At 69.1% G+C, this 51,757-nt stretch carries 52 protein-coding genes; 10 read left to right on the forward strand and 42 right to left on the reverse strand.

Annotated elements, in window-relative coordinates; all coding sequences use genetic code 11:
• The first annotated feature begins 190 nt into the window (after positions 1-190).
• Positions 191-1,051, forward strand: coding sequence for a class I SAM-dependent methyltransferase (locus G495_RS0112110; RefSeq protein WP_156939695.1), 861 nt, complete (start codon positions 191-193; stop codon positions 1,049-1,051).
• A 22-nt stretch (positions 1,052-1,073) separates the two neighbouring features.
• Here the strand turns inward: G495_RS0112110 and G495_RS0112115 are convergent, their stop codons facing one another.
• The 41 genes from G495_RS0112115 to G495_RS0112315 all read right to left on the reverse strand — a co-directional run bounded on the left by G495_RS0112115 (position 1,074) and on the right by G495_RS0112315 (position 39,398).
• The gene (locus G495_RS0112115; protein ID WP_245588424.1) at positions 1,074-1,919 is read right to left on the reverse strand and encodes a HesA/MoeB/ThiF family protein; all 846 of its coding nucleotides are present in this window, start codon (positions 1,917-1,919) and stop codon (positions 1,074-1,076) included.
• Positions 1,920-1,921: 2 nt separating this feature from the next.
• Positions 1,922-2,146, reverse strand: a complete 225-nt coding sequence (locus tag G495_RS0112120) for a MoaD/ThiS family protein (RefSeq protein ID WP_028588026.1) — start codon at positions 2,144-2,146, stop codon at positions 1,922-1,924.
• Between the two features lie 103 nt (positions 2,147-2,249).
• Positions 2,250-3,047 carry a sulfite exporter TauE/SafE family protein gene (locus G495_RS0112125; protein ID WP_028588027.1) on the reverse strand — a complete coding sequence of 266 codons (798 nt, stop codon included), beginning with the start codon at positions 3,045-3,047 and terminating at the stop codon, positions 2,250-2,252.
• Positions 3,048-3,053: 6 nt separating this feature from the next.
• Positions 3,054-3,731 carry a FadR/GntR family transcriptional regulator gene (locus tag G495_RS0112130; protein ID WP_028588028.1) on the reverse strand — a complete coding sequence of 226 codons (678 nt, stop codon included), beginning with the start codon at positions 3,729-3,731 and terminating at the stop codon, positions 3,054-3,056.
• 186 nt (positions 3,732-3,917) lie between these two features.
• Positions 3,918-4,403, reverse strand: coding sequence for an RES family NAD+ phosphorylase (locus tag G495_RS0112135; protein WP_028588029.1), 486 nt, complete (start codon positions 4,401-4,403; stop codon positions 3,918-3,920).
• Entirely contained in the window at positions 4,403-4,954 is a 552-nt protein-coding gene (gene parS / locus G495_RS21175; protein ID WP_169734384.1) for a type II RES/Xre toxin-antitoxin system antitoxin, read from the reverse strand. The genes G495_RS0112135 and parS overlap by 1 nt, the downstream gene beginning before the upstream one ends.
• Positions 4,955-5,321: 367 nt before the next feature.
• Positions 5,322-6,365 (reverse strand): type III secretion system export apparatus subunit SctU, encoded by a 1,044-nt coding sequence (gene sctU, locus G495_RS0112145; protein ID WP_028588030.1) that lies wholly within the window; start codon positions 6,363-6,365, stop codon positions 5,322-5,324.
• 13 nt (positions 6,366-6,378) lie between these two features.
• Positions 6,379-7,230, reverse strand: a complete 852-nt coding sequence (sctT, locus tag G495_RS18980; protein WP_051445345.1) for a type III secretion system export apparatus subunit SctT — start codon at positions 7,228-7,230, stop codon at positions 6,379-6,381.
• A 9-nt stretch (positions 7,231-7,239) separates the two neighbouring features.
• Complete coding sequence (gene sctS / locus G495_RS0112155; RefSeq protein ID WP_028588031.1) at positions 7,240-7,506, reverse strand: type III secretion system export apparatus subunit SctS; 267 nt, start codon at positions 7,504-7,506, stop codon at positions 7,240-7,242.
• A 10-nt stretch (positions 7,507-7,516) separates the two neighbouring features.
• Positions 7,517-9,610, reverse strand: coding sequence for a type III secretion system export apparatus subunit SctV (gene sctV / locus G495_RS0112160; RefSeq protein ID WP_028588032.1), 2,094 nt, complete (start codon positions 9,608-9,610; stop codon positions 7,517-7,519).
• On the reverse strand, positions 9,607-9,945 hold the full coding sequence (sctY, locus tag G495_RS0112165) for a type III secretion apparatus assembly chaperone SctY (RefSeq protein WP_028588033.1): 339 nt from the start codon (positions 9,943-9,945) through the stop codon (positions 9,607-9,609). The genes sctV and sctY overlap by 4 nt, the downstream gene beginning before the upstream one ends.
• Positions 9,946-9,950: 5 nt before the next feature.
• A complete protein-coding gene (gene sctX, locus G495_RS0112170) occupies positions 9,951-10,313 on the reverse strand; it encodes a type III secretion apparatus assembly protein SctX (RefSeq protein ID WP_028588034.1) in 363 nt (120 codons plus the stop codon).
• Between the two features lie 7 nt (positions 10,314-10,320).
• Entirely contained in the window at positions 10,321-10,686 is a 366-nt protein-coding gene (locus G495_RS0112175) for a CesT family type III secretion system chaperone (protein ID WP_028588035.1), read from the reverse strand.
• A gap of 3 nt (positions 10,687-10,689) precedes the next feature.
• Positions 10,690-11,784, reverse strand: coding sequence for a type III secretion system gatekeeper subunit SctW (gene sctW / locus G495_RS0112180; RefSeq protein ID WP_028588036.1), 1,095 nt, complete (start codon positions 11,782-11,784; stop codon positions 10,690-10,692).
• A gap of 34 nt (positions 11,785-11,818) precedes the next feature.
• Entirely contained in the window at positions 11,819-12,469 is a 651-nt protein-coding gene (sctR, locus tag G495_RS0112185; protein ID WP_028588037.1) for a type III secretion system export apparatus subunit SctR, read from the reverse strand.
• A 9-nt stretch (positions 12,470-12,478) separates the two neighbouring features.
• The gene (sctQ, locus tag G495_RS0112190; protein ID WP_028588038.1) at positions 12,479-13,519 is read right to left on the reverse strand and encodes a type III secretion system cytoplasmic ring protein SctQ; all 1,041 of its coding nucleotides are present in this window, start codon (positions 13,517-13,519) and stop codon (positions 12,479-12,481) included.
• 17 nt (positions 13,520-13,536) lie between these two features.
• Positions 13,537-14,094, reverse strand: coding sequence for a type III secretion HpaP family protein (locus G495_RS0112195; protein ID WP_028588039.1), 558 nt, complete (start codon positions 14,092-14,094; stop codon positions 13,537-13,539).
• Positions 14,091-14,588: a type III secretion system stalk subunit SctO gene (gene sctO / locus G495_RS0112200; RefSeq protein ID WP_028588040.1), complete on the reverse strand. Its 498-nt coding sequence runs from the start codon at positions 14,586-14,588 to the stop codon at positions 14,091-14,093. Before sctO ends, G495_RS0112195 begins: the two co-directional genes overlap by 4 nt.
• Positions 14,585-15,904: a type III secretion system ATPase SctN gene (gene sctN / locus G495_RS0112205; protein WP_028588041.1), complete on the reverse strand. Its 1,320-nt coding sequence runs from the start codon at positions 15,902-15,904 to the stop codon at positions 14,585-14,587. Before sctN ends, sctO begins: the two co-directional genes overlap by 4 nt.
• 7 nt (positions 15,905-15,911) lie before the next feature.
• A complete protein-coding gene (locus G495_RS0112210) occupies positions 15,912-16,520 on the reverse strand; it encodes an HrpE/YscL family type III secretion apparatus protein (RefSeq protein WP_169734385.1) in 609 nt (202 codons plus the stop codon).
• The gene (locus G495_RS22050) at positions 16,508-17,242 is read right to left on the reverse strand and encodes a sulfate adenylyltransferase (RefSeq protein ID WP_169734386.1); all 735 of its coding nucleotides are present in this window, start codon (positions 17,240-17,242) and stop codon (positions 16,508-16,510) included. Before G495_RS22050 ends, G495_RS0112210 begins: the two co-directional genes overlap by 13 nt.
• Positions 17,235-18,032 carry a type III secretion system inner membrane ring lipoprotein SctJ gene (sctJ, locus tag G495_RS0112220; protein ID WP_156939697.1) on the reverse strand — a complete coding sequence of 266 codons (798 nt, stop codon included), beginning with the start codon at positions 18,030-18,032 and terminating at the stop codon, positions 17,235-17,237. The genes G495_RS22050 and sctJ overlap by 8 nt, the downstream gene beginning before the upstream one ends.
• A 58-nt stretch (positions 18,033-18,090) precedes the next feature.
• Positions 18,091-18,435, reverse strand: a complete 345-nt coding sequence (locus G495_RS0112225; protein WP_028588045.1) for a hypothetical protein — start codon at positions 18,433-18,435, stop codon at positions 18,091-18,093.
• Between the two features lie 10 nt (positions 18,436-18,445).
• Positions 18,446-18,814: a tetratricopeptide repeat protein gene (locus tag G495_RS0112230; RefSeq protein ID WP_028588046.1), complete on the reverse strand. Its 369-nt coding sequence runs from the start codon at positions 18,812-18,814 to the stop codon at positions 18,446-18,448.
• A 78-nt stretch (positions 18,815-18,892) separates the two neighbouring features.
• Positions 18,893-19,141, reverse strand: coding sequence for an EscF/YscF/HrpA family type III secretion system needle major subunit (locus tag G495_RS20510; RefSeq protein WP_051445347.1), 249 nt, complete (start codon positions 19,139-19,141; stop codon positions 18,893-18,895).
• A 30-nt stretch (positions 19,142-19,171) separates the two neighbouring features.
• A complete protein-coding gene (locus G495_RS0112240) occupies positions 19,172-19,399 on the reverse strand; it encodes a hypothetical protein (RefSeq protein WP_028588047.1) in 228 nt (75 codons plus the stop codon).
• A complete protein-coding gene (gene sctD / locus G495_RS0112245) occupies positions 19,399-22,509 on the reverse strand; it encodes a type III secretion system inner membrane ring subunit SctD (protein WP_028588048.1) in 3,111 nt (1,036 codons plus the stop codon). Before sctD ends, G495_RS0112240 begins: the two co-directional genes overlap by 1 nt.
• On the reverse strand, positions 22,506-24,497 hold the full coding sequence (gene sctC / locus G495_RS18990; protein ID WP_051445348.1) for a type III secretion system outer membrane ring subunit SctC: 1,992 nt from the start codon (positions 24,495-24,497) through the stop codon (positions 22,506-22,508). The genes sctD and sctC overlap by 4 nt, the downstream gene beginning before the upstream one ends.
• A 28-nt stretch (positions 24,498-24,525) precedes the next feature.
• On the reverse strand, positions 24,526-24,915 hold the full coding sequence (locus tag G495_RS18995) for a CesT family type III secretion system chaperone (RefSeq protein ID WP_051445349.1): 390 nt from the start codon (positions 24,913-24,915) through the stop codon (positions 24,526-24,528).
• Positions 24,916-24,998: 83 nt separating this feature from the next.
• Positions 24,999-26,120 carry a hypothetical protein gene (locus G495_RS0112260; RefSeq protein WP_028588049.1) on the reverse strand — a complete coding sequence of 374 codons (1,122 nt, stop codon included), beginning with the start codon at positions 26,118-26,120 and terminating at the stop codon, positions 24,999-25,001.
• Positions 26,121-26,156: 36 nt separating this feature from the next.
• A complete protein-coding gene (locus G495_RS0112265) occupies positions 26,157-26,987 on the reverse strand; it encodes a hypothetical protein (RefSeq protein ID WP_028588050.1) in 831 nt (276 codons plus the stop codon).
• A gap of 54 nt (positions 26,988-27,041) precedes the next feature.
• On the reverse strand, positions 27,042-28,298 hold the full coding sequence (locus G495_RS0112270) for a YopB/SseC family type III secretion system translocon subunit (protein ID WP_028588051.1): 1,257 nt from the start codon (positions 28,296-28,298) through the stop codon (positions 27,042-27,044).
• Positions 28,299-28,347: 49 nt separating this feature from the next.
• Positions 28,348-28,863, reverse strand: coding sequence for a hypothetical protein (locus G495_RS0112275; RefSeq protein WP_156939698.1), 516 nt, complete (start codon positions 28,861-28,863; stop codon positions 28,348-28,350).
• A 31-nt stretch (positions 28,864-28,894) separates the two neighbouring features.
• Positions 28,895-29,398, reverse strand: coding sequence for a hypothetical protein (locus G495_RS0112280; RefSeq protein WP_028588053.1), 504 nt, complete (start codon positions 29,396-29,398; stop codon positions 28,895-28,897).
• 16 nt (positions 29,399-29,414) lie between these two features.
• Positions 29,415-29,975 (reverse strand): hypothetical protein, encoded by a 561-nt coding sequence (locus tag G495_RS20515; RefSeq protein WP_028588054.1) that lies wholly within the window; start codon positions 29,973-29,975, stop codon positions 29,415-29,417.
• A 10-nt stretch (positions 29,976-29,985) separates the two neighbouring features.
• Positions 29,986-30,294, reverse strand: a complete 309-nt coding sequence (locus G495_RS0112290) for a hypothetical protein (protein WP_028588055.1) — start codon at positions 30,292-30,294, stop codon at positions 29,986-29,988.
• A gap of 18 nt (positions 30,295-30,312) precedes the next feature.
• Positions 30,313-33,480: a hypothetical protein gene (locus G495_RS20520; protein WP_028588056.1), complete on the reverse strand. Its 3,168-nt coding sequence runs from the start codon at positions 33,478-33,480 to the stop codon at positions 30,313-30,315.
• Positions 33,481-33,516: 36 nt separating this feature from the next.
• Positions 33,517-33,975 carry a type III secretion system chaperone gene (locus G495_RS19010; protein WP_051445350.1) on the reverse strand — a complete coding sequence of 153 codons (459 nt, stop codon included), beginning with the start codon at positions 33,973-33,975 and terminating at the stop codon, positions 33,517-33,519.
• A gap of 195 nt (positions 33,976-34,170) precedes the next feature.
• On the reverse strand, positions 34,171-35,451 hold the full coding sequence (locus tag G495_RS0112305; protein WP_245588425.1) for a sigma-54 interaction domain-containing protein: 1,281 nt from the start codon (positions 35,449-35,451) through the stop codon (positions 34,171-34,173).
• A gap of 310 nt (positions 35,452-35,761) precedes the next feature.
• Positions 35,762-38,077, reverse strand: coding sequence for a methyl-accepting chemotaxis protein (locus tag G495_RS0112310; RefSeq protein WP_028588058.1), 2,316 nt, complete (start codon positions 38,075-38,077; stop codon positions 35,762-35,764).
• A 253-nt stretch (positions 38,078-38,330) separates the two neighbouring features.
• Complete coding sequence (locus tag G495_RS0112315; protein WP_084458220.1) at positions 38,331-39,398, reverse strand: helix-turn-helix domain-containing protein; 1,068 nt, start codon at positions 39,396-39,398, stop codon at positions 38,331-38,333.
• A gap of 558 nt (positions 39,399-39,956) precedes the next feature.
• Between G495_RS0112315 and G495_RS20525 the strand changes: the two genes are divergently transcribed.
• On the forward strand, positions 39,957-42,374 hold the full coding sequence (locus G495_RS20525; protein WP_051445352.1) for a putative bifunctional diguanylate cyclase/phosphodiesterase: 2,418 nt from the start codon (positions 39,957-39,959) through the stop codon (positions 42,372-42,374).
• 3 nt (positions 42,375-42,377) lie between these two features.
• Here the strand turns inward: G495_RS20525 and G495_RS0112325 are convergent, their stop codons facing one another.
• On the reverse strand, positions 42,378-43,139 hold the full coding sequence (locus G495_RS0112325) for a substrate-binding periplasmic protein (protein WP_051445353.1): 762 nt from the start codon (positions 43,137-43,139) through the stop codon (positions 42,378-42,380).
• A gap of 301 nt (positions 43,140-43,440) precedes the next feature.
• Here G495_RS0112325 and G495_RS0112330 point away from each other — a divergent pair, with 301 nt between their 5' ends.
• The 8 genes from G495_RS0112330 to G495_RS22860 form a co-directional block, all read left to right on the forward strand.
• Positions 43,441-44,193, forward strand: a complete 753-nt coding sequence (locus G495_RS0112330) for an ABC transporter substrate-binding protein (protein WP_028588061.1) — start codon at positions 43,441-43,443, stop codon at positions 44,191-44,193.
• Positions 44,194-44,292: 99 nt separating this feature from the next.
• Positions 44,293-44,979, forward strand: coding sequence for an amino acid ABC transporter permease (locus G495_RS0112335; RefSeq protein WP_028588062.1), 687 nt, complete (start codon positions 44,293-44,295; stop codon positions 44,977-44,979).
• Entirely contained in the window at positions 44,976-45,740 is a 765-nt protein-coding gene (locus G495_RS0112340; protein ID WP_028588063.1) for an amino acid ABC transporter ATP-binding protein, read from the forward strand. The genes G495_RS0112335 and G495_RS0112340 overlap by 4 nt, the downstream gene beginning before the upstream one ends.
• A 1-nt stretch (position 45,741) precedes the next feature.
• A complete protein-coding gene (locus G495_RS0112345; protein WP_028588064.1) occupies positions 45,742-46,437 on the forward strand; it encodes an amino acid ABC transporter permease in 696 nt (231 codons plus the stop codon).
• 38 nt (positions 46,438-46,475) lie between these two features.
• Positions 46,476-47,882 carry an FAD-binding oxidoreductase gene (locus G495_RS0112350; RefSeq protein ID WP_051445354.1) on the forward strand — a complete coding sequence of 469 codons (1,407 nt, stop codon included), beginning with the start codon at positions 46,476-46,478 and terminating at the stop codon, positions 47,880-47,882.
• Positions 47,883-48,032: 150 nt separating this feature from the next.
• Positions 48,033-50,147, forward strand: a complete 2,115-nt coding sequence (locus G495_RS0112355) for a type I restriction-modification system subunit M (protein WP_028588066.1) — start codon at positions 48,033-48,035, stop codon at positions 50,145-50,147.
• A gap of 35 nt (positions 50,148-50,182) precedes the next feature.
• Entirely contained in the window at positions 50,183-51,457 is a 1,275-nt protein-coding gene (locus G495_RS21795) for a restriction endonuclease subunit S domain-containing protein (protein ID WP_156939699.1), read from the forward strand.
• Between the two features lie 21 nt (positions 51,458-51,478).
• Positions 51,479-51,757, forward strand: a 279-nt coding sequence (locus G495_RS22860) for a helix-turn-helix domain-containing protein (protein WP_156939583.1), incomplete at its 3' end; no start/stop codon positions are given.

The following is a 51,757-nucleotide window of genomic DNA, read 5'->3' on the forward strand; positions in this document are numbered from 1 at the left end:
GGGAAAACCCCCCTTTTCTTGAGGAGAAAAGGGGGGTTTTCCCCGCCCCCGCCGGGCCCTGGCCCCCGTGGCCGTGGCCGCACTGGACAAGCCCGGCGGGCTGTGGTTTGTATCCGGCTGCCCGATTCCACTTTGGCGCCGCTGTTGCGGCGTTGCGAGGTTTGCCATGCCGCCGTCCCTGCTGCCGCCCATGCTTCTGGACAAGTGCAAGGCCCTGTACAGGCTGCCCCTGTGCGATGTCGTGAGCATCGTGCGCAACAAGATCAGCCCGGTGCGGGTTTCGCCGCTGGAGCGCATCGCCGCGTCCAAGGCGATGCAGCCTGCCCGGCCCTGGGAGTTCCTGGTCAAGTACGAGACGATCCTGGCCCGGGCCCGGGGCTGGGAGCCGCTGGATTTCCGGGGGCGGCATGTGCTGGAGCTTGGCTGCGGGCCGCTGCTGGGGTTCCTGCCCCTGGCGGTGTTCCGGGGCGCGGCGCGCTGCACGGCGGTGGAGCCGGGGTTCAACCCCGGGGTGCTGGGCCACGGGCCCATCGTGGAGGGCTATTTCCGGCCCATGTGGCATCTGCTGGGGCTTTTGTACGGCCCCGGGCCGACCTTCGAGGCGTTCATGGCCGCCCTGGGCGCGGTGGACGTGCGGCCCGTGCCCATCCTGGAGGCCGGGGACGCGGCGGGCGTGGACGTGGTGCTGTCCAACTCCTGCCTGGAGCATGTCAGCCCGCTGGAGGCGTCCCTGACGCGGGTGCGCGCGTGGTGCGCGCCGGGGGTCCGCTGGCTGCATCTGGTGAATTTTTCCAACCATTTGCGGACGCGGGACCCCTTCAAGGGCATCTACGCCATGGAGCCGGAGCGGTACCGCCGCACGGTGGGCGGCGGGTTGAACCTGCTGCGCTGCCCGGACGTGGGCGCCGCCCTGGCTGCGGCGGGGTTCGCGGGCGGGGTGACGCCCATGGACGCCAGCCGCGTGTTCGAGAGCGGCCCGGTCCACCCCTGGTGGCGCGAGCATTACGGCGCCGACGACCTGGCCGTGCGCACGGCCCTGTTCTCGGGCTGAGCCGGGGCGCCTTGCGGCGCGCTTACAGGGTCACGGTTTCGAAGGTCATGTCGCGCAGGTCGAAGAGCAGCATTTTTCCGGCCAGGGCCGGGGGCTCGCCGGTCAGGATACGCAGGGCCTCGGCGGCCTGGAGGGTCGCGGCCAGGGCCACGGACGGGGCCGGGCTGCCGAGCAGGTCTTCGGCGCCGTCGCCCTGGCCCATGAGGGCCGCCGGGCCGGGGGCGCCGGGCAGCACGGTGGCCACATAGCCGCACAGCCCGGCGATGGCGGCGGTGACCAGGGGCACCCCGGCGCGGGCTGCGGCGCGGGCCAGGGCGGGCCGGGCGTCCAGGCCGCCCAGGGCGTCCACGGCCACGGCGGTGCCCTGGGCCAGTTGCGTCATGGCCTCTTCGTCCAGGAATTGCGCGCGGGCGTCCAGCTCGGTGGCGGGGTTCACGGCCTGGCAGCGCTGGCGGGCGGCCTCGGCCTTGGCCTGGCCCAGGGTCCGGGCGGTGGCCAGCAGCTGGCGGTTCAGGTTGCTGGGCTCGAAGGTGTCGCCGTCGGCGGCGGTGATGCGCCCGGTGCCCGCGCGGGCCAGGATTTCGAGCACGTGGCCGCCCAGGCCGCCCAGGCCGACCAGCAGGGCGCTGGCGCGCAGCAGGCGGCATTGGCGGGCCGGGTCCAGGGTCTGGAAGTTGCGCAGGTAGCGTTGGGGCGTCAGGCCGCATTCCAGGGCCAGGGCCTGGGCCTCGCGCAGGGGCAGGGCGAACTCGCGGGCCAGGGCGGCGCAGGCGGCCTCGTCCAGCCCCGGGCAGGGCGGCTGGCCGGGGCGCGGCAGCGCGCACGCCAGGGCCCGGGCCCTGGCGCAAAAGCCCTGGGGCGCGGGCACCCTCAGCCTCCGCCGATGGCCGGGAACAGGCCGACGCGGTCGCCGTCGGCCAGGATGCGCTCCGGGTCGGCGTGGGCGTTGTTGACGAACAGGATCTTCACGTCGCCCGGGGCCAGGCCCAGGGCCTGGACGAGCTGCCCGGCGGTGGTGCCTTCGGGCGCCTCGAACACGCCGCCCTCGGGGGCGAAGCGGGCCAGGGTGGCATAGCATTTCACGCTGATCTTCATGGCTCCATGCTGGCAGATTTTTGCGCCGGGGGCAATGCGCCGCCGCGCGACGCGGGTCCGACAAGAGACCGGACCCGCGCCGGGCAGGCGGTTTTTTTGCGCCCTAGAGCAGGCTCATGAGCATCCGCGTGGCCACCAGGAAGAGCAGCAGGGCGAAGACGCGCTTGAGCCTGTCCACAGGCAGGCTGTGGGCCAGGCGCACGCCCAGGGGCGCGGTGAACATGCTCACGGCGACGATGCCCACCAGGGCGGGGAAGTAGACGTAGCCCAGGGAGAATTCGGGCAGCCCGGCGGTGCCCAGGCCGTTGACCACGTAGCCCAGGGAACCGGCGATGGCGATGGGGAAGCCGATGGCGGCGGAGGTGCCGATGGCCCTGTGCACCGGGATGTTGCCCCAGATCATGAAGGGCACGGAGAGGGTGCCGCCGCCGATGCCCACGAGGCTGGAGACCACGCCGATGACCGAGCCCGCGCCGAACAGGCCGGCCGGTCCGGGCAGGGTGCGCGAGGGCTTGGGCTTCTTGCCGGTGAACATCTGGAAGGACACGTAGTAGAGGAAGACCACGAAGAAGCCCTTGAGGAACGCGGAGGACAGGTTGGCGGCGATGATGGAGCCGCCGTAGGTGCCCACGAGGATGCCCAGGACCACGCCGCGCACGATGCTCCAGTCCACGGCCTTGCGGCGGTGGTGGGCCATGAAGCTGGAGATGGAGGTGAAGATGATGCTGGCCATGGAGGTGCCCAGGGCGATGTGCATGATGGATTCGGGGCTGAAGCCCTGGAGGTTGAAGCAGAAGACGAGCATGGGCACGATGACGAGCCCCCCGCCGACGCCCAGAAGCCCGGCCAGGACTCCGGCCACGGCGCCCACGCCGCAGTAGAGGGCGATGGTGGTCAACATGGTGTGCTACTCCTTGGGGAAGAGTTCGGTGTGTACGGCGTCCAGGTGGTCTTCCATGGCGCGGCACGCCGCCGCCGCGTCGTTGCGTTCCAGTGCGGTGATGATGCGCAGGTGGAAGGCCGGGGAGGCCGCCTTGCGGCGCGCGGAGCGCAGGTGCCGCTGGCGGGTCTCGGCCAGGGTTTCGTTGAGGGTTTCGAGCATGGCCAGCAGGGCCTGGTTGCCGGTGATTCGGGCCAGGGCGAGGTGGAAGGCGGCGTCCAGGGCGGTGTCGTCGCCGCCGTCCAGGACGATGCGCTGCTGGTCGAAGACCAGGACCTTCAGGGCGTCGATGTCCCTGGGGGTGGCGCGCTGGGCGGCCAGGGCGGCCACGCCGGGCTCCACCACGCGGCGCAGTTCGAGGATGTCGCGCAGGCGGTGGCGCTGGGCGTCCAGGACCTGGGCGAGCTGCCCGGCCTGGCTGGCGCAGACGTAGGTGCCGTCGCCGGGGCGGCTTTCCAGCAGGCCCTTTTCGGCCAGGGTGCGCACGGCCTCGCGCACGCAGCCGCGCGACACCTGGAAGGCCCCGGCCAGGGCCCGCTCGGGGGGCAACCGGTCGCCTTCGCGCAGCTCCCCGGCCTCCAGCATGGCCAGCAGCCTGCGGGCGACCTCCTGATAGCGCGGGGGGGTGTTTTTCCTGACGGGCATCGGTCCTACCAATTTCGTGTGAAACAAATTGGTCCTACCAATACGCCTGGGGGAACCCGGCGTCAACCCTGGCGCATGACGGGCGCCCGGCGCAGGAACCTGGCCGGACGGAGCGCCCGGTTTGGTGGCGGCGTGTTGTGTGCTGATCCGCCGTCAAGGAGCGGTCCCGGCGTGGGGGCCTTTCCGCTATTCGTCTTCGGGTTTGGGATGGCTCCAGGAGCCCAAGCGGGGATCAAAGAGCAAAGGGCGGGCAGGGTTGGCTTTGATCCCAGGAAAATCAGGATGCTCCGGGTTTAGCAGCAGGTTGTCTTCATCCAGGACCACAGCGCTTGGGACGAGCAGGGCGGCGGCGGTGGCTTTTTCCAGCCAGCGGTCTCCGGCCTCTTTGCAGGCAGGGTTTTCCGGGGTTCGCCAGTCCTGGGGGAGTCTGGCGGCATCGAGCCGGGCGATGCATGTGTCGGGAACGAAGATTTCGGCGTAGTGGTAGGATTGCAGCAGCATTCCCGGGTCGGGCAGGTGGACGAGGATTTCGAGTTGGGCCAGGGCCAGCGAGCCTCCGGTATAGACGACGGAGCGCCCGGGGGAGTTCCATCTGCCGCCGGCCAGCCGCGCACCGTCGCCGCTCAGGGGGTTGGCGGCGTGCTTGCTCTTGAGGATCCGAAAGACCCTCATTACGAGAAGACGCCGTGTTCGAGGCGGGTGATGAGGCTGAGAACGAAATCGGCGCCCGGGCCTGTGTCCGAGTAGCTCAGGGGCGTTTCGTTCCCGAGGACGGGCAGGGGCGTCTTGAGCCAGCGGCGCATGGCTTCCATATTGCCGTCGAAGAGGCCGAGGGCCGCAGTCGAAACCTGTTGCAGCCGGAAGAGCCTGTCGCTTTCCTCCGGGGACAGGCGCTCGCCCTTCTTCTTGCGCCGCTGCAACGTTCTCACGGAAATGCCGATCCTGTTGGCGATGGATTCGTCCCCGACGGCAACCAGGCATTCGGTGAAGTCGATTTCCTCGATGTGGAAGCCGCTCCTGATGTACTTGAGCACTTCCTGGTGCGGTCTGGGTGCAATACTTTTCATGCCTTCGGCGACGAGGGTCTGGCATTCGCGCTTGAGGTTTTCGATCCAAAGGCCCGGAGTACCGGGCTCTGGCGAAGGGAGGCCGGACAGCTGGAATGCTCCCGGCACGGGGTTCGCTTTGTCGTCTTTGCGGCTGGTTGCGGTCTTGCCGGACATGTTGGACTCCTCGTGTTTTGTCAGACGACATGAATATAGCGACAAATGTCGCATAGTCAAGGCCGCCTGGAGAGAGGGCCGCGAAGTGCGCCGCTGGTCAAGCCTGCGCGCGGTGCTTTGCAAAAAAACCGGGCCGGGCGCTTCGCCCGGCCCGGTTTGATTCCTGTGCCTTCGCCTTGCCCCCCGGAATTTTCGTTTTGAACGCCCTTCCTGAACCTCCAGCCTTTGAGCCCCATCCTGAGCCCCAGCCCGCAATCGCGCGGCGCTTCGCCGCGCGATTGCGGGCTGGCGTACGGGGTCCAGGGGCCGCCTGCCCCTGGCGGGTGCAGGGCGGAGCCCTGCCCGTCGGAGGCGCCTGCCCCGGGTTCTACTCGCCCTTTTTCAGCGACTGGGCCCAGCGCAGGACTTCGGCCACGGGGCGCACGAGGTCGCCGGGGATGTAGGCGTGTTCCTGGGCGTCGGCGTAGAGGCTGCGGGCCAGGGGCACGTTGCGCATGATGGGGATGTTTTCTTCCTTGGCGGCGGCGATCATGCGCTGGGCCGTGGGGCCTTCGCCCTTGGCCAGCACGATGGGCAGGGGGGTTTCGCCTTCCTCGTAGTAGATGGCGATGGCCAAGTGGGTCGGGTTGGTGACGAGCACGGTGGCCTTGCGGGTGCTCTGGGCGGCGCCGCTGCTGAGCATTTCCTGGTGCAGGCGCTTGCGCATGGCCTTGACCTCGGCGTTGCCTTCCATCTCCTTGTACTCCCGCTTGACCTCGTCCTTGCTCATCATGAGCTGCTTGTTGTGCTGCCAGCGCTGGAAGAGGTAGTCCAGCGCGGCGACCACGACCATGACGGCGACCACGGCCACGGCGATGTCCCACAGCAGGCCGCCGATGGCGGCGTAGGCGCCGCCCAGGCCCACGCGGGGGATGGCCTGCAGGGGGATGAGCGAGTTCTTGACGGCGACCCACACGGCCACGGTGATGGCCACGACCTTGATGCAGCTTTTGAGGAACTCCACCAGGCCCTTGATGGAGAAGACCTTCTTGAACCACTGTTTGGGGCTCAGGTTCTCGAGCTTGGGGATGAGCGCCTTGGGGGTGATGAGCACGCCGACCTGGGCCATGTTGCAGACCAGGCCCAGGGCTATGACCAGCAACACCACGGGAAGCACGATGCGCGCCATGTCCAGTAGCACGGCCAGCAGGGTGGGATAGAAGATTTCGTCGAAGGGGCTGTTCATGACCTTGATGGGGATGTGGAACAGGTCTTCGAGCACGCCGTAGAAGTAGTCCCACAGGCCGAAGAGCACGGCGAAGAGCGCGGCGGTGGTGGCCATGGCCGGGATTTCCTGGCTCTTGGCGACCTGGCCGTCGTTGCGCGCGTCGCGCAGGCGTTTCGATGTTGGTTGTTCGGTTTTTTCGCTCATGGCGGCTCCTGGGTCACACGCCGGGCAGCAGCCGGGCGAAGGGCTGGCCGAAGGCCTTGTCCAGGGTCAGGTGCAGGGTGGGGATGTGGGCCATGAGTTCCAGCAGGATGTAGCACAGGGGGAAGAAGTACAGGAACAGCAGCACGGCGGTGATGGCGCTTTTCACGCCCATGGAGAGCACGAACACGTTGAGCTGCTGGGCGAAGCGGTTGATGAGCCCCAGGCAGAAGTCGCTCAGAAAGCAGACGATGACCAGCGGCGCGGAGAGCAGCACCACATAGAGGAACAGCACCCCGAACTGCCCGGCGAAGAGCATGGGGAAGGCGAGATTGTCCGGCCAGGGCAGCAGCTCGCCCACCGGCCACAGGGCGTAGGTGCTGAAGAGCATGCCCAGGAAGGCGACGAACCCGCCGCTGGTGTAGAAGAGGAAGACCATGGCCTGGAAGAGCAGCGAGCCCGTGGGCGAGGTCTGGTCCTGCGACATGGGGTCGCTCATCTGGGCCGAGGAGCCGCCGCGCTGGTTGTCGATGAAGAACCCCGCCGACTCCACGGCCCAGAACAGGATGCTCACCAGGTAGCCCAGGGCCAGGCCGATGAAGATTTCCTTGGCCATCAGGGCGATGATGAACAGGGTCGTCTCGTCGGGGGTGCGCCCGGCGCTGACCTGGGTGAAGGTGGGCAGCAGCGGGAAGAGGAACGCGGCCAGGGGCAGGGCCAGGGTCATGCGCAGGGCGCCGGTGACCACGCCGCCGCCCAGGAAGGGCACCACGGTGAACAGGGCCACGATGCGCGGCAGGCCCAGGGTGGTGGCCGTGAGCAGGTTTTCCATGCCCACGTCGGCCAGGAATTGCGCAAGCCCGGCCACGGCGCGGCCCTAGCCGATGATGCGGTTGAAGTTGCTGAAGATCTCGTTGCCGTAGGCCAGGAGCTCGCCGCCGAACCACCCGGCCATGACCAGGATGGTCAGGGACACGGCGATGAGCTTGACCCCGAAGCTCAGGGTCTGCTCCTGGAGCTGGGTCACGGCCTGGATGAGGCTCAGCAGCAGCCCGACGATGGAGCCGACCACGATGGGCGGCAGGGAGAGCATCAGCACGAGGTACAGGGCCCGGGACGTGTAGTTCAGCGCGGACTGGTCCATGGGGAACCTCCTAGAAGCGGATGCGGCCGATGGGGTGCACGGAAACCTCCGGGGTCAGCTCCTGGTAGGAGACCACGGCCAGGTCGTAGAAATCCTTCTCGATGAGCTTGCGCAGGTAGCGGCGGATGTCCATGGAGGCCAGGACCACGGGCAGCTGCCTGCGCTTGCTGTAGTCGCCCACAGCCTTGCCCAGCCCGGTGATGATGGCCTTGGCCTTTTCGGGGTCCAGGGCCAGGAAGGCGCCCGCCGAGGTCTGGCGGATGGACTTGCGGATTTCCTCTTCCACGGCGGGGTCCAGGAGCACCACGGCCAGCAGGTTCGTTCCGCCGGTGTATTTGAAGCTGATCTGGCGGCGCAGGGCCGAGCGCACGTACTCGGTGAGCTGGACGATGTCCTTCTCCTTGGGCGCCCATTCCACGATGGCCTCGAAGATGGCTCGCAGGTTGCGGATGGAGACGCTTTCCTGCACCAGGCGCTGGAGCACCTCGCCGGTTTTCTGCACCGGGAGCAGGCGCGCGGCCTCGCGCACCAGCTCGGGGTACTGCTCCTCCATCTTGTCCATGAGGTACTTGGTTTCCTGCAGGCCCAGGAATTCCGAGGCGTTGCGCGCCAGCACCACCGAGGCGTGGTAGGTCAGGATGCGCGAGTGGGCCATGGTGGAGAACCCGGCCTGCTCCAGCTTGGTCACGGCGGACTCGGGCACCCACACCGAGGGCACGTCGGGCAGGAAGTCCTCGCTGCGCTCCACCTCCACCCCGAGCATCTGCAGGGTCTTCTCGCTTTCGCGGGCGATGACCTTGCCGGGCACCAGGCGGCCCTGGGTCACGGGGATCTCGTGCAGCAGCAGGGTGTAGGAGTACGAGGGCATGGTTTCGCTGGGGCGGATGGTGATGCCCGGGAAAGGCACGCCCAGGTCGTAGTAGAGCACCCGGCGCAGGGTGATGATCTCGTCGTTCAGGTCTTCGAAGCGCAAGGACCCGCCCAGGTCGGCAGCCACGTCGAGCAGCAGCGGCACCGTGGGCGCGAATTCGTCGCGCACCTGGCGCTGCTTGCGCTTGCGCGGGCTGACGGTGGGCGCCAGGGTCTTTTGCAGCTCCTGGCCCTGGTCGATGGCCACGGGCATGGAGCCCACGCGGCCCAGCACGAAGCCCACCCCGCTGATGAGCAGCGCCAGGGTCATCATCTGCGGCTTGGGGAAGCCGGGGATGAGCGCGGCCAGGAAGAGCAGCCCGCCCGCGATGAGCAGGGCCTTGGGCTGGTCGAAGATCTGCTCGCCCATCTGGCTGCCCAGGTGTTCGGACTCGTCGCCGGTGGTGCGGGTGATGAGCACGCCCGCGCCGATGGAGATGAGCAGCGAGGGGATCTGCGAGACCAGGCCGTCGCCGATGGTCAGCACGCCGTACTTCTGCAGGGCGTCGCCGGCCTTCATGCCCATCTGGGTGATGCCGATGGTGATGCCGCCGATGATGTTGACCACGGTGATGATCATGCCCGCGATGCTGTCGCCCTTGACGAACTTCATGGCGCCGTCCATGGCGCCGTACATCTGGCTTTCCTGGGCCAGGCGGTCGCGCCTGCGCTGGGCCTCGCCCTGGTCGATGGCCCCGGCGCGCAGGTCGGCGTCGATGCTCATCTGCTTGCCGGGCATGGCATCCAGCGAGAAGCGCGCGCCCACCTCGGCCACGCGCTCCGAGCCCTTGGCGATGACCAGGAACTGCACGATGGTGATGATCAGAAAGACCACGGCGCCGACCACGAAGTTGCCCTCGACCACGAAGGTGCCGAAGGTCTCGATGATCTGGCCCGCGTCGCCCTGGAGCAGGATCAGCCGGGTGGTGGTGATGTTCAGCGCCAGGCGGAACAGGGTGGTGAACAGCAGCACCGTGGGGAAGACCGAGAAGTCCAGGGCCGTGCCCACGTACATGGCCATCATGAGCACGATGAACGAGATGCCGAGGTTGAGGGCCAGCAGGGTGTCCACCAGGGGGGTGGGCATGGGGATGATCATCAGCCCGATGATGGCCACCAGGAAGGCGGCCAGGGTCAGGTCGTTGTTGCGGGTCAGGAAGTCCACCGCGCGTTGGGCCGTCCGGGCGAAACTCATGCGTGCGTCCCCACCAGGTAGAAGTATTCGTCCAGGGCGCTGCGGCTTTCGCTCTCGCGGCCCGCGTGCCACAGGGCCTTGGCCTTGAGCAGCAGCAGGGGCGCGTCGGCGGTGCCGGCCATGGGGCCGGAGGTGTAGGGCGCCAGCAGCGCAAGGGCCCGCTCGTACTGTTCGTCGAGCAGGGCGATGCCCGCCAGGTATTTGCCCGTGCGGTCCTCGGCGGGGCAGGCCCTGGCCAGGCCTTCGAGGATGGTCCTGGCCCGGGCGGTGTCGCCCAGGCGGATGTAGAGGTACACGAGCATGAACAGCGCGTCGCGCTGGGGGCGGGTCAGCATGCGGCCTAGCCTCCCAGCACCAGCGTGCAGTACATGCGCAGCAGGTCGTTGTCGTCGGTGAATTCCTTGAGCATGGCGTCCAGGGCCGGGTCGCCGGTGGCGGCGTGGAGCTTTTCCAGGCCCTCCTGCACGGCGCGGGTGAAGCGTTCGGGCGAGGCGGTGTCGGGGTCCTCGGGGGTGACGCGCAGGTAGTCGTCGAGCATGCTTTCCAGGTTGTCGCCGTCGTACAGGCTCAGGTCCTCGCGGGCCTTGCCCGCGCGCAGGGCGGGCAGCACGCGGCTGCGCTTGAGGGCCAGGGGCTCCTGGCGCGGGGAGCCCACGGCGGTGATGCCCACCGAGGGCGTGAACAGGGAGACCTTTCCAGACATGTGGGTCCTACGCTCCGGTCTTGTCCAGGGTTTCGAAAAGGTACGGCACGGTCTGGGCCAGGTGCCCGGCGGCCAGGTGGTGGCGCTCCAGGCGCGCGCAGGCCACCAGCACGTTGTCGCGCAAGAGCCCCACGCGCAGGCCGTGGCGCGGCTGGGCGCTCTCGTGGCACAGGGCCAGGCCCCGGGCCAGGGCCTCGGGCACGTGCCCTGCCACGCGCCGCGCCAGGCTGACCAGCAGGGCCTCGCCGTGGCGCTCCAGGAACAGGGAGCCGCCCTCGCCCACGTTCAGGGTGCACAGCCCGTTGGCGTCCAGCTCCAGGCCGTCCAGGCCGAGCTGCCTGCCCAGGTCGTCCACCGCCTTGCGAATGTGCATGACCTAGTCCTCGTACAGTTTCGCCTCGGCGGCGATTGCGTCGTCCAGGGCCATCTGGACGGCGTCGATGATGCCCAGCCGCCCGCCTTCGTCGCGGAAGAGGTTCACGGGCAGGGCGCGGGCCGTCTGCTGGAGATCCTGGAAAAAGAGGATGCGCTGTTCCAGGTCGTCCACGCCCAGGCGCGAGGCCAGGTTTTCCATGTCGAAGGCGCCGACGAAGGGCGTGTCGCGCAGGGCGAGCATCTCCTTGAGCAGCTCGGTGGACGAGAGCTGGGGCCGGATGCCCTGGGCCGTGTGCAGCCGGTCCAGCAGGCCCTTGCAGCTGCCGTGCAGCCCGCGCAGCAGGCGCACAGCCTCCAGGTCGCCCGCCACGCTTTCCAGCAGGGCCTTGTCGGTCTGCGAGGTGGTGGCGCTCATGGTGTCGCCCAGGGTCTTGGTCAGGAAGTCCATGGCCTCGTCCACGTGCGTGTCGCCGAAGTCGGCCACGATGCGCTCGAAGATGTCCACCGGCGAGGTGGCGTCGAGCACGGCCCCGGCGTAGAGGTCCTTGAGGGCCTCGGGCGAGCCCAGGCCGCCGAACTCCGCGGCGCGGATTCCGGCGGCCAGCCGGGTCTGGACCTGCATCCCGTATTCGTCTTCGAGCTGGGCCTGGGCCTCGGAGAAGACCTCCTCCATGCCCAGCTCCTTCCCGGCGGAGAACAGGGCCGTGGCCATGTCGCCGGGATCGGAGAAGAACTGCTTGGCCGTGGCCAGGGCGGTGCGCGGGTCGAGGTTGGAGGCGTTGCGCAGGGCGGCGATGAAGGCGTCCAGGTGCTGGCGCTTGCCCTGCTTGTCCATGATCTCCAGGTACTTCTGGATCTGCTCCACGCGGTCCACGTCGGGCCCCCGGGGCCTGAGCTTGCGGGCCTCCAGGCGCGTTTCCTCGCGCTCGGACTTGGCGAACCCGGCTTCCTCGGCGGCGTTGGCCACCAGCGACATGGCATCGGCCTTGGACACGACCTGGCCCAGGAGCGAGCCCTTGGGCCCGTCCTGGGGCACGGCCAGCCCCGGCGCGTCCTGGCGGATCATTCCCGCGATCTGGCTGATGTCCATGGCCATGGTGTCTTCCTCCCGGGTCGGCGCGCGGCCCGGCCTACATGTAGCTGAGCAGCAGCCCCTGGCAGATCTTGAGCCACCCGTCCAGGGTCACGAACAGCAGCAGCTTGAACGGCAGCGAAATGGTCATGGGCGAGACCATCATCATGCCCATGGCCAGCAGGATGTTGGAGATGATCAGGTCGATGGCCACGAACGGCAGGTAGAGCAGGAAGCCGATCTGGAAGGCCTTGGTCAGCTCGGAGATGGTGAAGGACGGGATGAGGATCAGGAAGTTGTCCTCGCGGATGTTGCCCTGCTGGTCCTCTGGCCAGACCTGGTGCGCCGTGCGCACGAACAGGGTGCGGATGCGCTTTTCCGTGTTGCGGAACAGGAACGACTGCATGGGCCCCGAGGCGTTGCCCACCACCTCCATGAGCTGCCCGGGCGAGGCGTTGGGCGGCAGGGTCTGGGCCATGAGCAGGTCGCGGGTCTGCATGGCCGTGGGGGCCATGATGAACACGCTGAGCACGATGGCCAGCCCGTTGAGGGCCGCCGCCGGAGGAATCTGCTGCACGCCCAGGGCGTTGCGCACCAGCGAGATGACCACCACGATCTTCACGTAGGAGGTGATCATCATGATCGCGAACGGCGCAATGCCGATGGTGACCATGATGAAGATCAGCGTGACCGGATTGAATTGCTCCATGAGGGCGTCCTAGGACGAGTGTCCGTCCAGCTCGGTGAGTTGCACGCCCAGGGTCTCGCCCACGCTGACGATGCGCCCGGTGCCCAGCCTGCGGCCGTTGCCCAGGATGGCCACGGGCACCTCGGGCCCCAGGGCTTTGGGCAGGGGCAGGGTCAGCCCCGGGCCCAGGGCCTTGAGCTCGTCCAGGGTCATGCGCATCCGCCCGATCTCGAAGACCACGTCGATCTCCATGGCTCCCAGGCCGCCCTTGGGGGCGTCGGCCTGGGCCGGGGCCGCCTTCTCCGCCGTCTTGTCCGCTTGGCTCATGCTCGACTCGCTTTGCTTGACGATGGTCCAGGGCTGGCCGGGGTCATCCGGCCAGGGCGCGCGCACCCGCAGGGGCGCGGCGAAAAGATGCACGAACCCCGAAGCCGGGTGCCACTGCTCGGGCAGCAGCACGTCGCCGGGGGCGGCGCCGCGCAGCTCGGCCAGGGTCAGGGTCATGCGCCCGGCCTCAATGGACAGGTCCACAGGCAGGCTGCCCAGGTCGCGGGGCGGGCGGGGCCGGGCGGCCAGGGCGCGCTCCAGGGCGGCCAGGGTCGGCTCGTCCAGGGGCACCAGCACCCAGCCGCGCAGGGCCTGGCCGCCGGGCCCGCTGGCCGTGAATTCCAGGCAGCAGGCCGGGCCCTCGGGGGCCTCCTGCGGGGCGCACGGGCGCGCGGGCTGCCCGGTCAGGGCCTCCAGCAGCGCCAGCAGCCCGCCAAGGCGCGCCTCGGCCACGCCCCAGAGCACGGCCTCGGGCAGGGCCTCGCGGTCGATGTCGTCGGGCAGGCCCAGGGCGTCCAGCAGGGCCTGGGTGGGCCCCAGGGCCAGGCGCCACACGGCCTCGCCCGCGCGCGCCGCCAGGACGGGGGCCGCCCCCGGCGCGCAGGAGCGGGCCTGGGGCTCCACGTGCCAGGGCGCGCCGCCGATGTCCAGGTCGAACCCGGCCAGCCGCCCGGCCAGGGCGTCCAGCAGGCGGCACTCGCGCGCGGGCAGCGCGGGCGGGCGATAGGCGACGGCTTGCTCCACGGTTGCTCTCCTGTCCTTCATTCCTTGCGCATGAAAACGATTTCCAGCAGCACATGGCCCTGGCAGGCCGCCTGGAGGCGGCGGCCCAGGGCGTCCTTGGCTTCGACGAGCACGGCGTGGGAGGCCGCGTCGCCCGTGAGCACCCGGACCTCGACCCCGCCGGGCGTGCGCCGCAGGTGGACCTGGGTGTCGGCCAGCACGCTCTGGCGCAGGTAGATGCGCACCTCGTCGTCGTCGGAAAAGTCCTTGTCCGTGACCAGCACCCGCTCGGCCACCAGGGCGGCCAGCTCTTCGGCGCCGGTTTCGTCGTGCGCCCCCTCGCCCCCTGTGCCCCCGGCGTCGGCGTCCGCGTTGCCCGCGCCGCCCGCGTGGCCGGGGGCGTCGGCGTGCTGCTCCGCCCCGGCCTGGGCCGCCGCCCGGCCCTGGAGCGAGAACAGGCTCGACAGCCCCGGGCTCTGCACCGGCCCGGCCATGGCCGCGCGCATGGCGTGCACGTCGGCGGGGTCCGCCGTGGGGCCGGGGCCCTGGGACCCGGGCTGGGGCGGAGCGCCGTCCACGGGCTTGACCCCGCTCACGGCCTGGCCTCCTGAAGGGCCAGCCCCTGGAAGGGCGCGGGGGTGAAGTCCTCCAGCTCGACCTCTTCCTTGCGCTCGGCCTCCTTGTGGGCCAGCACCTGCCAGCGCGAGCGGTGCTCCTCGATCTTGAGGGTCGCGCGCTGGGCTTCGAGCAGCCGGGCCCGGGCCCGGGCCATGGCCTGCTCGCAGTCCTCGACGTGCTTGCGGGCGCGCAGGATGCCTTCCAGGAAGGCCGCCTCGCGGCCCCGGATGGCGCACAGCCCGCGCTTGAATTCGTCCACGTCGTCCAGGGTCATGTCGCGGCCCATGATGGCCGCGTAGCGCCGCTCCTCCTCCTCGGCCAGCCAGACGAGGAACTCCTCGTGCCGCCGCCTGGCCTCGCGCAGCTCGCGCCGGGCCTCGGCCAGCCGCGCCTCGGCGGCGGCCAGCGCGGCCAGGGCCTTGTCCTGGCGCAGGGTGCGCACGCGCAGCAGCACGGCCAGGGGGTAGCTCACCGGGCCACCTCCGCCAGGGCGGCCACGGTCTGCTCGAAGGTGCTGGTCTCGTCCATGCCCTGGCGCAGGAAGCGGTTCACGGAGTCGATGCGCGCCAGGGCGTCGTCGGCTTCCTTGTCCGAGCCCTTCTCGTACTCGCCGATTTGGACCAGGATCTCCAGCTCGCTGTACTTGGCCAGCACCTTGCGCACCTTCTGGGCGGCGGTCTTGTGCTCCTTGGAGATGATGGAGTTCATCACGCGGCTGACGCTGGCCTGCACGTCGATGGCCGGATAGTGGTTGGCGGCCGCCAGCTTGCGCGAGAGCACGATGTGCCCGTCGAGGATGGAGCGCGTTTCGTCGGCGATGGGCTCGGTCATGTCGTCGCCTTCCACCAGCACGGTGTACAGCGCGGTGATGGAGCCGCGGTCGGAGTTGCCCGCGCGCTCCATGAGCTTGGGCAGGCTGGAGAACACCGAGGGCGGGAAGCCGCGCCGCGTGGGCGGCTCGCCGGCGGCCAGGCCGATCTCGCGCAGGGCGCGGCCGAAGCGGGTCACCGAGTCCATGAGCATGAGCACGCGCTTGCCCTGGGCGCGGAAATATTCGGCGATGGCCGTGGCCGAGTAGGCCGCCTTGAGCCGTTCCATGGACGAGCGGTCGGAGGTGGAGACCACCACCACGGCGCGCTTGCGGCCCTCGGGGCCCAGGTCGTGCTCCAGAAATTCGCGCACCTCGCGGCCGCGTTCGCCGATGAGCGCCAGCACGCACACGTCGGCGTCGGTGCCCTTGATGATGCACGACAGCAGCGTGCTCTTGCCGCCGCCCGCCGCCGCGAAGATGCCCATGCGCTGGCCTTCGCCGCAGGTGAGCATGCCGTCGAGCACGCGCAGGCCCAGGGAGATGGGCTTGTCGATGATCCGGCGCTCCATGGGGTTGGGCGGGTCGGCGTACACGGGGTAGAAGGCGCGGGGCCGCAGGGGCGGGCCGCCGTCGATGGGCTCGCCCAGGCCGTTGAGCACGCGGCCCAGCAGGTCGTCGCCCACGGGCACGGAATGGATCTCCCCGGTGGGGTAGACCTCCGTGGCCGGGGAGATGCCCTGCAGCTCGCCCAGGGGCGTGAGCAGGGCCACCTGCTTGCTGAAGCCCACCACCTCGGCCTTGAGCTCCCAGTCCTCCCACGGGTTGCGCAGGATGCACAGCTCGCCGACCTTGACCCCGGGCACCGTGGCCCGGATGATGGTGCCCACCACCTGCTCCACGCGGCCGCGGACCTCGACGGTGTTGGCGTCGATCAGGGCTTTTTCCAGCAGGGTGGTGATGTAGTCGAAGGTGGACATGGGGCCCCTAGCGCGCGATGCGCTTTTCCATGACCCGCTTGAGGGCCGCGAGTTGCGTTTCCAGTCCGGCGTCCACCACGCCCATTTCGCTTTCCACCAGGCAGTCGTTCTTCTTCAGCCGCGAGTCGGCCACCACGTCCAGCAGGCGGATGCCCGCGAAATGGCGCAGCAGCTCGGAGTTGGCCGCCTCCACCGCCGGGGCCTGCTCGGGGCACACGCGCACCACCACGCGCCGCTCGTTGCGCGCGATGGCCATGCCGCTCTTGACCACGCGCAGGATGAGGTCCTTGTCGTCCATCTCGCCCACGATGCGTTCCAGGGCGTCGGTGACGATCTTGACCACCGAGCGCTCCAGGTTCTCGAAGAAATCCAGGGACTGGGCGGCGACCTCGAAGATCTTCTCGGCGTGCTCCAGGCGGCCTTCCTCCAGGCCCTGCTCGTAGCCCTGGGCCCGGCGGGCCTCGAAGACCTCGTGGGCCTCGGCGGTGATGCGCTCGTAGATCGCGCGGGCCTCCTCGAGCAGCGCGTTGGCCTCGACCATGCGCGCGTAGTCCCCGGCCTTGACGATCCGGGTGCCGGGGGCGGGCTCGAAGGCCTGCTTTTTCAGAAGAAACACGGAGCCCACCACGGTGCGACCTCCTTGGTCAGCAACTTCTTCAGGCCGAACCAGACCAGCCGCGCCTGGGCGCGGTCGTGCTCCGGGGCGGGCACTTGGCCGTCCAGAAGCCCCGGGAAGCGCCGCGCGGCCAGCCCGCGCAGGGCCTCGGGCCAGCGCCCGGCGCACAGGGCCAGGGCCTCGCGGCCATGCAGGCGCACCCGCTCGGCCAGGGGCAGGTCGCCATGGCGGGCCAGGAACGGGGCGCGGACCTCGCCCAGCTGGAAGCCGCCCCGGCCCCGGGCGTAGTCCACAAGCTCCCGGCCCAGGGCCGCCGTGAGGGCCTCGGCGTCCTTGCGGACGACCACCGCCGCCAAGGCCCGGGCGTTGACCGCCGCCCCGAAATGCAGGGCCAGGGCCTCCAGGGTCGGCGCATCGAGCAGCGCCAGGCGCCGCGATTCCTCCTCGAAGGCCCAGAAGCCCGCCGCCGGGGCGGCCAGCCGGGCCAGCACGCCGCGCCCCCGGGGGCTGGCCGCCAGCAGGGCGGCCACGGCTGGCGCCACGGCCCCGGGCGCGCCAGGGGCACCCGCCGCGTCCGCCGCGTCCGGCGCGCCTGGGGCTCCCGTGGCGCCCGGGGAGTTGAAACGCCAGATGGCCCCGAGCAGCTCGGGGCGCGTGGCGGCCAGCTCGCGGTAGAAGCCGCGCTCGGTGTCGGCCCCGGACATCCGGGCCGGATCAGCCATGGTCCTGCTCGTCCTGGGCGGCCTGGGCGGCCTGGCGCGCCTTGTAGCGCTCCATGGCCCAGAATCCGCCAAAGCCCGACAGCACGCCCACGCCCAGCACCGTGAGCACCCACAGCAGGAAGCTGCCCGCGGCGTAGGGGGCGATGTCCACGCCCATCAGCCTGCGGTATTCCGGGGGCGGCGGCATGATGATGGTCTCCGCCGCCGGGTAGAGGAACACCGAGACGTTGTCGTACTTCAGGTTGGGCACCGCGTTGGACATCAGCTTGCGGATGTGCGGCACGTACTGCTCCACCGACGAGCCGGGCATGAAGCGGATGAAGGCCGCCGCCGCCGCCGGGGTCACGGCCTCGGTCACGGGGTCCTGCTCCTGGAGCACCACGTGGACGCGCGAGGCCAGCACCCCGTCGATCTTGGAGCAGGTGTCGGCCAGCTCCTGGGCCAGGGCGTAGCTCAGGCGCGCCGACTCCTCCAGGGGCGAGGACATCATGCCTTCCTTGGGGAACATGCTGCCCAGGGTGTCGTAGCTCTCCTGGGGCAGGCCCTGGCGGCGCAGGATCTCCAGGGCGTTGACCACCTGGGCGTCGTCCACGCGCACGGTGAACAGCCCCTTGCCCTCGGACTGCTTGTCGGCCAGGATGCCGCGCTTGAGCAGCGCCGCGAGCACCTCGTTGGCCTCGCGCTCGGCCAGGCCCTGGTACAGCGGCTGCATGCAGCCACCCAGGGTCAGCACCAGCAGCATCAGGGCGATGAATCGCAGGATTCGCCTTGTTCCGGAAATCTGCTTCACGTCTGCATCCTGACTTTGGGGAGCGGGCCGGGCCCTGGCCGCTCCCGTTGGGGGTCCGTCATTCGGAGGACTTGACCAGGGTGCCCAGGCCCTGGTTCATGGCCGAGATCACCGAGGTGTTCCGCTGGGCCTCGAAGGAGGCCATGCAGGCCGCGACCTGGATGCGGAACAGGTCCGCATGGCCCAGGTCGGCCTGGCCCAGCAGGCTGGCGATGGTCGCATCGGCCCCTGTGGCCGGGGCGGCGGCCGGGGCCACGTCCTGCGGGCCCTGCATGGCCGCCTGGAACTCGGCCACCGCGCCGGGCGCGGGGGGCGCCAGGGGCGCGGCGGGCGTGGCAGCCTGGGCCGCGTCCGCCGCCTGGGCCACCCGGGCCGCCGTCTGGGTCAGGGCTGCGATGTCCATGCGCGGTCTCCTAGAGCACGTCCTTGAGCATGGCCTTGGCCAGGGCCACGGCCTGGGGGTCCTCCCCGTCGCGGGCCACGGTTTCCAGGGCCTTGCGCGCCTCGCCGTCCTCGCCCGCCAGGTGGTAGACCACGCCGAGGTGGGCCAGGGCGAACTCGTTGCCCGGGTCGGCGGCCAGCACGTCGCCCAGGCACTGGTGGGCCTTGTCGAAGTCGTTGACCACGTAGTGGTTCACGGCCCGGCAGATCTTGACCTCCGGGCTGTCGGGCCAGACCTTTTCCAGCCCGTCCAGGATGGCCCGGGCCTCCCCGGGAAAGCCGCCGGACGACGCCGCGAAGGCGATGTCCAGCAGGCGCTTGCAGTCAACAGTCGAGAGCATGGTGCCTCCTGGTGGTGTTCGCGGCCCGGGGGCGGGCGGTGGCGCGCCCCCGGGCCGTGGTGGCTGGGGCTGCCGTCATCAGCCGCCGGCGCGCTGGGCCAGGGTCTTGGCCGTGTCGGTCAGGCCCTTGGTCACCGAGGAGGTGGCCTCGACCATGGCGTTGTAGTTGCCCATGTCGAACTGCAGCTGGAGCATCTTCATGGGGTCGAGGTCGCCGTCCTTGAGGGCGGCCTGGATGCTCGTCTTGAGGGTGGTGGCCCGCGACGAGAGCTGGTCGGTCATCTGCCCGAAGGATTCGCTGATGGTCATGTTGGTGCTGATAGCCATGAGAGCCTCCTGTTGTGTTGCCTTGTTTGCCTAGTTGTTGAACCGTTCCCACATGCGGTCCACCGCCGTGCGCGCGGCGTCCACCGACTGGCCCAGGGCGCCGAGCAGGGCCGCTTGGTCGGGGGCCACGCCCGCGTCCAGGGTCCGCTTCAGGCCCGCCTGCATCCGGACCAGCTCCTCCTGCAGGCGCGCGCGGCCCAGCCCGGCCGGGTCGTCGCGCAGCAGGTCCTGCGTGAAATCTTTGAGTTCGTCGGCCATTATTCCCTCCTTTCGAAAATCCTGGTCACGACCTTGCCGTCGCGTTCCACCACGAGTTTTTCGGCTGTGATCTCCCGGATGATGAATCCGCCGGGCAGCCTGCCGCCGGTGAAGTATTTCTGCCCGTCCTTCATGGAGATGAACGGCACCGGCTCCAAGGTTACACCCACGATGGTCAGCCCGCCAAGGATGTCCTCGGGAGCCGCGTCCTTGTCCTGCTCATCAGCAAAGCCCATGCCAGAGCCGAACTGCCTGTAATCCTTGGCAGGATCCACGGGCGCCTGCGGCCCGGCGGCAGGGGCGGTGGCGTCTGCGCCAACATCGGTGGCATCTTCGGGCACCTGGATCAGGGCGCCGTCGGCGGCGCGCGCCGGGCGGCCGTCGGCCCCGGTCATGATCCTGGGTGCCACGGGGCGGCCCTCCTCGTCACGCACGATGCGGCCCTGGGCGTCCATGCGCGGGGCGACCACCAGGGGCGCTCCGCCCGCGTCGCGGACCACGCGGTCCTGGGGATCGCGCGCCACCACCGTGGGCACCGGGGCCCGCTCGGCGTCGAGGACCACCCGGCCCTGGTCGTCGCGCAGGGGGCCCAGCAGCACGGGCGTTCCGCCCTCGTCGCGCAGCACCTCTTCCTTGGCGTCGCGGGCCACGGTGGGGAACATGGGCGTGCCCGCCTCGTCGCGCAGCACGTCGCCGGTCTCGTCGCGCAGGGCCTGCACCACCAGGGGCGCCTGGTCCGCGCCCTGCACGGGGCTGCCGTCGCGCTCCAGGATCACGGCGGCGGGGCCTTCGCGGAACATGTCGTCGCGCCCGGGCACGGGCCGGTCCTTGCTGTCGCGCAGGATGTCGCCCGCGCGCTCCAGCAGCGGGCGGCCCTTGTCGTCGCGCACCACGCGGTCCTCTTCGTCGCGGGCGACGGTGATGCGCGTGTCGGGGACCATGGCCTCGTGGCCGGGCACGGGCTGGCCTTGCTCGTCGCGCAGCAGCCCGCCCGGGCGTTCCAGCAGCGGGCGGCCCAGCGTATCGCGGACCACCTCGCCCTTGTCGTCGCGCGCGGCGGCCACGGGGGTGCCGGGGGCCACGGCCTCGGGGGCGGGCACCGGGCGGCCCCGCTCGTCGTGCAGCACCTGGCCCTCGCGTTGCAGCACCGGGGCACCCTGTTCGTCGCGGGCCACCACGGCGGGGGCGCCATCGGCCAGGACTTCGGGCCCGGGCACAGGGCGGCCTGCTTCGTCGCGCAGGCGTTCGGGCTTGCGCTCCAGCAGCGGGCGGTCCTCGGCGTCGCGCAGCACTTGGCCCTTGTCGTCGCGGGCGACGATGACCGGGGCGCCGTCGGCCAGGGCCTCGGGCCCGGGCACGGGGTGGCCGCGGGTGTCGCGCAGCACCTCGCCTCCGCGTTCCAGTAGCGGGCGGCCCTGCTCGTCGCGCACCACTTCGCCCTGCTCGTCGCGCAGGGCGGCGATGGGCGCGTCGGGCGCCGGGGCGGGCACGGCGGTCATGGCCTCGTGGCCGGTGATGTTCCGGCCCTCGTCGTCGCGCAGGATGAAGCCCTCGCGCTCCAACAGGGGCCGCTTGTCCTCGTCGCGCACGACCTTGCCCTTCTCGTCGCGCAGCACGTCGATGGAGGAGTGGTCGGGCTCGGTGGGCACCAGGGCCACCACGCCGCCCAGGGCGTTGTCCAGCACCGGGGCCTTGGACAGGTCGATGTGCCCGGGCCCGGGGGCGGGCTCGCCCGCAGGCAGCGGGGCCACAGGCGTGACCCGGGCCACGGACGCGCCCGGCCCGGCGCGCAGGGCCGGGGCCGAAGACAGGCCCTTGGAGGCCCGCAGCTCCTGGGCGTCGCGGAAAAGCTGGGCCAGGCCCGCGTCGGGGGCGAAGGCCGAACGGTGGCTGCTGCTGATGCTCTTGTTCCACTCCGCCGAGAAGCCCGGAGCCGTCAGGGTGTCCCAGAAGGCCACGGGGGAGTTCAGGGCGTCGCAGACCTCCTTCTTGGCCAGCTCCAGGCGCTCGCGCTGCTCGAAGTCCAGCTCGCCCTCCACCTCCACCACACCCGGATGCAGGCGCACCACCACCAGCTCGTCCAGCTCGTGGCGGATGAGCGCGTCGCGGAACAGCGGCCAGACCTGGGCGGCGTAGACCATGGACGAGCGGACCTCGCCGATGGTGCGGATGTCCTCGGCGATCCAGATCTTGGCCGCACCCTCGATGAGCTTGTCGCGGAAATAGCCCGTGAGCAGCACGTCCTGCGCGTCCAGGGCGACGTGGGGGAACAGGCCGCGCACGGCCAGGGCCACGCGCACCCCCTGGGCGCGCTCCTCGCGCACCTGTACGTCGATGAACACCGGGAAGCTCATGCCTCCGGCCAGTTCCCACAGAGCCTTGCGGTGTCCGGCCTCGGGCACCTCGCCCTGGATGGTCACGCCGATGCTGGTCTGGCTCACGGTCAGGTACTCGAAGCCCTTGTCCTTGAGCACACGGCCCATCTCGCGGGCCAGGTGCGTGTCGGGCCCGCCCGAGAAGGTCACGCTGAGGTAGAGCAGGGCCAGCAGGCCCAGGGCCAGCAGCACGAGGCGGCGGGCCCGGGCGCCGGGCACGGCGGGGGCGGGCTGCGCGCCGGGCTCCTCGGCGCCGGGCTCCTGGCCGGGGCGGGGCCCGGTTTCCTCCAGGAAGGCCGCCGGGCCGATGTCGCCCCAGGGCTGGCCCTGCACCTGCCAGGCCATGCAGGTCGTGCCGAGCATGACGGCCCGGGCCGGGCCCCAGCGCAGCTCGCCCTGGAAGGGCCGGGGGCCCTCGTCGGGGGCCGGGGCGGCCTTGTCCTTCTCCGGCGCGGGCTCCTCGGGCTGGTCCAGGCCCGGGGCCTGCGGCTCGGGGCGCAGCAGGAGCACGGGGGCGTCCAGGGTGCGCAGGGTCAGGGCGGGCGGCGCCTCGGGGCCCGCAGGCACCACGAGCAGCGTGTGCTGCGTGGCCACGGTGCTGTCGTGCAGGATGATATCGCAGCTTTCCCCGCTGCCCAGCACGGTGTCGCCGGGGCGCAGGGGAATCTCCGCGCCCATGTGCGGCCCGGAGAAGAATTTCAGCAGGATGACCGGGGTGGCGCCGGGGGTCGTCACGGCAGGTCCTCCCACTTCGTGCCGGAGGCCGGGGCCGGGTCCTGCCCGGTATCGCGGGTGCGCACGGCGCAGCCCCCGGGCTTGGGCACGCTGGTGGCCGTTCCGGGGGTGACGAACTGGGGCGAGGCCGGAGCGGCGGAGAAGCCCAGTTCGTTCAGCTCTTGGGGTACGTTGGAGGACTCGTCCAGGGTCAACAGGCGCGGGGAGATGAGGATCAGCCGTTCCATGCGCTGGGAGGTCTTGGTCTTGGTCCTGAACAGCGCGCCCAGGGCGGGCAGGTCCATGAGCACGGGCACGCCGGTCTGGTCGTCCTTGACCTGCTCGTAGAAGTAGCCGCCGATGAGCAGACTCTGGCCCTCGCTGACGATGCCCTGGGTGCGGATGGTGGTCTTCTTGACCACGGCGGGGATGTCGCTGGTGGTGGAGCCGGTGCTGGGGTCGCCGCCGTCCTCCACGGTAATGGCCATCTTTATCTGCGCGGGCTTGTCGTCGTATTCGATGATGTGCGGGGTCACGTCGAGCACGGTGCCCGAGGAGACCTCGCGCAGGTCCACCACCTCGGTGCCCACCACGCGGATGTAGAAGGTGGTGCTGGCTTCCAGGCGCGCGCTGGTGTTGTCGATGGTCAGCACCGAGGGGCGGCCCAGCACGCGGCCCTTGCCGTCGGACTCCAGGGCGTTGACCTGGGCCATGAAATAGTCCGTGCCGAAGCTGTAGACCGTGGACAGGGTCAGCCCTTCGCCGATGAGCGCGTTGGGCAGGTCGGCGGGCAGGGGCACCTGCTTGGCGGTGTCGTTGAGGCTCGGCAGCCCGACGCCCGCGCCCGTGGAGGTGTACGGCCCGCCGTGGCCCGAGCCACCCCATTTCACGCCCAGGGAGCTGGAGTAGTCCACGTCCACGTCCACGATGGCGGCGTGCAGCTCCACCAGTTGCAGGGGCTTGTCCAGCTCGGCGATGGTCTTCTCGTAGTAGGGCATGCGGTAGGCCGAGTCGCGCACGATGACGGCGTTGCTGCGCGAGTCGGCCAGGATCCTGGGGGCCAGCTCGGCCACCGGGGAGGCGGGCAGGGCCCGGGTCTGGGTGTTCAGGGGCGAGGCCACGCGGCGGTCCAGCTCCATCTGCTCCTTGGCCCGGCGGCGCAGCTCTTCCAGGATCTTGGCCGCTTCGCCGTCTTGCAGGCGCAGGATCTGCTGCTCTTCGGGCAGGGGCGGGATGGTCTCGCGCACGGCGGCCCCGGCGCCCGAGCCCAGGGCCAGCTGCGAGTCGCCGGCGCGCTGCTCCATGACCATCTCCGAGAGGATGGTCGCCACGCCGGGGATGACCTTCTTGTCGCTGCCCGAGCCCAGCTCGGTGTCATCGGCCCAGGCGTGCTTGAGGAAGAAGACGCGCACCACCTGGTCGTTGCGGAAGGCGGCCTCGTAGGAGGCGATGGCCGCGGCCACGCCCTCGGTGTATTCGGCGGGCCCGGAGAAGGCCAGCACCCGGTCGTCGTCGTCGGCCACGCAGGGCAGTTGCGGCGAGAGCAGCCCGGCGCGGGTCAGGATGTCGCGCATGCGCGTGGGCTTGCTGGCCGTGAGGTAGACCATGCGCCGCTCCAGGTCGCGGCGCACGTAGAAGTGCAGGACGTCGTCCATCAGGTACCACTCGACCCCGAAGGCCGAGTAGGCCGCCGCCAGGAACTCGTCGGGCGACATGTCGGAAAACATGCCGCTGACCTCGCCCTTGACGTTGGGCGTGAAGGCCGCGCGCAGCCCCTGGGTGCGCGCGAAGGTTTCCAGCACGTCCACCAGGGGCGCCTGTTCGGCGTAGTGGCTGAAGCGGACCTTGAAGATGGAGCTGATGGGCAGGGTGTAGCGGTTGGCGACGCTCTTGGAGAACGAGGCCTGCCCCGCGTCCGGCCCGGCGGCCCACGCCCCGGCCCACAGCGCGCAGCAGAGCGCCAGGGCCGTCAGGCACCGTCCGAGGAGGGAAAGAAATGGAGTGCTCAACGCCTAAGGCCCCCAAAAGTAAGAAATCTCAGCCAGTCTTGCACAGGTCGCCCCAGAAGTCCATTTCGTCCAGAAAATGTTGCAGGGCCAGGTGCATCTCCGAGGCGCGCATGATGCCCAGCAGGTGCTCGGCGTCGTAGCACAGCATGCCCCGGCGCGTATCCAGGGACACCACGCCCGTGTCCGACGCGGCGCGGGCCAGGGCCGCCAGGCCGACCTTGCGCAGCAGGGCGTCGCCGCCCGGGCCCGGGGTCAGGCGCCCCAGGTCGGCGGACAGGCGCAGCACCCGGCCATCGGGGGAGCCGACGTCCACGTTCTGGCCGCCCTCCAGCCGGAAGCGGTAGCGGCCCCGGGCGTCCTGGGCGGGGCGGGGCCAGCCTGCGGCGCGGCACACCGTATCGATCCATTGCTCCAGCATGACGGGTCATCCGGGCGGAAGTGTCGTGCCGCGACCGGGGCTTCGCCCTGTTTGCCCCTGGTCGCGCTGCCGGTGGTGCCCGGCTAGGCCATGTTCGGGAGGAACTCCTGCTGCACGATGCCCGCGCCGCTGCTGCCCGTTTCGGTCACCACGTCGCGCATGGCCGCGAAGATGGCGTCCAGGGTGGCCAGGTCCAGGCCCTGGGCCAGGCGCAAGAGGGCCACCAGCTCGGCCACCAGCGCCTGGTAGAACTCGCCTTCGGACTTGGACAGCGGATCGTCGGGCAGGGTGCGCCCGCCGCCGGGGGTGGTCTGCTCCTGCACCACCTGGGTCGTCGCCCCCGTCAGGGCCTGGATGAGCGGCCCGGCCCCGAAGTAGGCGGCGATGCCCAGCACCCCGGAGAGCACCGCCGAAAGGATGGCGAAGTTCTCCGCCGTGCGCTCGGCCTTGCCCTCGGTCATGCCCAGGGCCTGGAAGAGGTCGGCCAGGGCCTTGGTCACGCCGCCGTCGGTGGCCGCATCGACCACCGCCAGCGTGCCCACGGTCAGGGATATGCCCATGATGAGCAGGGCCCCGGGGCCGATGAGGAGCGCCATTGCGGCGGTCAGGGTCAGGACGATGGCGGTGTTGATCACGGCGGCGGCGGCGAAGAGCCAGCGTTCCGCCGGGGTGCGCGTGGCGTCGGTGCCCGCGTCTTCGGTGCCGTCGGTGCCGGTGGTGGCTTTCGTGGTGGCCGCGTAGAGCTTGTCCATCTCGGCCTGGTAGCGCTCCATGTCCGATTCCAGGGCCTTGAGGTCCGTCTCCGTGCTCAGGCGGGCGATTTCCTTGATCAGGTGCTGCATGAGGAACATCAGGTAGGCCCGGCTACCCGTGTCCACGGAGTCGGCGTCGTAGTCGTCGAGCACGGCCAGCAGCTGGGCCGGGTTCAGTGCGCTGGCCCGGGAGAATTCGTCCCATTCCTGGCGGATTTCCACCGCCAGCTCGGCGGAAATGGTCACGGCGAACTGCGCCTGCAGGGCCGTGAGCAGTTCGTCCATGGTGGCGCCGGGATTGCAGGACACGTAGGCCGTGGCCGCCGCGTGCAGCTCGGCCATGCTCTGATCCGGAAAGGCCTTGCGCAGCGCCTGCTCCACGTCGGCCCATTCGCCCTGGTTGTCCTCGTAGCGGCCGATGAGCTGGCTGGTGTCGATGCCCAGAAGAGACATCCGCTCCCCCCTTGTCCTTGCTCCGTGCGGGCGGGCCTACACGTTGGAAAGCTTGGACATGGTCTGGTACTGCTGCTGGAGCAGGCTGTTGTAGATTTCCATGAAGGTCCTGACCAGATCGCGGGCCAGGTCTTCCAGCTTCTGGGCCGTCTCCTTGCGGATCTGGGCCACCTGCGACTTGCCCTCGATCTCGGCGATGTTGGCCTGGATCATGGAGGTGGCGAACTGGCTGGCGGTGTCGAAGAGCTTGGCCGAGCCCGCGACCACCTGGCTCCAGAGCATGGCCTTGCTGGAATCCTTGAAGCCCATGCCCGCCAGGCCGCCAACGATGCTGATGGCCGCGCTGGTCAGGCCCAGGGCGAGCTGGGTCCAGGCCATGGCGCGCATTTCGGCGGCCTTCTCCTTGGCCAGGGCCATGATCTCGTCGCGCTGGGCGAAGCCCTCCATGAGCTGCGAGGCGGACTCCTCGCCCATGACCTCGATCATCAGCATGAGCAGCATGGCCATGAGGTCGCGCACGCTCTGGGGCGTGACCACCTCTTCGGGGGTCTTCATCACCGCCAGCAGGCTGGCGGCGTCCAGGGTCGTGGTGGCTGCGAACTGCTCCCACTCCGTGCGCAGGGCCGCCACCTGGTCGGCGGCCAGCCCGGGGTTGAGCTGGTTGACCACGGCCTCGAGCACCTCGCCCGGGGTGGCCGAGGGGTGGGCCTCGATGTAGTCGGTGATGGCCGCGCTCAGGGTCTGGGTATCGATGCCCGGCAGCAGGGCGGTGAGCTTCTGCTCCACGTCCTGCCACTCCTTCGCGTCGCCGGAGAGCAGGTTGGCCCCGAGGGCGGTGGAGATGCCGGAGATGGTGATGTCGCTCATGATGCCTCCTGGGTGGATGCGCGGCCCCGGGCCGCGCGGTATGGGCGCACGCGCCTAGGCCAGCTCGGGGCTGGACGTCTTCATCAGCGTTTCCAGCAAGTTCTGGGTCGTCTCGGTGATCATGTCGCGCATGGCGCTGAAGATGGCGTCCAGCAGCGCCTCGGCCACCTGCTGGGAGGTCTTGAGGATCTGCAGCAGCTTCTCCATGAGCGCCTTGAGCTCCAGCAGTTCGGCCTGCTCCATGGTGTACTGGAAGTCCACCACGGCCTTGGCGCCCGTGGCCACGCCCACGCCCACCTGCATCAGGCAGTTGGCGATGTTCAGCAGCTTGACCAGTTTTTCCATGGTCGTGGCGGCGGTGCTGGCGGTGTTGGCCGCCGTGGCCGCCGCGCCCGTGGCGCTGGCGCCGGTGGTGGCGGCGGTGCTGGCCGTGCTGGTGGCGGTGCTGGCGGTGTTGGCCGCCGTGCTGGCGGCGCTGGCGCCCGAGGCGGCGAAGCCCGCGCCCAGGGAGCAGATGGCGCCGATGATGGCCAGGGTGATCTCCAGGCCGATGCCGATCCAGCGCGCCGTCTCCTTGGGCACGCCGCAGGCCTCAAGGATCGTGGCCGTGATGCCCGCAAGGGAGTATTTGCCGTCCGAGGCGGCCCCCGCGATGGCCGAGACCGCCAGGGTGCAGGCGATGGCCGCCGCGGCGATGGCCAGCCCCGCCGCCGCGCCGCCCGTGCCCACCGAGATGACCACGGCCACGGCCACGGCGATGGCCGCGCCGATGACCGCCGCCACGGCGCCCAGCCATTTCAGGAAGCCGCTCGGGGGCTTGGAGTTCATTTCCTCGATCTTCTTGTTGAGATCTTCCTTGGCCAGTTCGTAGCGGCCCTTGTCGGCCTGCTGCGAGACCTCGATGCTCTCGGCGGTCAGGCGCTCGATCTCCTCTTGCAGGTGCTGCATGAGGAACATCAGATAGGCCTGGGAGTGGGTGTTCACCGAGTCGGCGTCGTAGTCGTCGAGCACGGCCAGCAGCTCGGCCGGGTTCAGGGTGCTGGCCGAGGAGAACTCGTCCCACTCCTTGCGGATTTCGGCGGCCAGCTCGGTGGAGATGCTGATGGCGAACTGCGCTTGCAGGGCCGTGAGCAGCTCGTCCATGGTCGCGCCCGGATTCTGGGCGATGAAGATGGTGGCTGCGGCGTGGATCTCCTCCAGGCTCTTGCCCGGGAAGGCCTTTTGCAGCGCCAGCTCCACGTCGGTCCATTCGCTTTCGTTGGCCTGGTACTTCGCGATCAGCTGGCTCGTGTCGATGCCCAACAAAGACATGGCGTACTCCTTTGGGCGCCCCCTTGGGCGCGGCATGTCGCGGCTCGCTTCAGCGCGCGGTGTCTTTACGGGATTCCAGCAGCCGGAGCATGGACCGGGCCTGCCTGCCGTAGGCCGCCAGGGTCGGGGCGACGCCGGAGGCCTCGCCCGCCTCGCGGGCCGTCTCGAAGGCGCCCTGGGCCTGCTCGGGCAGCCCCATGGCCATGAGGCACACGCCCATGCGGAAGGGCGCCACAGGGTCGCCCGGGGTCAGGCCCATGACCACGGCGTAGCCGCGCACGGCGTCGGCCCATTTGCGCTGGGCCTCGCAGGCTCCGGCCAGGCCGAGCCAGCCGCGCGGGTCGGCGGAGGCGAACAGGACCATGGCCTGGAACAGGGACTCGGCCTGGGCGTAGTCCTCCACGCTGTAGGCCGCGTGGGCCATGGCGTAGAGGCCCTCCATGGCCTGGCGCGGGAGCAGCGGCGCCTGGGGCGAGCCGCCGGAGGCCTCGATTTCCTTGGTCAGGGTGTCGCGTATGGCGGTGAGCTGGGCCATCGCTTCGGGAGAGTACAGGTCGTTCATCATATTGCTCGGGGGTTGCGGGTTTGGCTTGGGGTCAGCACTGCCCTTTCTCGTCCAGCATGCGCAGCATGGACGCGGCGCGCTGGGCGTAGGGCAGCTTCTTGGGGTTGTCCTGCATGGCGTCCATGGTGGACGCGGCGGCCTCGAAGGCGTCGCGCGCGGCCCAGGGCTTGTCCAGTTCCATCAGGCAGACCCCGGCCCGGTAGGCCGCCACGGGGTCGCCGGGGGTCAGGGCCATGGCCATGCCGTAGCCCAGGGCGGCCTGCTCCCATTTGCGCTGGGCCTCGCAGGCGCCGCCGTAGCCCAGCCAGCCGCGCGGGTCCTTGGCGCCGTACAGGGCCATGCCCATGAAGACGTTCTCGGCCTGGGCGTAATCCTCCACGGCGTAGGCCGCGCGGGCCTGGGCGTAGAGTTCCTCCAGGCCTTCGCGGGGCATGGCGATGAGGTCGCGCACATGGCCCTTGGCCTGCATTTCGGCCATGAGTCTGGCACGCAGGGCGGGCCATTGTTCGTTCAGGTACTCTTTGTCGAAAGACATGGGAGATCCCCCTTGCTCAGAGCGTTTTCGCCAGGGTGCCGAACACGTCGGTGTTCTTCTTCACGCAGTCCACGGCCATCTGCTGGGCGCTGTCGCAGTCCTTGGCGGCCTGGTCGAACTTGGCCCCGGCCATCTTCATGTCCGTGGAGGCGATGTTCTTCTCGTAGTCCAGGCCGTCGCGCAGGTTCTGCCACTCGTCCTCGTTGTGCTTCTTGTCGTTGCCTTTGGTGGAGTAGCCGATATTGTTCTTGTCGCAGAAGGCGACCATGCCGCTGGACATGTAGGTGGCCTTGTCCTGGTCCGCTGCGTCGCGCTGCTTCTCGGCGGCCTCCTGGGAGTATTTGTTGACTTCCTTGTAGTAGTCCGTGGTGTCCTCGTAGGCCTCGTAGGCCTTTTCCATCTTGGCCTGGCCCTGGCCGGCGGCGGCCACGCACAGGATGGCGAAGGACACCATGGGATTGTCGCCCATCATGGCCTTGAGCTTGGCCGTGGCCCCCGTGGTCAGGCTGGCGGTGCCGGCGCTGTCCAACTTGGTGCCGGAGCGGGCGATGGAGAGTGCTGAAAGCAGGTCGGCCATGGTCGGTCTCCTAGAGCTTGACGATCATGCGCTTCTTGCGCTTGACGGGTTCGTCGGCGGCCTCGCCGGCCGGGGCGTCGGCCTCGGCGCGCCGGGTTTCGTCCATGGCCTTGCGCATCATGTCGTAGGCCTCGGGGTGGATCAGGTTCTCGCTGACGGCCAGGGCGACCTCCTCCTCGGTGAGGCCCACGGCGCCCAGCAGGGCCTGGTAGCGCTGGCGGCCCTTGTGCACGGCGTCGCGGCGGCGGCGCAGTTCGGCGTCGGCCTCCTCGGCTTCCCGGCGCAGGGTGGCCAGGGTCTGGTTCAGGTCTTCACGCATGTGTCTTGTTCCTTTCCGCTAGTGGCCCTGGGGCGGGGAGGGGTTCAGGCCGTAGAACATGTCCCAGCCGGAGAGCTCGACCTGCGGGGCGTCGGTGCCCAGGCCGGAGAGGGTGAAGTCCATCCGCCCGACCTTGCCGAATTCCAGGCCCGGCGGGTCCGAATGCTGGGAGGCGCCCTTCTGCTGCACGTAGTCCATGTGCACGTCCATGGAGCCGTCGGGCTTGGTGGTCAGGGTGAAGTCGGCCACGGAGGACAGGGTCGGCCCCTCGTGGGTCATGTAGGTCGCCAGCAGCGGCTGGGTGGGCGGGTAGTTGAGCATGGTGGTGTCCACCAGGCCGTACACGTTCTGGAAGGTCACCTGGGCCACCTGCCGGGCCGGGCCCTCGCCGCCCACGGCGTCGATGAAGGCGTCCAGGCGGCGGTGCTGTTCGTCCTCGGGCAGGTTGGTGCCGCCGCCGCCGTAGGTCTGGCCGTCCACCGTGATGGGCCTGCGGAAGAAATCCTCGATGAAGTCGCGGTTGAGGCCCCGGTAGCCCAGCAGGCGGTCCTTGCCCAGCTCGGTGGTCAGGCCCTGGCTGATGGTCGCGGTCATCACGGGCTTGTCCACGGCGCCGCTTAGCAGCGAGGTGGTCCGGGCGCCCACGGTGAAGGTGCCCTCGGTGCTGTTCCCGCGCAGGGTGTCCACACCCAGGGTGGTCACCCGCTGGGGCGGGCAGGAGCTGTAGAGGGCGTCCCAGTTGTCCAGGCGCAGCACCGGGTCGTCGCTGCCGAAGCCCTGGATGGTGATGTCCAGGGCGTGCTGCTCGCCCATGTCGTAGTCGCCGTTGCCCAAGCGCTGTTCGGAGTGCTCGCAGTGCAGCTTCATGGTCTCGCCGTCGATGGTCACGGAGAAGCGCATGCCCGAGGGCGCCTCCGTGGCCGGGTCGATCCCGTGGATGGGCGCGCCGCCGTGGCCCATGAAGGCCTGCACCAGCGGGCTCGTGGCCGGGTCTTCCGCCAGGGCGGACATCAGGCGGCCCAGGGTGCCCTGGCCGACCAGCCGGGCGACCTGCTGGGCCTTCTCCGGCCCGCCGCAGGCGTCGATGAAGGCCTGGAGCTGTTCGCCGAGCACGCCCTCGGGCGCGTTGTCGTCGCCGGTGAAGAACTGGCCGTTGACGGTGACGCCGTTGCGGATGAAGTCGGGGATGAAGCGCTGGGGCAGGCCCTTGGCGCCCAGGGTGCCGTCGGTGTGCAGGTCCTGGGTCAGGGTGCGCACCAGGGTCTGGCCGATGGCCTGGGTGTCGGGCTCGCCTTCCTGGAGGGCCTGCACGTCGCGGCCCAGGGTCACGGTGCCGTGGCCGATCTGCGGGCGGATTTCCGACAGGGGCCGCATGCCGATCATCTGGCCGGACAGATCGGTGCGCCGGGCTTCCTGGGCGCGCACGGTGTCGGTGCCGCCGCGCACGGCGAAGTCCTTGCCCAGGGAGTCGAGCATCCGGGTGACCTGTTGGGTCTGCTCGGGGCTGGCCTCGCCCGGGCCGTGGTCCTCCAGGCCCAGGTTCTGGGCCAGCAGCAGCAGGGCGTTGGTGGCCTTGTTGGTGGTGCTGGTCACGGAGGCGAGGTCCTGCTGGCCGAGGTCCCCGGGCAGGGTTTCGCCGCCCGAGGCGATGACATCGACCAGCGCGCCGACGAGCCCCCGGCACTGCGGCGACTGCAATGTCTCGATAAGCTGCTGGCGCTGGTCCTGGGTCAGGGAGGCGGTGGCCTCGGTCAGGGCCTGGGAGAGCGCGTCCACGCCCTCGTCCACGTCGCCGGTGCCGTCGAGCATGGCGCTGGCGCGCACGACCTGCTCCACGAAGGTGTTGATTTTTTCCGGGGTGGTTGGCCCGGAGAGCAGGCCGCCCACGGCCTCGCGGATCTGGCCCTTGAGATGGGAGCCCGGGGCCGTGCCCGCCAGCTCGTCCTGGTTCAGCACCACCTCGTCGCCGATGCGCACGTCCAGGTGGTCGTAGCGCGAGGCGATGGTGTCGCGCAGGCCCTTGACCTCGGCGCGCTCGCCCTCGGTCAGGGTGTCCTGGGCCAGCACGATGTCGAGGTTGGCGAGCATGGTCCGCAGGCCCTGGCTCTTGGAGGTGGGGTTGTTCGCGCGCAGCAGGTCGGCCAGGTCGTTCTTGCCCGCCCGGGTCATGGTTTCGATGAGCCCCTTGTACTGGCGCGACAGCCCGGTGGGGATGCGCTCCTTGCGCGAGTCCGGCGCGTTGGGGAACAGCCGCCCGCCCGAGAGGCCGCGCAGCGCGGTGCGGAAAAAGCCCATGGCGTGGCCCAGGGTCTGCTGGAGGTCGCGCCAAAAGCGCATGGGCCGGTCCGCCGGTCCGCCCGGGTCGCGGCGCACGGAGCCGGAACTCAGGCGGCAGCCGTGCTCCTCCATCTTGAGGAACAGGCGGTCGTTGCCGGGCAGGCCCTCGGTGCCCGCGTTCAGGGCCCCGTAGAGCACCGTGGCCTTGCCGTAGGGCAGGGTCGGGCCGTCGAGCATGTCGATGCCGCGGTGCCCGCCGCCGGGGGAGCCCTGGAAGCCGTCGATATGCGAGGAGGGCCGCTGGTAGACCTCGGGGCTGGAGTCCAGGAAATCGCGCAGGCGGTGCCCGGGGTCCTCGATGCTGAAGGCGCCCTCGCTGAAGGTCGCGCCCTTCTCGTTGGCCTTGGCCATGAGGAAGGTCGTCAGGTCGCGGATGTTCTCCGCCGTGGCCGGGCCGTGGACGGTGCCGTTGCGGATGCCGTCCCACAGCCGGTAGCCGCTTTCCACGCGCTCCTGGAGCACGCGCGGCATGTCGCGCACGGCCTGGTCGCGCTGGTCCTGCGGCAGGGCCTCGATCTCGTGCTCGACCATCTTGCCGTCCACCTGGGCCAGGTGGCCGTCGGGCGGCATGCTCAGGCCGACGCTCTTGGGCATGAGCGAGCGCGGGGGCGCCGTGCTCTCCCACTGGTCCAGGGCCTGGTTCAGGGCCTGCTGGGAGGTGTTGACCATGGGGCCCAGGCTGCCCAGGGGCGCTTGGCCGACAACCTGGCGGCCCTGCTGCTGGAGGACGCCGACGCGCTCGGGGGTGATGCCGCCCTGGACGGTGGTCCCGGACTGGACGCCCTGGTCCAGGCCCTGGGTGGGCCCGGTGCCGAGGAGCGGGACGTTGAGGGTGGTTTCAAAGCCCATGAGAATTCCCCTTGGCGCGTGGCGGCGCCGTTGCGATCAGATGCGGATCATGCCCGGGGCGGGTGCGTTCGGGGCCGGGGCCGCCGGGCCGCTGGAGGCGGCCTTGACCTTGGCCCGCCAGTAGCGCGCCGCGCCCACCAGGGCGGCCAGGGGCTCCTCGATCCAGGCGGGTTCGTCCACGGGCAGGGGGAAGTGCTGGTGCAGGGCCACCAGGTTCTCCTGGGCGTCGATGCCCAGGGTCCCGCCGCCGGTGTAGGCGCCCATGTAGTTGCCGCACAGCATCTCGTGCAGCAGGGGCGCGTCGGTCTCGTGCACCCGGCCCAGGTAGAGGGTGACCACCAGCTCGTGGTCGGGCTCCACCAGGCAGAACAGGCAGGCGATGTCGCCGTCCACGGTCATGGCGGCCACGCCGTTGGCGTCGAAGGCCAGGCCCTGGCCGCCCACGGCGGTGTTGACGTAGTCCAGGATGGCCTGGGCGTTCTTGGCGATGTCCATGTGCTGGCTCCTTCGGGGGTCGGCCCCGGCGCGCTTGGCCAGGGGGTGCAGCGTTGTTGCCCTTGTTTCGTCTTTAGCAAGGGGGATGCCAAGACGGGTTTCGATATGAAATCTTTTTATTTCAACATGATGCAATCTTGCTCTTCCCGGTGCTGGCGGGACCGGCGTTGGCGCCAGCGCCAGCGTTGTTGGCGCCTAGTCGTCCTCGGCTCCTTCCGCGTCGTGGCGCAGCAGCTTCTTGCGCAGGCCCTCGCGGGTGATGCCCAGCAGCTCGGCGGCGCGGGTCTTGTTGCCCCCGGCGCGGTCCAGGGCCTTGCGGATCAGGCGGCGCTCGTTGTCGTCCAGGCGCAGGCTGGCCGGGTCGGCCCCGCCGTCGCGGCCCAGGCCGCGCACCCGGGGCGAGAGGTCGCCCTCGTCCACCTGGGGGCCGAAGGTCAAAACGGCGGCGCGCTCCATTTCGTTGCGCAGCTCGCGCACGTTGCCGGGCCAGTCGTAGTGCAAAAGCGCCCGCTCGGCGGCGGGGGTCAGGCCCTTGTCGGTGTGTTCGGCCAGGAAGCGCCGGGCCAGGATGAGGATGTCCTCGCCGCGCTCGGCCAGGGGCGGCAGGTTCAGGATCACGGAATGGATGCGGTAGAAGAGGTCCTCGCGGAAGTCGCCGTCGGCCACGGCGCGCTCCAGGTCGCGGTTGGTGGCGCAGACGATGCGCACGTCCACGGGCACGGGCTTGGCCCCGCCCACGGGCACCACCTCGCGCGCTTCGAGCACACGCAGGAACTTGGCCTGGTGCGCCGGGCTCATGTCGGCGATCTCGTCCAGGAACAGCGTGCCGCCGTGGGCTTGGCGCAAGAGGCCCTCGCGCTTGTGGACCCCGGTGGCCACGCCGCTTTCGATGCCGAAAACCTCGCTCTCGAAGAGCGACTCGGGCACGGCGGAGCAGTTCAGGGCCACGAAAGGCCCGCCGCTGCGCGGGGAATTGTAGTGCAGGATCTTGGCGAAGACTTCTTTGCCCGCGCCCGTGGGGCCGAGGATGAGCACGTTGATGGAGTGGCGGGCGATGGAGATGGCCAGCTGCATGGCCTGTTGCATGGCCGGGCACTGGCCCACGAACTGGGCGGGCTCGTAGGCGCCGCACAGGGTGCGCACCAGGGTGTTGCGCTCCTCGCCGAGCTTGCGGTAGGCGCGCTCCAGTTCGCGGTTCTGGCGGCGGAGCTGGTCGAGGAGTTCCTCGCGGTGCAGGTCGCGGGCCTCGACCTTGACGAGCATGAGCCCGAAGGCCTCGGCCAGCTGGGCCACGGGCGCGGGCACCTCGCCCGCCCGGGTCAGGGCGAACAGCCGCTCGGCCTGGGCGGTTTCCCCCCAGGCCAGGCGCTCGCACACATCGACCATGACGGCGAAGGCGTCCAGGGCCGACGGCTCCAGGGCCGACGGCGCCCCGGAAACGCCGGAGTCCGCGGATTTTCGAGAGTGTTCTCCCATGCCCCCCTCAAGCGCTGCACCGCCGGGCCAGGGACGCCCGGCATCTCCTGGAGCAGGCCTCCGGCAAGGCCCACGGTCCGCGACCCGGACGAAGACGCGCGCGCGTCTCCGTATTCAATTCCATATGTTGTCGATTTAGCCGTATCCAGGCCATTTGTCACGGCCTACGTTGGCCTGCGGCGGGGCGGGGCGATTTTCCCTTGCGCCACAGCGCCTCTGGCCGCTGCGGCTCCGGGCGTCCGGCCGGGCCCAGGTGGCGGGGGGAACGCTCCCGGTTCGCTCCCCCCGCCGGGCCCGGTGGTGCGCCTGCTCAGTTCTGCATCTCGCTGATGATGCTCTTGAGCTCCTGGGCCAGGCGCGCCAGGTCCGAGACGGCCTGGGCCGACTGGTTCATGGCCTCCGCCGTCTCGCGGGCGATGTTGTTGATTTCCTCGGTGGTGCGGCTGATCTCATCGCTGGCGGCGGACTGCTCCTCGCTGGCCGTGGCGATGCCGCGCACCTGGTCGGCGGTCTGCTCGACCATGGCCACGATCTCGCGCAGGGCCGCGCCGGAGCGGCCTGCGGTGCCGGTGCTGGCGGTGATGGCCTCGGTGGTCGCCTCGGTGCCGCGGATGTTCTTGCGCGCGCTCTCCTGCACGGCGCGGATGTAGGCGCCGACCTCGTTGGTGGCGCTCATGGTCTTCTCGGCCAGCTTGCGCACCTCGTCGGCCACCACGGCGAAGCCCCGGCCCGCGTCGCCCGCCCGCGCGGCCTCGATGGCCGCGTTGAGCGCCAGAAGGTTGGTCTGGTCGGCGATGTCGGCGATGACGTTCATGATCTGGCCGATGCCCTCGGCCTGGCGCCCCAGCTCGGTCATATCGGCCTTGAGCTCCTCGGCCCGGGTGTTGACCTGGGTGATGGTCTGCACCACCTCGTCCACCAGGGCTTCGCCCTCGCGGGCCTTGGCGTTGGCCCGGTCGGCCAGTTCGGCGGCGGTGCTGGCGCTCCTGGCCACCTCGATGACCGTGGCGTTCATCTCCTCCATGGCCGTGGCGGCCTCGCCGGTGCGGTTGCGCTGCTCCTCGGAGCCCCGGCTGGACTGCTCGATCTGCGCCGAAAGCTCCTCGGAGGCCGAGGCCACCTGGTCGGACACGGCGGTGGCCGCAGCGGCGGCCCGGGCGATCTTCTCGTTCTGGGCCTCGATGCGCTTTTGCTGGGCGCGGATTTCCGTCAGCTCGAACCACACGGCCAGCACGCCGATGAGGTTGCCGTCCAGGTCGGCGATGGGCGTGCTGGTCACGTCGAAGATCTTCTCGACGCCCCGGGCCGTGGTGTAGGTGGTTTCCACGTCCAGGCGGCGGTTCTCGCGCAGGGCGCGCAGGCTGACGGTCTCGCGGGTGTCGTCGCCGTAGACCAGGCGGCCCGAGGTCTGGCCCAGGTGGGCCTTGGGGTCGCCGTCCTTGTCCAGGGCGCGCATCATGTGCGCGTTGATGAAGGTGGCGCGGTTGTCGCGGTCGAACACCGAGCAGGGCAGCACGAAGCCGTCCAGCACGCCCTGGGCGAAGCCCAGCTTCTGCTTGAGCTCGCCGACCATGGTCCGGATGTTTTCGGCCAGGCTTTTCATCTCGAAGCGGAAGCCCGTGCCCAGGTCGGCGCGGAAGTCGCCTGCGGCGATGGAGGCGGTGAAGGCCTCGATGCGCCGCAGGGGGCGCACCAGCAGGCGGCTGACGATCAGGGCGATGGTCAGGACCAGGACCAGCACGGCGCCCGCGCCGATGCCCAGCAGCACGTTGCGCTGGCGGGTGGCCGTGGCGGTCAGCTCCGCGACGTAGGCGCTCATGCAGACCACCCAGCCGGTGGCCGGGTCCGTGGCCACCACGAGGTACTTGGCCTCGCCGCCCCATTCGTAGAAGAAGTCGCCGTCGTGCGTGCGCAGGGCCTCGCGGATGAAGTCGTGCTCGCTCAGGTCCTTGAGCAGGAGCGACTTGTCCATGGCGTGGGCGATGATCCGCCCCTTTGCGTCGAGCATGAACCCGTAGCCGCGCTCGCCGAAGCGCGGCGGGTCGATGAAGGCCCTGGTGAACTCCTCCCACAGGGGCAGCAGGCAGACCCCGCCCAGCACCTGGCCCTGGGCCGAGCGCACGGCCTTGGCCACGGGGAAGGCCAGGGTCTTGACCCCGGCGCTTTCCACCTGGAGCAGCTCGCGCGGCACGTACAGGTCCTGCCCGGAGAGGATGGCCCGCACGTAGTCGCGGTCGGCCCGGCTCTTGCCGGCCAGGTCCTCGCCGCTGGCCGAGCGCCCGGCCACGACCATGCCCGTGTGGTCGAAGACGACAACCCCCCACAGGTTTCCGGCCTCGGTCAGGAAGAGGCGCAGGTCGTCGTCCACCCGCGAGGGGTCGCCTTCCAGGGCGTCGCGCACCGTGCGCCGCGCCGACAGGGTGGTGGCCATGGTCTGCACGTTTTCCATGTACAGTTCCAGGGCGGCCAGGCTGGTGGTGGTCATCTGGGTCATGGCCTGTTTTTTCTGCTCCAGGGCCAGGTGGTAGGTGGAGCCGGACACGTAGGCCACGATGCCCGCCACGGCCAGGATCACGGCCAGGGCCACGGAGGCGATCAACACGGTGCCGAGGTTTTTCTTGAGCATGGAGTCCCCCCCACAGGGAATGTCTGCGCCGGATGGATGCCCGCGCTGCCCGGCCGGATGGCCCGGGCGCGTTGGCAGCCGGGGAAGCGAAGGCGGCGCGGCCCGGTGCCGCGTCGCCCTGACGGAGCCTGCGCGCAGGAACAATGTCGTTTTCCAGGTGTCGCGTCTTGCGTGGAGGCGAAAAATATGTAGAACGCGCGAAAAAGAACGTGCGATTTTGTCTTGCTGCAATGGAAATATGTCGGGCAGACGGCTAGAGGCAGCTCTTGCGTAATGTTTCGTACGGCGTTTCACCGAAACGATTGCGGTAGCAAAGAGTGAAGTGGCTTTGGGAGCCGAAGCCGCAGGTGAGGGCCACGGCCAGCACCGTGGTGCCCGGGGCGGCCTGGGCCAGCAGGTGCCGCGCGCGGGCCAGGCGGCACTCGCGCAGGAAATGCGAGGGCGAGTAGCCCCGGTGGCGCCGGAAGGCCATCTGGATGGAGCGGGTGCCCATGCCCACGCTCCGGGCCAGGTCGGCCATGCGCAGGGTTTTTTCGGCGTTGGCCTCCAGGTAGGCCTCGGCCATGCGCACCACCTTGGGCACGCCGGGCTGCGTGGCCGTGTCGAGCCGGTGGCGGTGGTTGTGGGGCAGGCAGGTCAGGATGGCCGCCAGCAGCAGGTCCTCGTAGCGCGCGGCGAGGGGACGCAGGCGGAGCATGGCGGGCTCGCGGTCGAACAGTTCGACCAGCCGGGTGAGCAGGGCGCACAGGTGGCGCGGGCCGGGGCTGGCGAGGTCCACGGCGGGGGTGAAGACCAGCGGCGCCTGGATGGGGGAGCCAAGCAGGCGGGTCAGGGCGTCTTCCAGGGCGTGGCGGCGCATGCGCAGGAACAGGATCTTGTGGGCCCGGCGCTGGGTCAGGGCCACGGGACGCGGGAAATCGAGCATGGCCGCGCACCCTCCGGGCGTGCAGGCTATTTCCATGGCCCGCGCGTGGACGGTCATCTCGCCCTCCAGCACGATGTACAGGGTCAGCGTGTTGCGCAGGGAGCTGGTGCGCAGCCGAAATCCTGTACTCATCTCTGCATAGTGGACGGAGATGCGGTCAAACTCGATGCAGTTGTGGATGGCAGAGAATTCGTGGTGCGGATTGATGTCAACATCGGCACCGTTGTAGGCGGCTCCCAGTGCCTTGCGGACAATCTCCGGGTCGCCAGTGGCAACCCGGGGGAAAGAGGAAAGCGGGAGGAATTGCATGGCTGCGGAGTATAGCATGCATAAAACCGATTGCATGCACTGGGATTGGCCTGGAAGCGTTTGAACTGTTTGCAGATATAGTACCATTTGTTTCTCCGGGGCATTTGCAGGGGGGCGCCACAGGGAACGCGTTATCCCTGTTCCTTAGTGCAGGGGCGACGCGGTGTCTCGCCGAAAGGCGAAAAAGGTGCCAGGAAAACGAATGGACCGCTTGAAATCGCAGGGGGTTTGCCGTGGTTTCCCTTCGGGGACGTAGGGGAATCGCCGGGTGTGTGTGCAGGCGGCCAGGCGGGGGCGGGGCGAAGGGGCGGCGCGAGGGCCGCATGGTGCGCAGCAGGCGCTGTGGGCCCAGGCGGGGCAGGGCGAAAAACCGCAGCGTGTGCCTGCCTGGTGTCGCACAGGAAGGGGTGTGTCGCCGTCCGCAGGCGGGCCGTTGCTGCGCCCGGCCCCGGGGCCGGGGGGCTGGTGCTGCGCTGCCGTTGCGGGGGGCGGCGCGGGCGCAGGAGCCGTGGCGCGCCGTTTCCCGGGGTCTGGCGCATGCAGCGTTGCCCCGTTGTGTTTTCGCGCCGCGCACTGTAGTATTCTGTGACACGGGCTCCCAGGCGCAGGAGCAGGTACCAGCACCCCCCGGAGGCCAGCGCCCCGATGCACGAGCTGCCGCGAAAGAGTCGTCCCGCCATCCTGCGGCGCAGGTCCATATCCCGCGACCTGACGGTTTCGCTGGCCCTTGGCGTGCTGCTGGCGGCGCTGGTGCTTGCGCTGTACGTCTACCAGTGGCAGGCCCGGGGGGCGATGCGCGACTTGGAGTCCCGGGCTGACGAGGCCATCGCCAAGGCCGCCGACGTGCTCTCCCTGCCGCTGTGGAACCTGGACACCATCGGGGTGCGCATGGTCGGCCTGGCCTTCGTCCAGAACGAGGAGGTCGAGGCGGTGCGCATCGTGGACGCCCAGGGCCGGGTGCTCTTCGAGCAGAACAAGAGCCGGGGCGGCGAGGCCATCCACCGCACCCGCGAGGTGCGCTACAACGACCTGACCCTGGGCCGCGCCGAGATCGCCTACACCCTGGACTCCTACACCCGCCAGATGCAGTCCCTGCTGTGGGGCCTGCTGGCGGGGCTGCTGGTGACCTTCTGCGTGGTGCTGGCGGCCACGGGCGTGCTGCTGCGGGTGTTTTTGCGCAAGCCTCTGGAGGGTCTGGTCCAGGGCGCGCGGCGGGTGGCCCGGGGCGACTACCGGGGCGCCCCGGAGGTGGAGCACGCCGAGCTGGAGGAGATCGCCGCGCACTTCGGGGCCATGAGCGAGGCCGTGGCCCAGCGCGAGTCCGAGCTGCGCCGTGTGAACCTTGAGCTGCGCAGCGCCGAGCGCAAGTACCACTCCATCTTTGAGAACGCCATCGAGGGCATCTTCCAGACCTCCGAGGACGGGGTCTGCCTGAGCGCCAACCCCTCCCTGGCGCGCATCCTGGGCTACGACTCGCCCGACGAGCTCATCGCCCTGCCCTGCCTGGCCTACCGCGACCCCGAGGACCGCAAGCTCCTGCTGGCCCAGCTGCGGGCCCAGGGGCGCGTGGCGGCCCAGGAGGTCCAGGTGCTGCGCCGCGACGGCACGCCCATCTGGGCCAGCGTCTCCGCCCAGCTCATCCGCGACCCCGAAGGCCGGGTGCGCCACATCGAGGGCTCGCTGGTGGACGTCACCGTGCGCAAGAAGATGGAGGACGAGCTGCGTCACCAGGCCCTGCACGACCCCCTGACGGGGCTGGCCAACCGCGTGCTGTGCACCGACCGCATCTGGCGCGCCCTGGAGCGCGGCAAGCGCCGCGAGCAGTACCAGTTCTGCGTGCTGTTCGTGGACCTGGACCGCTTCAAGGTCATCAACGACTGCCTGGGCCACCGCTTCGGCGACCGGCTGCTCATGGAGATCGCCCGCCGCCTGCGTGAATGCGTGCGCGACCTGGACACAGTCTCGCGCTTCGGCGGCGACGAGTTCATCGTGCTGCTGGAGGAGCTGGAATCGCCGCGCACGGCCATGCGCGTGGTCAAGCGCATCCGCCAGAGCATGCGCACGCCGTTTGCCTGCGACGGGCACGAGGTGCGCGTGTCGGCCAGCATCGGCATCGCCCTGGGCTCCGGCGCGGGCCAGAGCCCGGAGGAGCTGATCCAGAGGGCCAACGTGGCCATGCACCGCTCCAAGGAGTCCGGGCGCGACCGCTTCAAGGTCTTCACCCCCGGGATGCTCGACCGCGCGGCCCTGCGCCTGACCCTGGAAAACGACATGGAGCGGGCCATGCGCGAGGGCGAGTTCTTCCTGGAATACCAGCCCATCGTCAGCGTGGACGGCGCCCCCCGGCTCTACGCCCTGGAGGCCCTGGCCCGCTGGCGGCACCCCGAGCGCGGGCTGCTGCCCCCCGGCGAGTTCATCCCCGTGGCCGAGGACTCGGGGCAGATCGCCGCCCTGGGCCTGTGGGTGCTGCGCGAGGCCTGCCGCACGTTTGCCCTGTGGCGCCAGACCGTCCCGGGCGGGCGCGATGTGCTGTTGTCCGTCAACGTGTCGGGCCGCCAGTTCGCCCAGGCCGACCTGGTGGCGCGCGTGCTGGACGTGCTCGACGAGGCGGGCCTGCCGCCGGACCGCCTCAAGCTCGAAATCACCGAGACGGCCATCATGCAGAACGCCGAAATGGCCATCGACAAGCTCGCGGCCCTGCGGGCCCGGGGGGTGCGCATCAGCGTGGACGACTTCGGCACGGGCTATTCGTCCATGAGCTACCTGCAGCGCCTGCCCCTGGACACCCTGAAGATCGACCTGTCCTTCGTGCGCGGCATGGACGAGTCGGTGGAGAACCGCGAGATCGTGCGGGCCATCATCAATCTGGCCCATTCCCTGGGGCTGGAGGTCATCGCCGAGGGCGTGGAACGCGCGCGCCACCAGCAGGCCCTCGAGGAACTGCGCTGCGAGTATTTCCAGGGCTACTACTACTCCCGCCCCCTGGACGCGGCCGGGGTCGCCGGGTTCCTGGCCCGGCTGGCGCGGGAGGCCTGCGCGGCCCCTGCGGCTCCGTCCAACTGACCCTCACTCCAGATAGCGGGCCACCAGCGCCTCGTATTCCGGCCCGGCCAGGACTTCGTCCAGGGCCTGCTGGAAGCGCGCCACCAGCGCGTCGGGCGTCTCGCGGTGGAAGGCGTAGCAGACCTCGGTCTGGCGCAGGACCATGACCACTGCGTAGGCCCCGGGGTCGCGGCCCGTGCGCTCCAGCAGGCGGCGCATGCTGCGCTCCTCGTAGGCCACCAGATCCAGCCTGCCCGCGTCGAGCTTGCGCAGGTTCAGCTCCATGTCCGCCACGGGTTCGATGCGCACGGGGTGGCCCAGGTCGAGCAGGGCGGCCTCGGCCACGTCGCCGCGCACGGTGCCCACGGCGAGGTGCTCCAGGCTGGACGAGGACAGGGTGCGCGCCGTGTCTGCCGCGCGCGAGAACAGCACGAAGCGCACCGCGTCGATGGGGCAGGCCCATTTGAACAGCGTCTCGCGCTCGGGGGTGCGGGCCATGCTGAAGGCCACCGTGCCCGGCTGGGTCAGGGCCGCGTCGTAGACCCGCGCCCAGGGCTGCACCGTCACGGGCCGCTCGGCCATGCCCATGCGCGCCCAGACCAGCCGCAGCAGGTCCACCGACAGGCCGCGTACCGCGCCGTTTTCGGCGTAGTTGTAGGGGTAGTACTGTTCGGTGAGGTAGGCCAGCCCCTCGGGCCCGGGCGGGGCGTCCGCCCGGGCGGGCGGGGCGCACAGGGCCCAGGCGAGGACGCAGGCCAGGAGCAGGGCGCGGGGCAAGGGGAGCATGGAGCCTCCTGCGGCCGGGGGGTGCCGGGGTTGTCGGACAATGCTAGCACGCCGGTGCGGGGAAGGAAAGTCCATCTGCCCCGCCCGCAGGCGGTCCTGGATATTGGAGACCACGGTGGCCTTCTTGTTGTGCTGCCGCTCCCGCCCGCAGGCGGTTCTGCCGCCGGTGCGGTTCTTTGCGCTTGCCCAGCCCTGCGCGGTCTGCTATCCGGGACTTTCGATCGGATATCATCGATTTGGCCCCGGGCGGCCCCGCCGCCACGGGAAAACGCGGTCACGTCACATGAAAAGGAGTGAGGTCATGGGTAGGAAATTCGTCACGCTTGCAGTGGCCACGCTGGTCAGCCTCATGCTGGCCTGTGGCGCCTTCGCTTCCGACAAGGTGCTCGTCAACGGCATCGACTTCGGCTTCCCGCCGTTCGGCTTCGTGGACAAGGACGGCAAGCCCACCGGCTTCGACGTCGAGGCCGTGGACTGGATCGCGGCCAAGATGGGCTTCAAGGTCACCCACCAGCCCACCGACTGGGACGGCATCATCCCGGCCCTGAACGCGGGTAAGATCGACTTCATCGCCTCGGGCATGAGCGCCACCGCCGAGCGCGCCAAGGTCGTCAACTTCACCATCCCCTACTACGCCGTGACCCAGGTGCTGGTCGTGCGCGCCGACGAGGCCCGGCCCCTGGACGAGATCCTCAAGTCCGGCGCCAAGGTCGGCGCCCAGCGCGGCACCATCACCGCCGGGCTGCTCGAGGAGCTGGCCAAGAAGGACGGCTACAAGTTCGAGCTGGTGCAGTACGACTCCACCGACCTCTCCATGCAGGACCTGCCCCTGGGCCGCATCGTGGGCTCGGGCATGGACAGCTCCATCGCCTACGAAGTTATGAAGGGCACCGACTACAAGGTCGCCGGCACCTTCGACGTGGCCCCCGAGAACTACGCCTACGCCGTGCGCCAGGCCGACACCGAGCTGCTGAACACCCTCAACGAGGGCCTCAAGCTGCTCATGGCCGACCCCTACTGGGAAGAGCTCAAGGCCAAGTGGGACATCCACTAGCCCCGGCCTGACCGACATCATTTGACCGCCCGGACGGGTTCGGGTATCCCGAACCCGTCCGGGCGGTCTGCGTTGTCCGGCTCCCCCCAAGGCGGAACCATGAATTTCGAAAAAGCCATCAGCGCCATCATCGACGCCCTGCCCTACATGCTGGGCGGGGTGTGGGTCACCGTGGGCCTGGTCGTCGGGGCCCTGGCCCTGGGCTTCGTGCTGGGCGTGCCCCTGGCCGTGCTCCAGGTGTACGGGCGGCCCCTGGCCCGGAGGCTGGTGCACCTGTACGTCTGGCTGTTTCGCGGCGTGCCCATACTGGTGCTGATCTTCCTCTTCTATTTCGGCATCCTGCCCCACCTGGGGCTGGACAGCGCCTTCTGGGCCGGGGTCATCGTCCTGGGGCTGACCAGCGCGGCCTACCAGTCGCAGATCTTCCGGGGCGCCATCCAGTCCCTGCCCGCCGGGCAGCTCAAGGCCGCCCGCGCCCTGGGCATGACCGACCTGCAGGCCATCGCCTGCATCATCCTGCCCCAGGCCCTGCGCCTGTCCATCCCGGGCTGGTCCAACGAATTCTCCATCCTGCTCAAGGACTCGGCCCTGGTCATGGCCATCAGCGTGCAGGAGATCATGGCCCGCACCCGCTCCGTGGCCGGGCGGACCCATGAGCCCGTGGCCATGGCCCTGTTCGCCGGGGTGCTCTTCTTCATCCTGACCTGGATCGGGCTGCGCCTGCTGCGCGGGCTGGAGCGCAAGGTGCGCATCAAGGGCTATTCACAGGAAGGATCCATGTCATGAGCCAGAACCAGGAAATCCTGCGCGTGGAGAAGCTCAACAAGAGCTTCGGCACCAACCATGTGCTCAAGGACGCCACCCTGACCCTGCGCAAGGGCGAGCTCAAGGTGCTCATCGGGCCCTCGGGCGGCGGCAAGTCCACGCTGTTGCAGTGTATGAATTTTCTCATCCCGCCCGACTCCGGGCGCATCTGGCTCGACGGGACGGAGATCCTTGGCCACAAGAAGCGCGAGCTGTACGCCTACCGCCAGCAGGTGGGCATGATCTTCCAGGATTTCAACCTCTTCGACCACCTGAGCGCCCTGGGCAACGTGCGCATCGCCCTGACCAGGGTCCGCGGCATGTCGCGCAAGGACGCCACCGAGCGCGCCATGGCCGAGCTGGACCGCGTGGGCCTGGCGGCCAAGGCCGGGCTCTACCCGGCCCAGCTCTCGGGCGGGCAGAAGCAGCGCGTGTCCATCGCCCGCGCCCTGGCCATGGACCCCAAGGTCCTGCTGCTGGACGAGCCCACCAGCGCCCTGGACCCCGAGCTCATCGGCGAGGTGCTGGCCGTGGTCAAGGACCTGGCCACCGCCGGGATGACCATGATCATGGCCACGCACCAGATCACCTTCTCCGCGCAGCTGGCCTCGGAGTTCGTGTTCATGGAGCAGGGCGCCATCATCGAGCACGACTCGCCCGCGGCCCTGCTGGCCCCGCTGGCCTGCACGCGCACCAAGGCATTCTGCGCCAAGATCAACGAACTCACGGGGGAGCCCGTCTAGCATGTTCGAGGAATACTGGCTTTTCGCCTCCGAACGGGTCGTGCCCGGGCTCAACGCCGCGCTGCTGGTCAGCGCGCGGCTCATCGTGCCCTCGGCCCTGTACGGCGCGCTGCTGGGCATCCTCACCGGCGTGCTGCGCGTGTACGGCCCGCGCCCCGTGCGCCGCGTGGCCGACGCCTACGTGTCGCTGTTCCGGGGCACGCCGCTGGTGGTGCAGCTCTATTTCTGGTATTTCGCCCTGCCCTACATCCGCGTGGGCGGGCACGCCATCGTCCTGGACGCCATGCAGGCCTCCATCCTCGGGTTCGCCCTGTGCAGCGCGGCCTACCAGTCGGAGTACATCCGCGGCGGGCTGCTTTCCATCAAGGCCGGGCAGATCAAGGCCGCCCGGGCCCTGGGCATGAACCCCATGCAGACCGTTTTGCACGTCGTGCTGCCCCAGGCCGTGCGCCGCGCCCTGCCCGGCTGCGGCAACGAGGTCGTCTACCTCATCAAGTATTCCTCCCTGGCCTCCATCATCACCGTCAACGAGCTCACCGGCACCGCGCGCAGCATCGCCAAGGCCACCTTCCGGCCCATCGAGGCCTACGCCACCGTGGCCGTGTACTACCTGGTGCTGGTCACGCTGGCCGTGTGGTTCTTGCGCTGGCTGGAGGACCGCATGAGCATCCCCGGCTTCGAGCGCCCGCGCGACTAGGCGCGCCAGCCTGCCGGGCTCCCCCCACGAGGCGCCCCATGACCACCGCATCCGCCGCCCCCGCCGCCTACGTTCCCCTGGGCCCCGAAACCCTGGAGCGCCTGCGCGCCGCCCTGGGCCCGGAGACCGTGCGCACCGACGCCGAAACCCTGGACACCGCCTCGCGCGACGCCTCCACCGAGGTCCACCGGCCCGAGACCGTGGTCCGCGCCACCTCGGCCCGCCAGGTGGCCGACCTGCTGCGCCTGGCCGCCGAGCTGCGCTTCGCCGTGACCCCGCGCGGCGCGGGCACCGGGCTGGCCGCCGGGGCCCTGGCCGTGCATGGCGGTGTGGTCCTCGACCTCTCGGGCATGAACCGCATCCTGGCCATCGACCCCGCCAACCTGCTGGCCGTGGTCGAGCCCGGGGTCATCGTGGCCGACCTGCGCAGCGCCGCCGCCGCCAGGGGCCTCTTCTACCCGCCCGACCCCGCCAGCCTGGCCACCGCCACCATCGGCGGCACCGCCGCCACCAACGCGGGCGGCCCGGCCTGCGTCAAATACGGCGTCACGCGGCACTACGTCCTGGGCCTGGAAGTCGTGCTGCCCTCGGGGGAGATCGTCACCGCCGGGGTCGCCACGCGCAAGGGCGTGGTCGGCTACGATCTGGCCCAACTGCTGGTGGGCTCCGAAGGCACCCTGGGCGTCATTACCCGGCTGTGGCTGCGCCTGGTGCCCATGCCCGAGGCCACCCGGGCCCGCGTGGCCGTGTTCCCCTCCCTGGGCGCGGCCATGGGCACCGTGGCCGCCGTCATGGCCGCCGGGGTCACGCCCAGTGCCGTGGAGTTCCTGGACAGCCGCTGCCTGGCCCTGGTGGGCGACATGCTGCCCCTGGACCCGCCGCCGCCCCCGGGCGCGGCCCTGCTGCTGCTGGAAACCGACGGCTCGGCCAGCGCCGCCGACCAGGACATGGAGCGCGTGGCCGCCGTATGCGCCGCCCAGGGCGCCCTGCACCAGATTCCCGCGCCCGACGAGCAGCGCCGCGCGCAGTTGTGGGACGTCCGGCGCCAGGTCTCCCTGCGCATCCACGAATCCGCCCCTGTCTATGTGCCCGAAGACGTGGTCCTGCCCCTGGCGCGCATCGCCGCCTTTGTCGAGGCCCTGCCGGGCCTGGAGCAGCGCCACGGCCTGACCATCTACGCCTTCGGCCACGCGGGCGACGGCAACATCCACATCAACATCACCGCCCCCCAGGGCGTGGACGCCGCCGTGGAGGCCTGCATCACCGAGCTGCTGCGCCTGGTGGTCGCCATGGGCGGCACCATGAGCGGCGAGCACGGCATCGGCCGGGCCAAGCAGCGCTTCCTGCCCCTGGAACTGGCCCCGGCCTCCATGCACCTGCAACGCGCCCTCAAGGACACCTTCGACCCCGGGCTGATCCTCAACCCCGGCAAGGTGTTCGCGTAGCGACGCGGCGAAGCGGGCCTTTTCTCTCGCAGCAAGGAAAGGGTGGCAGAAGCGCAGCCAAGGCGATAGTGGTCTCACGGAGGACGGCTTTCCGCGAGTGCCTGCATGGCCAGGGGCTATCAAGAGGGAGCCTACCCAAGGGAGGATTCAGTGACGGACTATCTTCAGAAAGCCTTTTCCGACGGGCATCTTCAGATCGTCGCTTCGGGCAAGGGCGAGAAAATCCGGTATGTCGCCGTGAACGTCTCGGAAAAGTGGAGTGACCCGGAAGAAAAGGTTCGCGCCGCCTATTATGCCGAGTTGATCTATCGCTATGGCTACCAGCCGCAGTGCATCGGCGTGGAAGTTACGGTCCCCGACCGCATGCCGGTGGACCGCGCCGATCTCGTTGTGTTCCGCGACAAGGAGCGCACCAAGCCCTTCGGCGTTATCGAGTGCAAACGCGACGGCGTTTCTGATACCGAGTTCAAACAGGCCGTCGAACAGGCCTTCGGCAACGGCCACGCCCACAAATTCCGCGCCGAGTACATCGGTGTCATTGCCGGTCAGACTCGCGCGTTCTACGACTGCTCGGACAAGTACGGGGCGTTGGAGCGCGAGGCGAATATCGTTGCCGACCTGCCTATTCAATATGGCAAACCGGAAGAGTTCAAATACTACAAAGGCGCTTTCCCGAAGCCGGACATCGGCGCGGTCAGCCGGGACGACCTGATCAAGACCATCCGCAAATGCCACCAGACCCTGTGGGGCGGCGGGCGCCTCTCGCCGCCCATGGCCTTTGGCGAGTTGACCAAGCTGATCTTTTTGAAGACCCGCGACGAGAAGAAGCCGCGCAAGAAGGGGCAGCCCTACGAATTCCAGATCAAGACGAACGAAACACCGCAGCGCCTCGCCGCCCGCATCAAGGCCATGTATGCCGTCGAGCGGCAGAATGAGCCGGATGTCTTCAACGACGATATCAAGATCGATGATACCACGCTCAAGAACGTGGTGCTCCACCTGGAGGGCGTCGACCTCACCTCCACTGACCTGGACACCAAGGGCGTTGCCTTCGAGCAGTTCATGGACGGCTTTTTCAAGGGCGACTTCGGTCAATACTTCACGCCGCGCAACATCATCGCCTTCGCCACGAAGATGCTGGACATCCAGGCCGACGATTTCGTCATAGACCCAGCTTGCGGCTCTGGCGGCTTCCTGTTGCACGCGCTGGACCATGTGCGCAAGCTGGCCGATGAGTTCTTTCCCGGCGAAGGTGGTGGCGATGGAAATGAGGAAACCGGTCGCCACCGCGACTACTGGCACAGCTTTGCCGAAAAGCGCCTGTTCGGCATCGAAATCAACGAGGAAATCGCCCGCGTCGCCAAGATGAACATGATCGTCCACGACGACGGCCACACGAATATCATCGGCAACGACGCGCTGGAACCCTTGCCCGTCATTGCCAGCAAGAACCAGGGGTTGTTCAATGTCCTCGGCCTCTGCCGCGAGGAAGTTGTCAACGCGGAGACCGGCAAGCCGGAGGAGATAATCAGGCGCGACGAAAGCAAAGGCTTCGACAAGATCCCCACCAATCCCCCCTTTGGCGCCGTGATCAAAGAGGGTCTGCACAGTTATATTTCCAGCTATGAGCTTTCCCGCTACGTCGCCAAGGGCAACAACAGGGGCGGGAGCGACGAGGAAGACACCAGCGCCGACTACAAGGCGGGCAAGAAGGCGATCAAGCAACGCAGCAGCGTCAAGACCGAAATCATCTACTGTGAGCGGATTTGGCAGTTGTTGAAGCCGGGGGGGCAGGCCGGGGTCGTCCTGCCCGACGGCCTCCTGACCAACTCCAGCCTGCAAGGCGTGCGCGACTGGATTCTGGAGCGTTTCAAGGTGCTGGCCGTGGTCAGCCTGCCGCAATTCGCCTTCGCCCACTTCGGCGCGGGGGTGAAGTCCAGCGTGGTGTTTTTGGAGAAGCGCGCGCTGGGCGTGCCCGCCTCGGACGACGAGGCCATCTTCATGGCCATGGCCGAGAACATCGGCTACGACGCCACCGGCCGTACCACCTACCAGGTGGAAGTGTTGGACGAGACTCCGGGACAGTCGCGCACCGAGCGCCAACGCTGCGACCTGTTCGATTGGCAGGTGGCTTTCGACTGGGTGCCCGGCGAGGGCAAGAAAACCGGCCACTGGTCCGAGCGCCACCGCCATGTCATCCCCGGCAGCGGTCTGCTCGGCCAATACGCCGTTTTCAAGCGCGACCCAGAACCTTTTTTCGTCTAGCCCCCGTCCCCGCAGGGCAGCCAGTCTGCTTTGCGGTGCGGCGGGGGAATGCAAAGGAACGTATTGATGTTGATTTCAACACACCACGTTTTCAGGCGTTGCGACAGGCGCTAAAGTTTGGTGTTTGGAGGGCGCGCTCAATCAAGTCACTTGCTACTTACTTAAAGACTGGATTCGCGGCGGGGCTGCAAGATCAAGCAACTGGCAACGAGGAAGGTGTTCCTCATCTGCGGCCACTCAATTTGCTTGAAAATGGCAACTTATCTCTGGAAGGAACAAAGAAAGTCCCTTTTGAATCAGTTGGTGATGAGGATCTCTGTCAGCAAGGAGAGGTTCTCTTTAACAATACAAACTCCCCAGTGTGGGTTGGAAAGTCAACAATTTTCGATCTAAATGAATTTTGCGCCTGCTCGAATCACATAACCCGTATTGGGTGCTCAAGTGACGTACTTCAAGGCTTCCTTGTAGAAGCGTTAAATACGCTCCGAGCTATTGGTTATTTTAAGACGCTTAGCACTAGTTTCAATAATCAAGCAGGAATCAATACGCAAGAGCTTGGGAGGACTGAGATTCCTCTCCCGCCCCTCGACATCCAGCGTCGCCTGGTGGACGAACTCGACGCCGCCCGCGCCAAGCGCGACCACGCCCTGGCCGAGGCGGAGCGGTTGCTCGCCTCCATTGATGAGTATGTTCTCGGGGTATTGGCGATTCTGCCCGAATCGGATGATCGCCGGGTCTTTGCCGTTCGGCTGAATCAGGTCAAGCCGAGGCTCGATGCGGATTACCACAGCCCCTATTTCCAACGACTGCGAAGAGCAATTGAGCAATCAAGGCATGCCACGAAAAACTTGGGAGACTTGACGGTGTTCATGCGTTCCGGCTTTGCCGCCGGTCGGCAGGACCAGGCGCGTGGAGATGAGGCCGCCGTGCCACACTTGCGACCGCTCAATTTGAACGCCTGGGGCGAATTATCTGTTGCTGAAACCAAGAGCGTTCCGGAAACAAGGGTCAAGGTAGATGACTATTTAGTTAAAGGCGAAGTGCTGTTCAACAACACCAATTCAGCCGAATGGGTGGGGAAAACAGCCGTATTCGATTTGGATATACCTTGCGCGTGCTCCAACCATATGACCAGGATTGCGCTGAATCCGGATATTAATCCTTACTTTGTTGCAGCATTGCTGAATGCGTTTCGTGGTGTCGGCTATTTTGCAGCGCTGAGCACGTTCTTTAACAATCAAGCCGGAATCAATACCAACACCTTGGCTTGGGGCGGTGTACGGTTTTCTTGGACACCGAATTGGGAGTAAGAGATCCCCAGGAGGTGTTCGATGACGAAGGATGGAATGAGGGGCAGAGGAGCCTCCTCCCCGGTGGAGGGAGGCCATAGGCCGACCGGAACCGGGGATGAGGCACGCAAGCCGCCCAAGAGGTTCTGGGCCAAGCACAAGACCGAGGCTGTGCTCAGGCTACTGCGTGGTGAGGACATCGAGATTTTGAGCCGTGAACTTGGCGTGACCGCCGCCGCCCTGACCCGCTGGCGGGATCAATTCCTTGCTGGCGGTGCCGAGGGGCTCAAGAAGCGCTCACCCAAGGACGAGGCAGAGGTC

Source organism: Desulfocurvus vexinensis DSM 17965, assembly GCF_000519125.1.
GTDB lineage: Bacteria > Desulfobacterota > Desulfovibrionia > Desulfovibrionales > Desulfovibrionaceae > Desulfocurvus > Desulfocurvus vexinensis.

Excerpts from the sequence above, each read along its gene's own strand:
- G495_RS20510 (WP_051445347.1), bottom strand. The coding sequence starts at position 19,141 with ATGGCTATCAGCACCAACATGACCATCAGCGAATCCTTCGGGCAGATG.
- G495_RS0112330 (WP_028588061.1), top strand. The coding sequence starts at position 43,441 with ATGGGTAGGAAATTCGTCACGCTTGCAGTGGCCACGCTGGTCAGCCTC.
- parS (WP_169734384.1), bottom strand. The coding sequence starts at position 4,954 with ATGTCCGGCAAGACCGCAACCAGCCGCAAAGACGACAAAGCGAACCCC.
- G495_RS0112345 (WP_028588064.1), top strand. The coding sequence starts at position 45,742 with ATGTTCGAGGAATACTGGCTTTTCGCCTCCGAACGGGTCGTGCCCGGG.
- G495_RS0112310 (WP_028588058.1), bottom strand. The coding sequence starts at position 38,077 with ATGCTCAAGAAAAACCTCGGCACCGTGTTGATCGCCTCCGTGGCCCTG.
- G495_RS0112230 (WP_028588046.1), bottom strand. The coding sequence starts at position 18,814 with ATGCTCTCGACTGTTGACTGCAAGCGCCTGCTGGACATCGCCTTCGCG.
- G495_RS0112275 (WP_156939698.1), bottom strand. The coding sequence starts at position 28,863 with ATGATGAACGACCTGTACTCTCCCGAAGCGATGGCCCAGCTCACCGCC.
- G495_RS22050 (WP_169734386.1), bottom strand. The coding sequence starts at position 17,242 with ATGGCTGATCCGGCCCGGATGTCCGGGGCCGACACCGAGCGCGGCTTC.
- G495_RS0112340 (WP_028588063.1), top strand. The coding sequence starts at position 44,976 with ATGAGCCAGAACCAGGAAATCCTGCGCGTGGAGAAGCTCAACAAGAGC.
- sctR (WP_028588037.1), bottom strand. The coding sequence starts at position 12,469 with ATGGAGCAATTCAATCCGGTCACGCTGATCTTCATCATGGTCACCATC.
- G495_RS20520 (WP_028588056.1), bottom strand. The coding sequence starts at position 33,480 with ATGGGCTTTGAAACCACCCTCAACGTCCCGCTCCTCGGCACCGGGCCC.
- G495_RS0112260 (WP_028588049.1), bottom strand. The coding sequence starts at position 26,120 with ATGTCTCTTCTGGGCATCGACACCAGCCAGCTCATCGGCCGCTACGAG.
- sctV (WP_028588032.1), bottom strand. The coding sequence starts at position 9,610 with ATGAGTTTCGCCCGGACGGCCCAACGCGCGGTGGACTTCCTGACCCGC.
- G495_RS20525 (WP_051445352.1), top strand. The coding sequence starts at position 39,957 with ATGCACGAGCTGCCGCGAAAGAGTCGTCCCGCCATCCTGCGGCGCAGG.
- sctX (WP_028588034.1), bottom strand. The coding sequence starts at position 10,313 with ATGTCTGGAAAGGTCTCCCTGTTCACGCCCTCGGTGGGCATCACCGCC.
- sctS (WP_028588031.1), bottom strand. The coding sequence starts at position 7,506 with ATGGACCAGTCCGCGCTGAACTACACGTCCCGGGCCCTGTACCTCGTG.
- G495_RS0112110 (WP_156939695.1), top strand. The coding sequence starts at position 191 with ATGCTTCTGGACAAGTGCAAGGCCCTGTACAGGCTGCCCCTGTGCGAT.
- sctY (WP_028588033.1), bottom strand. The coding sequence starts at position 9,945 with ATGCTGACCCGCCCCCAGCGCGACGCGCTGTTCATGCTCGTGTACCTC.
- G495_RS0112135 (WP_028588029.1), bottom strand. The coding sequence starts at position 4,403 with ATGAGGGTCTTTCGGATCCTCAAGAGCAAGCACGCCGCCAACCCCCTG.
- sctW (WP_028588036.1), bottom strand. The coding sequence starts at position 11,784 with ATGGCCATGGACATCAGCCAGATCGCGGGAATGATCCGCCAGGACGCG.
- G495_RS0112130 (WP_028588028.1), bottom strand. The coding sequence starts at position 3,731 with ATGCCCGTCAGGAAAAACACCCCCCCGCGCTATCAGGAGGTCGCCCGC.
- G495_RS19010 (WP_051445350.1), bottom strand. The coding sequence starts at position 33,975 with ATGGACATCGCCAAGAACGCCCAGGCCATCCTGGACTACGTCAACACC.
- G495_RS18995 (WP_051445349.1), bottom strand. The coding sequence starts at position 24,915 with ATGCTGGAGCAATGGATCGATACGGTGTGCCGCGCCGCAGGCTGGCCC.
- G495_RS0112125 (WP_028588027.1), bottom strand. The coding sequence starts at position 3,047 with ATGTTGACCACCATCGCCCTCTACTGCGGCGTGGGCGCCGTGGCCGGA.
- G495_RS0112175 (WP_028588035.1), bottom strand. The coding sequence starts at position 10,686 with ATGCACATTCGCAAGGCGGTGGACGACCTGGGCAGGCAGCTCGGCCTG.
- G495_RS0112280 (WP_028588053.1), bottom strand. The coding sequence starts at position 29,398 with ATGTCTTTCGACAAAGAGTACCTGAACGAACAATGGCCCGCCCTGCGT.
- G495_RS0112120 (WP_028588026.1), bottom strand. The coding sequence starts at position 2,146 with ATGAAGATCAGCGTGAAATGCTATGCCACCCTGGCCCGCTTCGCCCCC.
- G495_RS0112305 (WP_245588425.1), bottom strand. The coding sequence starts at position 35,451 with ATGGGAGAACACTCTCGAAAATCCGCGGACTCCGGCGTTTCCGGGGCG.
- G495_RS0112325 (WP_051445353.1), bottom strand. The coding sequence starts at position 43,139 with ATGCTCCCCTTGCCCCGCGCCCTGCTCCTGGCCTGCGTCCTCGCCTGG.
- G495_RS0112265 (WP_028588050.1), bottom strand. The coding sequence starts at position 26,987 with ATGAGCGACATCACCATCTCCGGCATCTCCACCGCCCTCGGGGCCAAC.
- G495_RS0112225 (WP_028588045.1), bottom strand. The coding sequence starts at position 18,435 with ATGGACATCGCAGCCCTGACCCAGACGGCGGCCCGGGTGGCCCAGGCG.
- G495_RS0112290 (WP_028588055.1), bottom strand. The coding sequence starts at position 30,294 with ATGCGTGAAGACCTGAACCAGACCCTGGCCACCCTGCGCCGGGAAGCC.
- G495_RS0112240 (WP_028588047.1), bottom strand. The coding sequence starts at position 19,399 with ATGGCCGACGAACTCAAAGATTTCACGCAGGACCTGCTGCGCGACGAC.
- sctN (WP_028588041.1), bottom strand. The coding sequence starts at position 15,904 with ATGTCCACCTTCGACTACATCACCACCCTGCTGGAAAAAGCCCTGATC.
- G495_RS0112350 (WP_051445354.1), top strand. The coding sequence starts at position 46,476 with ATGACCACCGCATCCGCCGCCCCCGCCGCCTACGTTCCCCTGGGCCCC.
- G495_RS20515 (WP_028588054.1), bottom strand. The coding sequence starts at position 29,975 with ATGGCCGACCTGCTTTCAGCACTCTCCATCGCCCGCTCCGGCACCAAG.
- G495_RS0112315 (WP_084458220.1), bottom strand. The coding sequence starts at position 39,398 with ATGGTACTATATCTGCAAACAGTTCAAACGCTTCCAGGCCAATCCCAG.
- sctU (WP_028588030.1), bottom strand. The coding sequence starts at position 6,365 with ATGAGCGAAAAAACCGAACAACCAACATCGAAACGCCTGCGCGACGCG.
- G495_RS0112270 (WP_028588051.1), bottom strand. The coding sequence starts at position 28,298 with ATGTCTTTGTTGGGCATCGACACGAGCCAGCTGATCGCGAAGTACCAG.
- G495_RS0112335 (WP_028588062.1), top strand. The coding sequence starts at position 44,293 with ATGAATTTCGAAAAAGCCATCAGCGCCATCATCGACGCCCTGCCCTAC.